A 57671-nucleotide genomic window follows, 5' to 3' on the forward strand; every position below is an offset into this window, starting at 1 on the left:
CAAAAAGCAACATTTTCAGAATTGTCGAACGCAGACATAGTCATTATTGCCATTCCTGTAGATGTTTCTCAAGAGGTACTTTTGAAAACATTAGATAGCATCTCTGATACTTGTTTGGTTTTTGATGTAGGTTCGACTAAAGAACTGATTTGCGATGCTGTTAAAAATCATCCAAAAAGAAGAAATTTTTTAGCAACACATCCTATTGCGGGAACTGAGTTTTCAGGACCAAATGCAGCATTGACAAATTTATTTAGAAATAAAACTAATATTATTTGTGAGGTAGAAAAAACAGCTTTCAAATTACAGGAAAAAGCATTAGATATATTTTCAAAATTAGGAATGCGTATTCGATACATGGATCCAAAATCACACGACAAGCATATTGCCTACGTATCACATTTATCACATATCAGCTCTTTCATGTTAGGTAAAACGGTCATTGAAAAAGAGAAAAACGAACGTGATATTTTCGATATGGCTGGTAGTGGATTTGCTTCCACTGTGCGTTTAGCAAAAAGTTCACCTGCCATGTGGACTCCTATTTTTAAACAAAATAAAGAAAATGTTGTAGAGTCTTTAAACGAATACATTAGTAACTTACAACAATTCAAAACATTGTTAGAAAAAAATGATTTTCCAGAAATCTATACAGAAATGGAAAACACCAATCATATAAAACAAATATTAAACGGAATTTTAGAGGTAGCACCTCAACAATAAAAATATCAAAATGGAAAACACAAAAGAATTAAGAACTTGGTTAGATGCCTTCGGATTAGGGCATCCACTAGTAATTGCAGGAACCTTGTAGTGCTGAAACTGAAGAACAAGTATTAAAAATAGCTCACGAATTAAAAGATACAGATGCTACGGTATTAAGAGCTGGAATTTGGAAACCTCGTACAAGACCTGGGAATTTTGAAGGTGTAGGCGCTCTAGGATTAAAATGGTTGCAAAAAGCAAAACAAGAAACAGGAATGTTAATTGCTACCGAAGTTGCCAACAAAGATCATGTACAATTAGCTTTAGAGCATGATGTAGATATTTTATGGATTGGTGCTCGTACCACTGTAAGTCCTTTTATCATTCAAGAAATTGCAGATGCTTTAGAAGAAACCGATAAAATAGTTTTGGTAAAAAACCCTGTAAACCCAGATTTACCATTATGGTTAGGTGCTATAGAACGTTTGTACTCAAAAAACATCAAAAAATTAGGAGTAATTCATAGAGGTTTTTCTACTTATGAGAAAACCCGATATAGAAACAACCCTGAATGGCAAATTCCTATCGAACTACAAAACCGTTTTCCTGATTTACCATTGATTTGTGATCCGTCACACATCGCTGGTCGTCGTGATATTATTTTCGATGTTTGTCAAACTGCCTTAGATTTAAACTTTGATGGTTTAATGGTTGAAACACATTACGACCCTGATAATGCTTGGAGTGATGCTGCGCAACAAATTACACCTAAATCTCTAATTCAAATGATGGTAGACTTAAAAGTTAGAAAAGCTACTGATACCGAGGCTGATTACCGAAATGCACTAAATACTTTACGTACTCAAATTGATGTAGTGGATCATCAATTGATTGAAATGTTAGGGAAACGTATGAAAATAGCTGATGCTATTGGTGAGTTAAAGAAAGATAAAAACGTTGCTATTTTACAAACTAGACGATGGAACGAAATCTTAGGTAAAATGATATTAGAAGGACAAGATAAAGGACTAAGCGAAGAGTTTGTTCTTAAAATGTTTAAAGCGATACACCAAGAAAGTATCAATCATCAAGAAAAAATCATTAACTCATAAAAAAAAGCGCCTAATGGCGCTTTTTTTTATTTTTCAACAGACTCTAAAGTCTTAACCTCTCTTTTAAAAATATAACGTGTTATAAAAATTCCGTTACTATCTCCTTTTCCTCCATAACTCTCTACTCCACTATTAGAAAAAGCCAATTCCCAACCATTTTTTGCCATATCATTAAGCTTAGAGGTAATCACTGCATCATTTGCTACAATATTCTGAAAACGAATTCCTCCAATATTAAAGAAGTTTAACAGTTTTGTTTCTTCGAAATTTTTAACTCTAATTTCCGATCTTTTCGACTTGTTTCTTTCATCATTTTCTTCTGACCTTCCAGAGGTATAATCTTCAAAATTTCTCTCTTCATCTGAAGAAATTAACCTAGATCTTCCCAAACCATTTGGTACTATAGACTCAACACTTGTTATAACCTTATATTCATATGTTTGTGCAATGGCCGAAACATAAGATAATCCAATAAAACAAATAGATAATAATAGTTTTTTCATAATAAATTTTTAAAATTAAGGCACGAATATATTATTTTTTTTATGAATAATCCGCATCTTTGTTTTATGACAGGAACGGTTTATAAATCTACAGGAAGTTGGTATTGGGTAAAGTCTAAAGGCGAGCTATACAAGTGTCGTATTAAAGGAAAATTCCGTATTAAAGGAATCAAAAGTACGAACCCTATATCTGTAGGTGATATTGTTGATTTTTCTTTAGAAACCAATAATGATGAAGAAACAGGTTTAATTACCAACATTCACGAGCGTAAAAATTTTATTGTTCGTAAATCGGTTAACTTATCAAAACAAACTCATGTAATTGCTTCTAATATCGACCAGGTATTTCTGTTAATTACCATTGACAACCCTCCTACATTTACCACATTTATCGATCGTTTTTTAGTTACTGCTGAAGCCTATTCAATCAAAACTATTTTAGTTTTTAATAAAATTGATTCGTATGAAATTGAGCAGCGTGCCGAAATTATGTATCTAAAAGATATTTATGAAGCTATCGGTTACGAATGTGTAGAAGTTTCAGCGACCAAAAACATCAATATAGATAAAATCAAAGAGATGATGACAAGCAAAGTAAGCATGTTTGCTGGTCATTCGGGAGTTGGAAAAACGACTTTAGTCAATGCCATTGAACCTTCTTTAGATTTAAAAACCAAAGAAATTTCTGAACAACACAAACAAGGGCAACATACCACTACGTTTGCTGAAATGTTTGATTTAAGTTTTGATGCTCGTATTATTGACACTCCTGGAATTAAAGGTTTCGGAGTCGTTGATATGGACAAAGATGAATTAGGTGATTATTTCCCTGAATTTTTTGCTTTAAAACAAGACTGTAAATTCAACAATTGTATTCACGTAAATGAACCGCAGTGTGCTGTTAAAGAAGCCTTAGAAAATGAAGAAATTGCTTGGTCTCGCTATAAAAGCTATTTACAAATTTTGGAAGGTGAAGACGAAAATTATCGAACTGATATTTGGGAATAGTGATTAGCTATTGGCTATTAGCTTTTGGCTACTAGAGGCTAGTTTTCAACTTTCAAACTAAAAACCCAACAATCTGACAATCTAAAAATCCAATAATCTAAAAAAAATGAAAGCAGTAATTCAACGTGTTTCAAAAGCTAGTGTTACTATTGAAGGAGAAAAAGTTGCGAATATCCAAAACGGATTATTAGTCTTATTGGGTATTATTGATGACGATACACAAGAAGATATTACTTGGTTGACTAAGAAAATTGCCAATCTTCGTATTTTTAATGATGAAGATGGCATTATGAACAAGTCTTTACTTGATATTAATGGAGAAGCAATCGTTGTAAGTCAATTCACTTTGCATGCTTCAACAAAAAAAGGAAATCGACCTAGCTATATTAAAGCAGCAAAACCTGATATTGCTATCCCTTTATATGAAAAATTTGTTCAACAGCTTGAAGTTAATTTGGGAAAAAAAGTCCAAACAGGCGAATTTGGAGCAGATATGAAAGTAAAACTGTTAAATGATGGACCTGTAACTATTATTATTGATACCAAAGACAAAGTGTAATTGCAATTTATTGATATTCATACTCACACTTCATCTACTAAAAAAGATGTTTTTTTAATAGAAAATAAATATCCTAATTCGACCGATTTTAGCAAACCTTTTTCTATTGGGATTCACCCGTGGTATATTTCAAAAGACACTTTACAAAACGATTTAAAAATTGTTGAAGAGCAACTAAGCTCAGAAAATTGTTATGCGTTAGGAGAATGTGGTTTGGATAGAATAGCCGAAATTGACTTCTCTCTTCAACTTGAAGTTTTTAAGCAACAAATTCAACTTTCAGAAAAATATAACAAACCTATAATTATTCATTGTGTAAAGGCTTTCCAGGAAATTATTCAATTGAAAAAAGAAATCAAACCAAAACAACCTTGGATTGTTCACGGATTCAATAAAAATCACCAAATTGCGCTCGATTTAATACAACATAAAATATGTATATCCTTCGGAGAGAGCTTATTAAAAAATGAGAGACTACAAGAAACTTTTTCAAAACTTCCATTAAACTTTCTTTTTTTTGAAACTGATACTTCCGAAGCACCTATTGAAAGCATATACAACATTGCTAGTGAACTAAGAAAAACCGAAAAACAAGAAATTATAAATACTGTAAAACAAAATTTTAGTAGAATTTTTAAAAGATGAGTTGGTTAGAACGTACCGAATTATTGGTTCAAAAAGAAGGGTTAGAGAAGATTAAAAATGCCAATGTTTTAGTAGTTGGATTAGGAGGAGTTGGATCGTTTGCAGCAGAATTTATTGCGCGTGCTGGTGTAAACAAAATGACCATTGTAGATGGTGATGTTTTTGACAAAACAAACATAAATCGTCAATTACCGGCATTACATAGCACCATAGGAAAATCAAAAGCACATATTTTAGCTGATAGATTAAAAGACATCAATCCAGATATTGAATTGACTGTTTTAGAAGAATTTTTATCGCCAGAAAGAGCCTTTGAAATAGTAACTCCAGATTTTGATTATGTGTTAGATTGTATTGACAGTATTACTCCTAAAGTTAATCTGATTGTTGCAGCACGCAGAAAAAAAGTGAAAATTATCAGCTCAATGGGAGCAGGTGGTAAATTGGATGCTTCTAAAGTAAAAGTAAAAGACATTAGTAAAACCAAGCACTGTAAAATGGCAAGAGCCATACGTAAACGCTTAAAAGAACTAAAAGTTGACAAAGGGGTTAGAGCCGTATATTCAGAAGAAATTCAAATTTCTGAAAGTTTAAAACTCACCGACGGAACCAACTATAAAAAATCGTATTACGGAACCATCAGCTATATGCCTGCTGCCTTTGGCTTAGAAGCTGCCTCTTATGTGATTAATCATATTTTAACAAAAAAATAATCTCCATGGAAACTATTTTTTTATTATCTTTGCCCTCAATTAATAATCACTATAAAAAACTCAAAAATGAAAAAAACAATTTTAGCAATTGCTTTTATGGCAATGGGAGCTGTCGCTTGTAAGACAGAAAAAAACAAAGCTGCTGTAAGTGAAGAAAAAGAAGTAGCAAAAACAGAAAACATTATTAATACGTATAAAGCTAACGTTGCAGAATCTGCAGTTACTTGGAAAGGAAGTAAGCCAACGGGATCTCACAACGGTGTGGTAAGTTTAGAAAAAGGAACTTTAGAAATTGAAAATGGAGCTGTTAAGTCTGGTGAGTTTGTAATTGACATGAACACTATTGTTTGTGAAGATTTAGAAGCTGGTAACGGTAAAGAAAAATTAGAAGGACACTTAAAATCTGCTGATTTCTTTGATGTTGAAAAATTCCCAACTGCAAAGTTTGAAGTATCTAGTTCTGAAGTAAAAGACGGAAAAGTTCACGTAACTGGTAACTTAACTTTAAGAGATGTTACTAAGAGTATTACTATTCCTGCTACTATTACTGAAACTGAAGATGCTGTTACTTTTAAAAGTGATGTTTTTAGTATTGACAGAACTGACTTTGGTGTAACTTACAAATCTCAGAAAATTGACGCTGCTTTAAAAGACAAGTTTATCCATGATTTAATGGAAATTTCTTTCGAAGTTAAGGCTAAAAAATAATTTTAGTTTTCTATAGAAACTAAAAAGGGTTGACAATTGTCAACCCTTTTTTTATGCTTTAATAAATTCTTCTACTTCAAACAACGCTTTGAAATGTTTCAGAATTTTTTCTTTCACTTCTTCCTCAGGTATTTTCTTTCCTAATTCGGCTTCCATAGAAGTTACTGCCTTACCACGAATTCCACAAGGAATTATATTGTCAAAGTAACCTAAATTAGCGTTCACATTTAATGCAAACCCATGCATAGTTACCCATCTACTCGCGCGAATTCCCATTGCACAAATTTTTCTTGCAAACGGTGTTCCAACATCTAACCAAACCCCTGTTTCTCCTTCACTTCTTTCAGCTTTAATGCCATATTCAGCAATTGTTAAAATGATAGATTCTTCTAACAAACGTAAATACTTATGAATATCGGTAAAGAAATTTTCTAAGTCTAAAATTGGATATCCAACTATTTGACCAGGGCCATGATAGGTAATATCTCCTCCTCTATTAATTTTATAAAAAGTAGCTTCTTTTTCTTTTAGCTTCTCTTCATTCAATAATAAATTACTGATATCTCCAGATTTTCCTAGCGTATACACATGTGGGTGCTCGACAAATAAAAAGTGATTTGGAGTTTCAATCCCTTCTTCTCCATTTCTCTTTTCTCTCTTTAATGAAACTATCTCATCTAACAAACTCGTTTGATAATCCCATGTTTCTTTGTAATCTTTTTTTCCTAGATCACTAACTCTTACTTTTTTATTCATAAATTAGGCGTCTAAATAGCCCTACAAAGGTAGGGAAAATTAAACTTTTACTGTTATAAGTAAGACTTATCAATAACTAAATCATGTCGAAAAGAAACTCCCTTCTCATATTTTGCATTTTACTTTTTTCAACTTCTGGTTTGTTCTCTCAACAGATGTGGACGAAAACATCTAACGAAACAATTAGGCTTCAAAAAAAAGAAGTACTAGCTACTAAAGTTTCTCCGAATCAACACCTATTAATGAGGTTAGATTTAGAGAAGTTTACAAGTGTTTTATTAAACTCAAAAACTAAGAACACTTCTAATGAAAAAGTAATAATGCTTCCTAATGCGAATGGAGATATTCAACGCTTTTTAGTAAAAGAAACCTCATATTTAGCTCCTGAGTTAGCAGCAAAATTCCCACAAGTAACATCTTTCTCTGCGCAAGGGATTGACGATACTTCATCTACAGCTAAAATAAGTATTGGAAAAGATGGTGTGCATGTTATGTTATTCACCTCAAATGAAAGTACTGTTTATATTGACCCTTACACAAAAGATCATAAAGAGTATGTCGTTTATAAAAAAGGAGAACTTGCTTCTTTAGAAGATGATTTCTCGTGTAAACTTGAAAATACTTTTCAAAAAAATAGTTCTTCTTCATTACAAAGCAGAAATGCTAATGATGGAACATTGAGAACTTTTAGAACTGCTATTGCTTGTACTGGGGAATATGCACAATATCATATTGAAAGAAATAATTTAGAATCTGCTTCAGATAATGAAAAAAAAGCAGCTGTGCTATCTGCTATAAATACCACAATGACTCGTGTTAATGGTATTTTTGAAAGAGATTTAGCCACAAGAATGGTGCTAGTTGCTAACAATGATGAGTTAATTTTCTTAGATGCTGAAACTGATGGATTATCAAACGATGATGCAAACTTCTTAATAGATGAAAGCCAAGTGAAATGTGATGCTGTTATTGGAGATGCAAATTATGATATCGGACATACCTTTAGCACAGGAGGTGGAGGGTTAGCCCAATTAAACTCTGTGTGTGAAACTGGATATAAAGCTCAAGGAATAACAGGTAGAAGTCAACCAATAGGTGACGGATATGCTATTGATTATGTAGCTCATGAAATAGGGCATCAATTTGGTGCTACGCATACATTCAACAATTCTTGTAGCGGTAACAGAAGTCCTATAACTGCTGTTGAACCAGGAAGTGGATCAACCATTATGGCTTATGCGGGTATTTGCTCACCAAACATACAAGGAGCTAGTGATGATTATTTTCACGCTGTTAGTATCGCTCAAATGTGGGAACACATACAAGGAGCTGGAAGTTGTGCTAGTACTTCTAACACAGGAAATACTGCTCCTACAGCTACCGCAGGAAACAGTGTAAGCATTCCTAGATCTACACCTTTTGTTTTAAAAGGACAAGCTACCGATGTTGACGGAACAGCTTCTTTAACCTATACTTGGGAACAAATTGACAACGAAATAGCAACCATGTCTCCATTAGCTACCAATACTGGTGAACCAATGTTTAGATCTTTATCGCCGTCAAACTCTCCTGATAGGTATTTTCCTGCTCTTTCAACTGTGATAAACCGAAGCACTTCTACTATATGGGAAGTTCTTCCATCAGTAGCAAGAGAATTAGATTTCGCTTTTACAGTTAGAGATAACCATGCAGGAGGAGGTAGTACTGCAAGAGATGATATAAAAATTACCGTTGTAAATACTGAACCTTTTACCGTAACAAGTCCTAGTTCAGTAGTTTCTTGGGGAACAGGAGCTACACATACGATTACTTGGAACAAAGGAACTTCTGACCAAGCTCCAATCAATTGTGCTAGTGTAAATATTAGGCTTTCAACAGATGGTGGTCAAACTTTTCCAATCGTTTTAAAAAGTAACACTCCAAATGACGGGTCAGAAAACATTGTTATTCCTGATACCCCTACTACATCTGCCAGAATCTTAGTAGAAGCAGCTGACAACGTTTTTTACAATGTAAACAATACCAACTTCACCATTTTTCAAGCCGACCCTACGTTTTCAATTTCTAACACCACTGGTGATTTATCTGTATGTAAAGTAGCAACAAATGAGCTTGTTTTTAATTTTGATTACGTGGCTTTATATGGTTTTACTGAAACAGTTACCCTTTCAACCACTGGAACACCAACAAACGCTTCAGCTACATTAAGCACAACAACTTTAAGTACAAGTGGTAATTTTACACTAACCTTAAATAACCTCGGTGAAGTTACCAATGGAGACCATACAATTACAGTTACAGCAACCTCACCAACAACTACAAAATCAGTAAATATTCTATTAAATGTGAATGACAGTTTATGTAATTCTTCTGGAAACACAGAGTCACAAATAAGTATTACAAATGTTACATTTAACGGTATTAACAATGATTCTAACAAAACCAATGGCTATTCTGATTTTACAGCTATAGATACTCAAGTAGTACGAGGTGAAACTTACGAATTAACAGCAACCGTTAACGCTGCAGGCAATAGCGATGTAAATACTTTTGCTTGGATAGATTGGAATCAAAACTGTACATTCGATACTAATGAAACCTACGAAATAACATCAAACACTGTGAGTATTGCAGTTCCTGAAGATGCTCCGTTAGGTTCAGTAATTATGAGAGTTTCGGTAAAACCTGATTCAGATCCGAATTCTTGTGGATTAAATTTTAATGGCGAAGTAGAAGATTATACTATTACTGTTGAAGAACGATTTGCAACTGACAACACTCTGTTTAAAGACCTTCGTACATTCCCAGTTCCTTCTGACGGAGCACTTACTGTAAACTTTAAGGTTAAAGACAAAAATTCAACCATTATCCGTTTATTCGATTTTAGAGGAAGATTGCTTGAAACTCAAGAATTTTCGACTATTTCAAGTGAGTTCAACAAAGTAATTGAATTTAACAAAACTACTAGCGGATTCTACTTAATGCAAATCGAAAATGCAGGAAAACAAATAACAAAAAAGATTGCCATTAGGTAATCTCTTTTCCATACAAAACAAAAAAAGCGAGCTAATTAGCTCGCTTTTTTTGTTTTTCTACTATATTGATTTGTTAATCTTCTTTCTTAATTCCTTTTTTTATGTACTTTTACCTCCCCTGAACTGGCATTGCCAGCAATATTAAAATCATTATTACACAAATAGTTATGCACGTAGCAATTGCCGGAAACATAGGCGCAGGAAAAACCACATTAACCAAATTATTAGCAAAACACTACAATTGGGAACCTCATTTCGAATCAGTTGATGAAAATCCTTACTTAGATGATTTCTATGGTGAAATGGAGCGTTGGTCTTTTAACTTGCAAGTATATTTTTTAAATAGCCGTTTTCGTCAAGTCTTAGAGCTACGTAAGTCAGGGAAGAAAATAATTCAAGATAGAACTATTTACGAAGATGCTCATATTTTTGCTCCAAACCTACATGCAATGGGGCTTATGACCAATAGAGATTTCAGCAACTATTCTTCCTTATTTGAATTGATGGAAAACTTGGTAACACCTCCTGATTTATTAATTTATTTACGTGCAGATATTTCTACTTTAGTAGGTCAAATACACAAACGAGGTAGAGAATATGAGAATTCTATCAGTATCGATTATTTAAGTCGATTAAACGAACGCTACGAAGCTTGGATTAGCCAATACAACAAAGGAAAGCTATTAATTATTGATGTTGATAATTTAGATTTTGTTGACAACCCTGAAGATTTAGGATATGTTATCGACAGAATTGATGCGCAAATAAACGGATTATTTTAATCCTCTTTTAAATTCACTTAGTAAAATTGCTGTAGCAGTAGCTACATTTAAACTTTCGGTTTGTTGCAAATCACCAAATCTTGGAATGGTTAACGCGTGCTTTACTGTTTGAGCAATTTCAGGTGAAATTCCGTTAGCTTCGTTCCCCATAACTAATACTGCTTTTTCTGGTAATGACGATGTGTATACATTCTCGCCATCCATATCTGCGGCAAAAACTGGAAGTTTGCTATTTGATAAAAAATCTTGTAAATCTACATACGAAATATTCACTCTCCTTAAAGACCCCATGGTAGATTGTACTACTTTTTGATTATAACAGTCAACTGTGTTTTTTGAACAAACTAATTCAGTAACTCCAAACCAATCACATAAACGAATAATAGTTCCTAAATTCCCAGGATCGTTAACTCCATCAAGAGCAACCATAAATTTATCTTGATTGATTTCTTTTTCCTTCGGAATTTTAAAAAGCCCCAAAACTTTATTCGGACTTTTTAACGTGCTTACCTTTTTTAATTCGCTTTCAGAAATTATGGTTATCTCACAATTTTTTGAAGCTTCAAAAGACGCATCTACAGAAAATATGTGTTCAACTTCTAATGAAGATGCTAACAACTCATTTACCACTTTCACTCCTTCTGCGACAAATAATTGGTGCTTCTGTCTATACTTTTTTTGCTGTAAACTAGTTATTAACTTTATGTTGTTTTTAGATAAGCTCATTAAATTATTTTTAACACTCTAAAACCACTAAAAAATAGTATTTTTGATTCTTAATACGAGGCGTAAAGTTAATGAAAAAACTTTCTTTCTTCTTTTTATTAGTAGTCTTATTCAGTTCGTGTAGCACGATTAAATATGTTAAAGAAAATGAATTATTACTGGCAAAAAACACCGTGTATATTGACAGTGTAAAAAGTTCAAGCGAAAACATTTCTGAATTACTAATGCAACGTCCTAATGCTAAGGCTTTAGGAATGCCTTTATCGTTACATTTTTACAACCTTGGAAATCCTGAAGCTCCAAAAACACCTAGTGAATGGGGTAGAAAACATCAAAAAACTTATAATTTTATTAGTGATGTTTTTTCTGAAAAGCAAAGTATTTCGGTTGCCAAAACTTTTATAGGATTCAATAATTGGTTTTTAACTAGTGGACAAGCTCCTGTTATTATAGACGATAAAAAAACTGCGAGAACAGTAGACAACTTAAAAACCTACTATCAAACTGAAGGATATTTTAGAGCAAAAGTTACCTCTAAAAAAGACAGCATTGATAAGAAGAAAGGAGAAATCAGTTACCACATAACGAAAGGAAACCCCTCGCTTATAGATACTATTAAAACTATCATCACTTCTCCTGTTTTAGATTCTCTATATCAATCGACTAAAAATAAAAGCCACTTAAAATCTGGAGATCAATATAAAGACAACAACTTTATAAAAGAAGCGAATCGATTGGTAAAACTTTTTAGGAACAAAGGTGTTTATCATTTTAATGAAAATTATATTTCCTTTGAAATTGACACGTTAAAAAACTATGAAAAGTCAAATGTAGATGTAGAAATTTCAGAAAGATCAATTCCTTTTCAAATACAAAAAATTAAAAAAGTTAATGTTTATACCGATTTTACTTATAACAGACGAAATTCTAAACATAGAGACACTGCAAACTATGAAGGGATTGATTTTTATGCGCTCCGCAAATTAAAGTACAATCCTAAGTATTTATCGCAATCTATCTTTATAAAACCAAACACAGTTTATAGCGACTCTCTTAGAAACTTAACCCGATTGCATTTAAGAGGTCTTAAAAACTTCAAAGCTACCTCTATTAGATATGATGAGTTGAGTGAAAACGAGCTAGAAGCTAATATTTTTTTAACTCCAATTGAAAAATACACCTTAGGTTTTGAATCAGAGCTTTCACGTTCTAATATTCGTAACTTTGATGTTTCTTTAAAATTCTCTTTAACTAACAGGAACACTTTTAAAGGTGCTGAAATCTTTAAATTTTCAACCTTTGGTTCCTATTTTAATTCAAACAATGGTCCTGGTTGGGAAATAGGTTCTGACATTTCATTAGAAGTCCCTCGTTTTATGGCTCCTTTTGGTTTACACAAACTAGTTCCTAAAAGAATGTTTCCGAGAACTAAATTCTATTCAGGTATCGGATTTCAAAAAAATATTGGTTTAGACAAACAAAATATTTCTGTTGGAATTGATTATAAATGGGATTTTAACGAGAAAAAATCAATCCAACTAGAATTACTGAACACACAATACATCAGAAACCTAAACGTTAACAATTATTTTTCTATCTACAATTCACAATATCGAAGATTAGATCAGGTTGCAGAGATTTACGATCCTTCTTATACCTTACCAGATAATAATGCAAGTAATTTTAATGGCATTGTAGCTTTTATGAGAGACGTACTTTTAGATACTTCTTTTGCAAGTTCTAATCCAGATGAATATAAAAGTGTGCTTAATATTGCAAATAGATTTAACATTATTACATCCGACTTTTTAATTCCTGAAATTGCTTACGGATATATTTACAATAATCAACAAAGCATTAAAGATCAAAGTTTTTCTTTTTTTAGATTTAGAGTCGCTAACTCAGGAAACTTCATGGGGCTTTTATCTAACAAAACTAATGGTTTAGGACAAAAAACTGTTTTTCAAATTCCTATTGCTCAATATTTTAAAACTGACATCGAATACAAAAAATATTGGGATTTAGGCGATAACAATGTATTAGCTCACAGAACTTTTCTAGGAGCAATTTTTACGTACAATAATTCTGACGTCCCTTTTTCTCGTAGTTATTTTGCAGGAGGTTCTAATGATATTCGTGCTTGGAGAACTTACGATTTAGGTCCTGGTACAAGAAGCCCAATATTAGAGTACAATATTGGTAGTTTAAAGTTTTTAACTAGTTTCGAGTACCGCTTTAATGTTTTTGGTTCTCTTAAATCAGCTTTATTTGTTGATGCTGGAAATATTTGGGACATTACCAATTCAGAACTTGCCGACCCCGCTGCTAAATTTAACGGTTTTAGCTCTATAAAAGACATGGCTGTAGGTGCTGGTTTCGGACTTCGATATGATTTTAAATTTTTAATTGCCCGCTTAGATTTAGGCTTCAAAGCACACGAACCTTACCTTACTGGTAATAGATGGTTTAGAAACTTTAATTTCAGTAACTCAGTGTTAAATATTGGTATCAATTACCCTTTTTAATAAACTACTTTCTATCAAAAATTTATCGCAACTTATAAAAAAAGTGTAGATTTGTTCCCTAATTTTGTAACACACAACTAATAAAAAACAAAGATGATTAAACCTGGAGTTGCCACCGGAAAAGAAGTTCAAGCAATTTTTGAATTAGCTAAGCAAAAAAACTTTGCTTTACCAGCTGTTAATGTTGTAGGATCTAATACTATTAATACTGTTTTAGAAACAGCTAAAGAACTTAACTCACCTGTAATTATCCAGTTCTCTAACGGAGGTGCTCAATTCAACGCAGGTAAAGGCTTATCAAACGAAAATGAAAAAGCTGCTATTGCAGGTGCTGTAGCAGGTGCAAAACACATACATTTATTAGCAGAAGCTTACGGAATTCCTGTAATTTTACATACCGATCATGCTGCTAAAAAATTATTACCTTGGATTGATGGTTTATTAGATGCTAGTGAGCAATTTTATAAAGAAACAGGAAAACCTTTATACAGTTCTCACATGATTGATTTAAGTGAAGAACCTCTAGAAGAAAACATTGAAATTTGTAAAGAATACCTTGCTCGTATGAGTAAAATGGGAATGACTTTAGAAATTGAATTAGGAATTACTGGTGGTGAAGAAGACGGTGTTGATAATTCTGATGTAGATGTATCTAAATTATACACGCAGCCTGAAGAAGTAGCTTACGCTTATGAAGAATTAATGAAAGTAAGCCCTCAGTTTACTATCGCTGCTGCTTTTGGTAACGTACACGGAGTTTACAAACCAGGAAATGTAAAATTAACTCCGAAAATTTTAAAGAACTCTCAAGAGTATATTTCACAAAAGTATAATGTACCTCACAATACAATCGACTTTGTATTCCACGGAGGGTCAGGTTCTACTTTAGAAGAAATTCGTGAAGCTATTGGCTATGGAGTTATTAAAATGAATATCGATACTGATTTACAATATGCGTTCACCGAAGGTGTTCGTGATTATATGAAAGAAAAATCTGCATATTTGCAGTCTCAAATCGGTAACCCTGAAGGAGATGATGTTCCTAACAAAAAACATTACGATCCTCGTAAATGGTTACGTGAAGGAGAACAAACTTTTAAAGCTAGATTAAAGCAAGCTTTTGAAGATTTAAATAATGTAAACACATTATAAAATTCTTTGAAAAAAGAAAAACCAAACAACTAAAGATTAAAAGACTAAATTATGGCTTGGTTTAAACGTACAGACAAAGGGATTCAAACCCCAACAGAAGAAAAGAAAGACACACCTAAAGGCTTGTGGTATAAAACCCCAAGCGGAAAGATAATTGACACCGATGAACTTAAAAAGAACCTATATGTAAGTCCAGAAGACGGATACCATGTACGTGTAGGAAGTAAAGAATATTTTGAAATATTTTTTGATGACAATAAGTTCACAGAAATAGCACCAAAATTATCAGCTAAAGATCCTTTAAAATTCGAGGACACTAAAAAGTATCCTGAAAAATTAAAAGCGGCTCAGAAGAAAACAGGTTTAAAAGATGCTGCACGTGCTGCCGTTGGTAAATCAAATGGAAAAGATTTAGTAATTGCTGCTATGGACTTCTCTTTTATCGGTGGTTCAATGGGTAGTGTTGTTGGTGAAAAAATAGCTCGTGCTATTGATCATTCACTTGAACATAAAATTCCTTTCTTAATGATTTCTAAATCAGGAGGAGCGCGTATGCAAGAAGCATTAATTTCTTTAATGCAATTAGCAAAAACTTCAGTAAAGCTAGCTCAGTTAGCAGAAGCTAAAATCCCATACATTTCATTATGTACCGATCCTACCACAGGAGGAACAACAGCTTCTTTTGCAATGTTAGGAGACATTAATATTGCTGAACCAAATGCTTTAATTGGATTTGCAGGACCTCGTGTAGTAAAAGATACTACGGGTAAAGATTTACCAGAAGGCTTCCAACGTTCAGAATTTTTATTAGAACACGGTTTCTTAGACGCTATCTACGAAAGAAAAGACTTAAAAAAACAGGTGAATTTATATTTAGATTTAATACAAAACAAACCTGTAAGAGCATAACAAAAAAGCTAGTGATTGCTAGCTTTTTTGCTTTCTATCATTTTCAACATATATGAATAGTTTTCATTTAAAAAATAATCGTACATTTGCAACTTCAATGTAATAGCATTGAGTACATAATAATCATTTAAACAATATTGGCATGTATTTAACAAAAGAAGTTAAAGAACAAATCTTCGCAAAACACGGTAAAGGAGCAAATGATACTGGTACTGCTGAAGGACAAATCGCGTTATTTACGCACAGAATTAATCACTTAACTGAGCACTTAAAAAGAAATCGTAAAGATTTTAACACTGAGCGTTCATTAGTTAAAATGGTAGGTAAGCGTAGAAGCTTGTTAGATTATCTAAAGAAAAAAGATATCAACAGATACCGTGCGATTATTAAAGAATTAGGAATTAGAAAATAATTCTACAAAAAAGAGGCTCTATAAACGTGCCTCTTTTTTATTTTACAATAAAAAGTATTTCTGACTAACAACCAGAAATTTATATATAAAAAGTTCAAAATTATTAACAACAATTTTGATTTTCCATTGGAACAACAACAACACAACAACAAACAAAAACGAATTAAAAATTTAGACGAATTAATTTATGATTCCAAAAGTATTTAACCAAGTTATAGAACTTGGAGATGGAAGAACCATCACATTAGAAACAGGAAAATTAGCAAAACAAGCAGATGGTTCTGTTGTTGTAAGAATGGGAGATACAATGTTATTAGCAACAGTTGTATCAGCAAGAACTGCAAATCCAGGTATTGACTTTTTACCATTAACGGTAGATTACCGTGAAAAATTTGCTGCCGCAGGTCGTTACCCTGGTGGATTTATGAAGCGTGAAGCGCGTCCTTCAAACGAAGAAATTTTAACCATGCGTTTGGTTGACCGTGTATTACGTCCATTATTCCCAAAAGATTATCACGCAGAAACTCAGGTAATGATTCAATTAATGTCTCATGACGAAAATGTAATGCCTGATGCTTTAGCTGGTTTAGCAGCATCTGCAGCTATTCAGTTATCAGACATTCCTTTCGAAGCACCAATTTCTGAAGTACGTGTTGCACGTATTAACGGTGAGTTTATCATTAACCCAAGCGCTACTCAATTAGCAGAAGCTGATATCGACTTAATGGTTGGAGCTTCTAAAGATTTCGTTGCCATGGTTGAAGGTGAAATGGACGAAGTTTCTGAAGAAGAAATGGCAGAAGCAATCCGCATAGCACACGAAGCTATTAAAGTACAGTGTGATGCTCAAGTAGCATTAGCAGAAGCTTTTGGTAAAAAAGAAACTCGTGAGTATGAAGGAGAGGCTGAAAATGAAGAGTTAGCAGCTAAAATTCACGAAGCAACTTACCAAAAATGTTACGACATTGCTAAAAAAGGAACTTCTAAACAAGAAAGAGGCTTAGCTTTTTCTGAAGTAAAAGATGAAGTTATCGCAATGTTTACCGAAGAAGAATTAGAAGAGTATGGAGATTTAGTAGGAAAATATTTCAGTAAAGCACACAAAGCTGCGGTTAGAGATTTAACTTTAAACGAAGGTTTACGTTTAGACGGGCGTACAACTACTGATATTAGACCAATTTGGTGTGAGGTTGATTATTTACCAAGAACTCACGGTTCATCAATCTTTACGCGTGGTGAAACTCAAGCGTTAGCTACTGTTACTTTAGGTACTTCCAGAGATGCTAACATGGTAGATTCTCCTACATTACAAGGTGAAGAAAAATTCTATTTACACTATAACTTCCCTCCATTTTCAACAGGAGAAGCACGTCCTTTAAGAGGAACTTCTCGTCGTGAAATAGGACACGGAAACTTAGCTCAAAGAGCATTAAAAGGAATGATTCCTGCAGATTGTCCTTACACAGTACGTGTAGTTTCTGAAGTATTAGAATCTAACGGTTCTTCTTCTATGGCAACTGTTTGTTCAGGTACTATGGCATTAATGGATGCTGGGGTTCAAATGAAAAAACCAGTTTCTGGTATCGCAATGGGATTAATTTCTGACGGTGATCGTTATGCTGTTTTATCTGATATTTTAGGTGATGAAGATCACTTAGGAGATATGGACTTTAAAGTAACTGGTACTGCTGATGGTATTACTGCTTGTCAAATGGATATTAAGATTAAAGGATTATCTTACGAAATCTTAGTTAAAGCCTTAAAACAAGCTCGTGATGGTCGTTTACATATTTTAGAGAAATTAACTGACACAATTGCTACTCCAAATGCAGATGTGAAGCCTCATGCTCCTAAGATGGTAAACAGAGTTATTCCTAACGACTTAATCGGTGCGTTTATCGGACCACAAGGAAAACACATTCAAGAGTTACAAAAAGAAACAGAAACTACTATTGTAATTAATGAAGATCCTGTTACTGAAGAAGGAATCGTTGAAATTTTAGGTACTAACCAAGAAGGAATTGATAAAGTACTTGCTCGTATCGATTCTATGATGTTTAAACCTGAAAAAGGTTCTATTTACGAAGTAAAAGTGATTAAAATATTAGATTTCGGTGCTGTTGTTGAATATACAGAGGCTCCAGGAAACGAAGTATTATTACACGTTAGCGAGTTAGCTTGGGAACGTACTAATAATGTAACTGATGTAGTAAACATTGGCGATATTATTGATGTAAAATACTTTGGAATTGATCCTAAAACTCGTAAGGAAAAAGTATCTCGTAAAGCGATATTACCAAAACCTGAAGGTTATGTAGCTAGACCACCTAGAGACAACAACAAAGATAACAGAGGAGGTCGCGACAATCGCAACCGCGATAATCGTCGTGATGACAGAAAACCAAGAGAAGAGAAAAAAGAATCATAATATTCTTTTCTATATAAAAACAAAAAAGGTAACCGAGTTGGTTACCTTTTTGTTTTATTACACTTTTAAATTTTCGTACAAAAAATAAAGGCTACCATAACAGCAGCCTTTTAACTAAGAGTTGTTCTAGATCATTCCCCAATAATCATATAAAAATCTTACTCTATAAAGAAATCCACTATTAAAACAGTTCAACACGAAAACACCCTACCTTTTTTTTAAAAAAAATATTTAAATAAAAAGCCAATTTTTTAGCACTTCTTATTTAAGTTTTATTTTTCTTTGCATTCTACTCATGAAAATACAACGAATCACATATATTTCTATAGGAACCAATCAAGGAGACAAGCTTGCAAACATTCAACAAGCAATTAATTTAATTGCTGATAAAGTGGGTGCAGTTTTAAAAGTAGCTTCAGTATACGAAACAGCTTCTTGGGGTTTTAACAGTAATAATTTTTACAATACTTGTATAAAAGTTTCAACGTATTTACCGCCTGAGCAATTAATTTTAAGACTTCTTTCTATTGAAAAAGAATTAGGAAGAACTCGAAAAGATACTAACGAATATTCAGATAGATTAATCGATTTAGATATTTTATTATTTGATGATGAAATCATCTTTTCAAAAACTTTAATTGTTCCACACCCTAGAATGTTAGAGCGCAAATTTGCCTTAGTTCCTTTGGTTGAAATTGCTCGTAATGTTATTCATCCAATAGAAAAAAAACATTTATATATCTGTTTAGAAAATTGTTCTGACACTTCGGAAATTACAAAGTTAGATGTGAAACTCGAACGACCAATTCCTATTACTGAAAAGTATAATTACATTGCTATTGAGGGAAATATTGGTGCAGGAAAAACATCTTTAGCAAATATGATGTCTGACGAATTTAACGCTAAAATCGTGTTAGAACGTTTTGCTGACAATCCATTTTTACCAAAGTTTTATAGCGACAATGAACGTTTTGCTTTTCCTTTAGAAATGAGTTTTTTAGCGGATCGTTATCAACAATTATCAGATGATTTAGCGCAATTTGATTTGTTTAAAAACTTTATTGTTTCTGATTATTATATTTTTAAATCGCTCATTTTTGCACAGGTTACTTTACATAGTGATGAGTATAAATTGTACAGGAAAATGTTTGATTTAATGTACAAGGAAATCACTAAACCTGATTTATACGTTTATTTATATCAAAACACAGAACGTTTATTAGAAAACATAAAAAAACGTGGGCGTGATTACGAACAAAATATAGAAGCAAGTTACCTACAAAAAATCCACGATGGTTATAGTAATTTTATCAAAACACAACCTGATTTAAATATTTTAATTATTGATGTTTCTGAGTTGGATTTTGTAAACAATCTTGATGATTATGAAACTATCATTAATAAAATAAAAAATTACAACGCATAAAAAAAGCAGCTTTAAAAGCTGCTTTTTTTATTTCTGAATTAACTCTAGCTTTTCAGCAAAGTAATCACAAAAATCGCGCATGGTAGCACTCATTTTTTCGTCATTGGTAGCTCTTTCAAACGAATTTGCCATAGACACTAAGGTTTGATGAAAAAACTGCTTCATTTCGTCTACAGGCATGTCTTTGGTCCATAAATCCATACGCAATGTATCTTTTTGTTTATGATCCCAAACAGACAGCATAATTGCTTTTGATGCCTCATCTTTTATTCCTCCGTCCTGTGCATTCCAAGTAATTTCTTCTGGAATTCTGTTTTCGTCTAATCCTACTTTAAATGTAATCTTTGATGTATGTTTAACCGCCATTATCTTTTTGGTTTGTATCCTGATTTTTTGAAGATTTCCTCTTCACTTGTTTGTAATAATTGATGCAAAGATACGTCATTCTTTTGCATATACGAACGTACTATTTGCCAACCAATCCACTCACCTATTCTTCCTGGTGATTGGTTGTCTTCTTCCATATAAAACTTAGAAAAAGGTGCCAAGTCTAAAAAACGTTTATCTACATCCTTACTGGTACTATACAACAAATCTTTCTCTATAAAATACATCCAAATTTGCTCTTCATTACTTTTAGCCCAATCTAATTTAGTTTGTGAATACCCTATTTTAATCGCATCTGGAATAGTTGGTAAATAAGCATCTAACAAATACATTTTCTTTCCTCGATAAATCATTTTATCAATAAAACTTCTCGCTGTACTTGGTAACATTTGCTTACCAACAATAGCTTTTGCTACGTCTACCACAATATGTTCTTTGGTATTGTTCTGTTTTACATATTCAGGATAATCGTTGTAAAACTCATGTTTTCCTCCTAAGTAAGCATCTAAAGAAATTAACAGTAAACTATCAGTATAAACAATTCGATTGTTGTAATCAATATTTGTTAACATGGTAATTACTTTCGGACTCACAAACTTCGGATTGTAATATTTTACATGTTTGAATAGCGATGTTAACTCCTCTTTTTCTTTATTGATTTCAGAAAAAACTTTTTGGGTTTCAGCAAATAACTCTTGTTCATCTTTGTCATTTATTTTATTCACCCAAACACTATCTGGTTGAGGAGGAAAGAACATCGGATACTTTTCTTTTGTTATAGAAAGCTCATTAGGTGTTGTTTTATAAAAATCAACATCAAAACGTTCTATTTCTACATTAGCCTCAATATTTGATATATCTATATTTAACTTATTACTTCCTTCCTTTTTACACGAAAAGCTAACCACAATAAAGGTAAGCAGCGCTAAAATTTTTCTCATGAACTTTAGTATATTTACATTCTAAATTACAACGTCGAAATTACTAAAATAGTTTTTATCCCTTAGTGATTAAGTCTTAAAATATCTCACAAATGAACACTCCTAAAGTTGCAGAACATATCGTAAATTGGTTAAAAGAATACGCTACTAATGCCAAAGTAAATGGCTTTGTTGTTGGAATTTCAGGAGGAATTGACAGTGCTGTTACCTCAACTTTATGTGCTAAGACTGGTTTACCAACCTTGTGTGTAGAACTACCGATTCATCAGGCTGAAAGTCAAGTAAACAGAGGAAATGAACATATTAAACAATTACGTGAGCGTTACAGTAATGTGAGTGAAGTGGAAGTGAACTTAACCTCTACTTTTGAAGATTTTAAGACTGTAGTTCCTCAAGTTGAAGCTTCTCCAAAAGTTGATTTAGCTTTAGCGAATACTCGCGCTCGTTTACGAATGACTACGCTATATTATTTTGCTGGATTGCATGGTTTGTTAGTAGCAGGAACAGGAAACAAAGTAGAAGATTTCGGTGTAGGATTTTTCACTAAATATGGTGACGGTGGTGTTGATTTAAGTCCGATTGCAGATTTAGTAAAGTCGGAAGTATATGAATTAGCCAAATACTTAGAAGTACCTACTTCTATCCAAAAAGCGCAACCTACGGATGGTTTATTTGGTGACAGTAGAACCGATGAAGACCAAATTGGAGCTTCATATGACGAACTAGAATGGGCTATGCAAATGCAAAATGCAGGAAAAACCGCTGATGATTTTTCTGATAGAGAATTAGAAGTATATAAAATATATACGCGTCTTAACCGAATTAATCGGCATAAGATGGTTCCAATTCCTATTTGTGAAATCCCTAAAGACTTAAAGTAAGTTAACAGACATCATTTGACGCTTAATCTTTTGATAAGCACTCTTTTTTTGCCCGTTAGATATATTTAAAGGTAGTATAATAAGTAATCTAAATAACTCTAGTATTTGCAGCAACTTTCTCATTTTTATTCTATTTCTTGTTCTTTTCGTAGGTAAAATTACAAAAAAAATGTTAAAAACTTTAAAACTCTAGATATTTAGCTATTTCTTAATATTAAGATGTATAGTTAAATAAAGTTTATCAGCCTACAACTTTACCTAACTTATACGCTAACTTATTTCGTAAATCATTATAATCTTTTACCAACTCAAGGTAGTTACCATCAAACTCCTTACCCTCTTTTATTACTTCAATAGCTTCCTTTTTAATATCTTCAATCTTAGATTTAATCAAAACATCTCTAAGCCTTAAAACGACATCAAAAACAGCTTTAGGTAATGTATTTAAAGTATTTGTCACAAAAACCTCTTTACGCTCCCAATCACTTAAATTATACTTTTCTTCATCCATCAAAATATTGGTTACCAAACTTGATATTTGAGGGTTTTCGTGCATTATCAAATAATCGACACTTATTTTTTCATCTTGATTTAATTGATGAATCAATTCAAAATAAGTTAATCTGAAAATTTCATTGGTAAACTCTATTTCGTCTTCTTGTAAATTCAAATACAACTCGTTAGAAACAGTGTTTTGATACTCTTCTTTCTCTAAAAATGGTCGTCCTCTTTCATCTACTGCATCTACCCAATTGACAAAATCAACGATTTCATTACCATATAACAACAAAATTCTTATGATTTCTTTTTCTAGAATATTTAGCTGATCAATACTTTGCTGTAGCTTACCTTTTCCTCCTTTAACAAGTCCCATTACTCGCTGCTCTTGTTCATACATATGCTCTAGAGGCGGTTGATTTGAATCTGACCTTAAACTACTTTTTTGGGCGGCTACAGCTCCTTTTTTTAATAATTGAGCCAATTCACTAAATAAAACCTGCTCAGAAATATCCATAATACGAGCACACTCTTGTACATAAACCTCTCGTTGAATTCCATCAGGAATTTTAGAGATGCTTGTTACAATATCGCGAATTAAACCTGCTTTTTTCACAGGATCATTCGCTGCTTCTTTCATTAATAAAGAAACTTTGAACTCTATAAAGTCTTGAGCTTTTTCAGCTAAATACTGTTTTAAATCGGCATTAGAATGTGCTTTTGCAAAGCTATCTGGATCTTCGCCTTCCGGAAAAGTAACCACTTTCACATTCATTCCTTGTTCAAGAATTAAATCAATTCCGCGAAGTGATGCTCTAATCCCTGCTGCATCTCCATCAAAAAGTACCGTAATATTTTTAGTTAATCGGTTTACCAATCGAATTTGATCAGGAGTTAATGCTGTACCCGATGAAGCTACCACATTTTCTATTCCTGATTGATGAAATGAAATTACATCAGTATATCCTTCTACTAAAAAACAATTATCTTCTTTAGCAATTTCTTTTTTAGCCTGATATAATCCGTATAAAATTTTACTCTTATGATAAATTTCACTCTCAGGCGAATTCAGGTATTTTGCCGCTTTTTTATCATTGGTTAGAATACGTCCTCCAAAACCTAAAATTCGTCCCGACATACTATGAATAGGAAACATCACACGTCCTTTAAAACGGTCGAATTTTCTATCCTCTGCTCCACCTTCTTTAACAATAGTTAATCCTGTAGATTTTAAATATTTTAAATCGTAGCCTTTATCTAGAGCTGCTTTTGTAAAGTTATCCCATTCATCTTTACAATATCCTAAATCAAACTTTTCAATAGTGTCTTCTCTAAATCCTCTTTCTTTAAAATATGACAAACCGATGGCTCTACCGTTTTGTGTGTTCATTAACACATCATGAAAATAATCTTTGGCAAATTTTGATACCAAAAACATACTTTCACGTTCATTCATCTGCTGTTTTTGTTCGTCAGACTGTTCGGTTTCTTCTATTTCAATATTGTACTTTTCAGCCAACCAACGTATAGCTTCAGGATACGTATAATGTTCGTGCTCCATTAAAAAAGAAATCGCATTTCCTCCTTTACCTGTACTAAAATCTTTCCAGATTTGTTTTACAGGCGACACCATAAAAGATGGGGTACGCTCATCAGTAAACGGACTTAAGCCTTTAAAGCTACTTCCTGACTTTTTTAACTGCACAAACTCTCCTATCACCTCTTCTACTCGGGCGGTTTCAAAAACTTTATCAATGGTTTGTTGGGTAATCATACACTGTAAAATAGAGCAAACAAATATATAGATAAGACAACTCTTCTTAAATTAAATTTGCTAAAAACATATAAATATATAATTTTGACAAAAAATTCCCCCTTATTAATGAAAACAATTATCCCCTTTAGTTTAGCATTACTTTTATCTTACAATACATTTTCTCAAGAAACTATTCGAATTCCAGATATCGGTTTAGAAGAATGTTTGGTTGATTTAAAAATTGACTCTAACGGTTTAAACGGAAGTATTACCATTAGTGATGCCGAATATGTTACTAACTTAAACATTGACAATCCTGTTACAAATAAGGATTTACCTAATGTATATTCTAAAATTAAAAATTTAACCGGTTTAGAGAGCTTTCCTAACTTAAAACGTTTGGATTGTTACGATAACGAGATTACTAAAATAGACTTATCTCAAAGTTCTTCTATAAGTTTTTTAAACTGTACTCAAAATAAAATTGAGCGTTTAGATGTTAGTAAGAACCCTAACTTAACTTACATAAGTTGTGACAGTAACAACATGAACTCTTTAATTCTTGGCGAAAATTCTAATCTTGAAAGCTTATACGCTAGTTATAACAAATTAACTACGTTAGACGTATCTAACTGTCCTAACCTTATAAACATGGATGTTAGTGGCAACAATATTAAAAACATTGTTGTTAGTGAGGCTCAGTTAGCTAATATTCCTGCGGGTTGGTATAAAGACGAAAAAACTACCTATACAACTAGCAGTGGTGGAGTAGCAGATACTAAGGTTATAGAACAGAAAAAAAACATTAAAAAAGTTGAGAAAAAGCCTAAAACTATTGAAAAACCTGTAAAAAAATACGCAGAAAGCTTTATACAATTGGTTGTTTCTGAATATGAAAAAAATGTGTTAGACAAAGCGCACCTTAAAAAGGTCAAAGAAGATTTGATGTACAAATACGATATTAAAGGTGAAGAAATTAACGAATGGATACAACAACATAGTAAACTTCACAAAACGGAATAATAACTTTATTAAAAAGATATAAATGAAAAAGCCATCAAGAATTTGATGGCTTTTTCATTTATATCTTTTTAGCTTATGAAGCTGCTTTTAATTTTTTCAATGCTGATTTGGTTAATTTCGCTTCTGCATATTCTTTGGTTACACTAAATTCTTTTTCATCAGAACTTGGCATCTCGAACATTGCATCAGTTAAAATTGCTTCGCATAAAGAACGTAAACCACGAGCACCTAACTTATACTCTACTGCCTTATCAACAATAAACTGTAATGCTTCTTCCGTCATTGTAAACTCAACCTCATCCATAGCAAACAATTTAGTGTATTGCTTTACTATTGAATTTTTAGGTTCTGTTAAAATAGCTCGTAATGTTTCTGCATCTAACGGATTCATATAACTCAACACCGGCAAACGACCAATAATTTCTGGTATTAAACCAAAAGATTTTAAATCTAATGGTGTAATGTATTGCAACAAGTTATCTTGATCTATTTTATCCTCTTCAACCGAAGCGCTATATCCTACAGCTTGCATGTTTAAACGCTTACTGATAATTCTATCAATTCCAGAAAAAGCTCCTCCAGCGATGAATAAAATATCTTTGGTATTTACTTCGATAAATTTTTGTTCTGGGTGCTTTCTTCCTCCTTTAGGCGCTACGTTTACCACAGCTCCTTCCAATAGTTTTAACAACGCTTGTTGCACTCCTTCACCAGAAACATCACGTGTAATAGACGGATTATCACCTTTACGAGCAATCTTGTCTATTTCATCAATAAATACAATACCTCTTTCTGCTTTTTCAACATCATAATCAGCTGCTTGTAACAAACGACTAAGGATGCTCTCAACATCTTCTCCTACATAACCTGCTTGGGTTAAAACAGTAGCATCAACAATAGAAAACGGTACATTTAACATTTTTGCAATAGTACGCGCTACTAAGGTTTTTCCTGTTCCTGTTTCACCAACTAAAACAATGTTAGATTTTTCAATTTCTACTTCGTCTTCATCTCCTCTAGTTTGCAATAATCTTTTGTAGTGATTATATACTGCTACAGACATTGCTTTTTTGGTTTCATCTTGACCAATAATATACTCGTCTAAAAAAGCTTTGATTTCTTTCGGCTTTTTTAAAGTTAGGTCTTTTGATAAATCACTTGTTTTAAGTTCCGCTATTTCCTCCTCTACAATTCCATGAGCCTGCTCTATACATTTATCACATATATGAGCATCTAAACCTGCAATTAATAAATCGGTTTCAGGTTTTTTACGACCACAAAAGGAACATTGTAAATTTTCTTCTTTCGACATTATCTTATGCTTTAGGCATTAGGCTTTAAGGCTTTATGCAAATACTATTTTTAGCGTGTCGCATATTGCTTAGTGCTTAATGCAAAAATTATTTTCTAGTTAAAATTTCGTCAACCATTCCGTAAGCTTTTGCTTCATCGGCTTTCATCCAATAATCTCTATCAGAATCTTTGTTTACTTTTTCTATAGTTTGACCTGAGTGTTTTGCGATAATTTCATACAACTCATCTTTTAATTTTAAAATTTCACGAGCTGTAATTTCGATATCAGATGCTTGTCCTTGAGCACCTCCTAACGGTTGGTGAATCATAATACGAGAGTGTGGTAATGCTGAACGCTTTCCTTTTTCTCCTGCACACATTAATACTGCTCCCATAGAAGCTGCCATACCAGTACAAATAGTTGCTACATCTGGCTTAATAAATTGCATGGTATCGTAAATACCTAAACCAGCATACACTCCACCTCCTGGTGAGTTGATATAAATTGAAATATCTTTATTAGCATCTACACTTTCTAAGAATAATAATTGTGCTTGAATTATGTTAGCTACTTGATCGTTAATACCTGTACCTAAGAAGATAATTCTATCCATCATTAAACGAGAGAAAACATCCATTTGCGTGATGTTCATCTGACGCTCTTCCATAATGTATGGAGTTAAGCTACTTGTTATTTTTCCGTAGTAGTTGCTATTTATTCCGTGGTGCTTAGTTGCGTATTTTTCGAACTCTTTTCCGTAATCCATTTAAAATGTTTTTAGGTTATAATGATGTAAATATAAGAACTATTTCGTTAGTATTTTGTTACAGTTAACGGCTAAAAAAACCTGAATGTAGATTCAGGTTTTTCTTATTACATCAGTTATAAACTGTTATTTGTATACTTCTTTAATGAAATCTTCAAAAGAAACTTCTTTAGTATCAAAACTCATGTTTTCTTTATAGAAAGCTAATAATTTCTGAGAAATTAATTGCTCTTGTAAACGACGAGCTTCGTCTTGATTCTGTAAGATTCTCCCTGCGATATCTTCTAACTCTTTTTCTTCTGGATTCATGTTACCAAACTGAGCCATTTGAGCTCTAATAAATCCTTTAGCGTAGTCTACTAACTCTGCATAGTCTAATTTGATATCGTTATCTTTCATAATCTTTCCTTCAATTAATTGGTAACGTAATCCTTTTTCAGACTTATTGTACTCTTCTACAGCTTCTTCAGCAGTTAATTCTTTTTCTCCTGCAGTTTGTAACCACTTTTGTAAGAATTCAACTGGTAAATCAAATTTAGTATTCTCTACTAAGTTCTCAGTAATTGCGTTTAACAATTGTTGATCTGCTTGTTGTTGAAATTGCTTTTCTGCGTCTTCTTTAATTTTATCTTTTAAATCAGTTACAGTTTTTACGCTTCCGTCAGCAAATAACTTGTCAAATAATTCTTGATCTAATTCTGCTGGTTCTATCTCAGTAATTTCTTCAATAGTAAATGTTACAGGAATGTCTAAGTCGTGAACCTCATCGTGAGATACGCCTAAAGCTCCTTGTAACTTGTGCTCGTCTTCGAATAAGTTTTTAGTTTTTAACTCTAAAACATCTCCTACTTTAGCACCAACAAACTTCTTTAAGTTTGTTTTTCCTTTAATATCTTTTACAGAAATTGTAGACTTTTTGTTGATTTCTTTCTCTTCGTTTACGAAAGTACCAGTAACGTTAGTTTCTTCTGTAGCTTCGTCTTTAGCAGACATTTTTCCGTAACGAGATTGAATGTTTTCAACTTCTTTCTCGATTAACTCGTCTGTAGCAACGATGTTATATTGAGTTACTTTGTTTTTTGGTTGTAAGTTTACGTCGAACTCAGGAGCTAATCCTAATTCGAATTCAAAAGAGAATTTATCAGCATCCCAATTGAAATCTTCTTGAACTCTTGGTAATGGGTTACCTAAGATATCTAACTTTTCTTCAACTAAGAATTTATTTAACGACTCTTGTAAAAGCTTGTTTACCTCATCAATCATTACTGATTTTCCGTATTGCTTCTTAACCATTCCCATTGGTACGTGACCTTTTCTAAAACCTGGAATGTTCGCTGTTTTACGGTAATCGTTTAATACTTTTGTTACTTTATCTTGATAATCTTCTGCAACAATATCAACTTTTACAACTGCATTTAATGCATCTACGTTTTCTTTTGTTATATTCATCTTAAAAATCTGTTTCTTAAAAAATCGGGTGCAAAATTACTACTTTATTTATTGATAACCAATACTTTTAAACATAAAAATATCTACTTTTTTATCACCCTTATTTTCTAGTTTTTACTGTGTTAGGTTACTTATTCGTCTCCTTCTTTTAATAGCGAAAATAGTAACGATCTAAAAATTGACAACAACACACTGAACAAGAGCGCTGTAAAAAATCCGCTAACAGCAAATCCTGACACTAGTTTATCTGCCAATAATATAATTACTGCGTTAATTACAAACAAGAACAACCCTAGCGTGACTATAGTTGCTGGCAATGTAAAAAACACTAGTAATGGACGCACAAATAAGTTTAACAAGGCTATAACTACTGCCACAATTACTGCAGTTGTATAACTAGCCACGGTTACTCCTGGTAAAATATTTGCCAATACAATTACCACTAATGCTGTTAATAATACTTTTAAAAACGTTTTCATTTTTCTTTTTTATTTAAGTTAGTTATGAATTATAAATTTACTCTTTTTCACTGAAACTATTAACTCATAACGCTCCATTATACTTTACCACAACCATACCAAAAACAGAAACCTGCTGTTTTGGCAGGTTTAAAAACTTTGTTTTAGTTTTTGGGATTTTAATTTAACTTCGCTTTATTCTTAACCAAGACAATAAAATGCTCAGAAAACACCTAACTTCATATAATATTCTTACTGAAGAAGAAATAGACAATTTTATAAGTTTAGTCAGTTATAAAAAACTTAACAAAGGTGATTTTTTTATTCAAGAAGGAAGCACTTGCAAAGAAGTAGCTTTTATTGCCTCGGGTATTTTCAGGTCTTTTTATCATTCCTCAGACGAAAAAGAAGCTACGTATTGTTTACTATCAGAAAACTCTTTTGTTACTGCGTATTCATCGTTTATTTCTCAAACAAAAACTAACGAAAATATTCAAGCATTAACCGATGCTGAGCTATATAGCATTACCAAAGAACAATTTGTAGCGCTAGAAAACTCAAGCTCCAATTGGTTACGTCTTTTTAAAATATTTGCAGAACAAGAATATATAAATCTTGAAAACAGAATATTTGTTTTGCAAAATGAAAGCGCTGAAAACCGTTACAAAAAACTGTTAAAAACGCATCCAAACTACTTAAAAACTATCCCGTTACAGTACCTAGCTTCATATTTAGGCATAACACAACGACATTTAAGCAGAATTAGAAAATCAGTTTTTTATTAGACAATTGTCCTTTTTAAGCTTGTAAAACCAACCGTACTTTGCTTCATAATCTTAACTATAGTATGAAGCATATTTTATTAATAAACGGACACCCAGATAAAGAAAGTTTTAACCATGCACTAGCAGCTTCCTACAAAAGAGGGGCTTTAGAAACCGAAGCTGTTATTGAAGAAATAACTATCACTGACTTAAACTTCAATCCGAATCTTAAATTCGGTTACCGAAAAAGAACTGAACTTGAACCTGATTTACAAGAAGCTTTAACTAAAATTAAAAAAGCAAATCATATCGTATGGTTCTTTCCTGTTTGGTGGGCTGGTTACCCTGCCATGATGAAAGGTTTTATTGACAGGACTTTTTTACCCGGAATTACATTCCAACCTATTGAAGGAAAACCTTTTCCTGAAAAGCTTTTAAAAGGTAAAACTGCTCGACTTATCATAACTTCTGACACTCCAAGTTGGTATGATTATCTGTTTATGAAAAGACCTGCCATTAGACAATTTAAAAAAGGAACACTAGAGTTCTGTGGCATTAAACCTGTTAAAACTACTTTCTTATCAACAATTAAAAATTCAAGCCCTGAACAACGAAATAAGTGGTTAGAGAAAGTATATACCTTAGGTAAAAACCAACAGTAACTTAACTTTTTTTTTGGGTTAAAAAAATACTAGTTTATGTTAAAATTTAAATAGCTATATGCTAAAATCCTACAATTACTATTTATATATTTACATACATATCTTTATAAGATTAGAAATATGAAAAAAGTTAAAGAAGATAAAACTCTTTTGAATAAAGACATTAAAAAACTACTTCCTACAATAAATTTTCATGACACATTCTCTACCACCAATCATACAAACACAATAGAAGAAATTGTAAATTTAATTTTTAATAAACCTCCAGTTTGGGTAGACTTTTTATTTAAATTACGTAATAAAATTGCTGCTTTTTTTAATTTAAAAAACAACTACCCTGATGATTATAACGAGCGGTTTGATGTTGGCGGATATGTAAGTTTCTTTAAAATTTTTTCTATATCTAGCAATGAAGTTGTATTAGGTGCTAATGACACTCATTTAAATTTTAGAGCAATCGTACACAACAATCACGATCCTTTTTATAACATCAAAGTTATTACGTTAGTTGAATACAATAATAAAAAAGGTGAAGCATACATGAAGCTTATAAAACCTTTTCATAGGTTAGTTGTTAAGAGAATGGTTAAAAATGCTTACAACTTAAATAATTAACTTTTTGTACTTTTGAGCTATTAAAAAATAACCCTATTAAACCTGTAACCTCAATAAAAGTAACCGATTTTAATCAAAACGAAGTTAACTTACTTGAAAAGTATGCTAACAAAATTCTATTATTGTTGTTTTACAACAATGCTTGTTTAGGATGTACGGGTAGAGCTATACCACTTGCTTATCAGTTTAAGCAAGACTACAAAGATATTGAAGTTATAGGCATCCATAGTAATTTTACAAGCAACGATGTTTCTAGAGAAGATATTCTAAGCATTTTCACCATCAACGAACTTCCATTCCCAATTTACATTGATAAAAATCACAAAATGTACGATTTCTTTAACTCGGAAGGAACGCCACAATGGATATTACTAACCGCAAAAGGTGAAGTATATCGATCTATTTTTGGGTCGCAAGACAATGCCCAAAACAGATTGTACTACGCTTTAGAAAACCTAACTGAACAGTAATTATTTAGCCAGAAAATGAATAGCTTCTCTATAAAAATCTGCTGGATTTTCAGCATGTAGCCAGTGCCCAGCGTTGGCTATTGTTTTAATTTCTGAATTTGGAAAATGTGCCTGAATTAACGGCTTATCTTCTTTTGAAATATACCCTGAATTTGCTCCTCGTAAAAACAACGTTTCTCCTTCAAAAACAGTAAAAGAAGGTAACGCTACTCCTACTTCACTATTATTTTCTGTCAATGATTTTAAGTTGAAACGAAAAGCCAATTCATCTTTTGTTTTTCGGTATACATTTTTTGCTAAAAATTGACGGATTCCTTTTTCTGGAATTAACTCAGCTAATTTTTCATCAACTAACGTTCGAGAATTTTGTACGTTAAAATCTATCGAGTTTAATGCAGCTAAAATATCGTGGTGATGTGGCGGATACATTCTTGGAGAAATATCGGCAACAATTAATTTATTTACCAACTCAGGATATTCTGTAGCAAATAACATTACTGTTTTTCCTCCCATAGAATGCCCTAACAAATCTACTTTTTCTAAAGTGTGATGCTGAATGTAATTGTACAAATCACCTACCATTAACTCATAATCAAAAGCTTCGGTTTGAAAACTACGCCCGTGATTTCGTTGATCTATCAAATGTACTTCATAACCGTCTTCGGCAAACTTATTAGCATGCGATTTCCAGTTATCTCCCATACCAAAGTATCCGTGTAAAATCAGCAACGGTTTTCCTTTTCCTATTATTTTAGAATATAATACCTCCATAGTTATTGCAAACGATGTAAATACATGTTTACAACGTTTTGTAAACCTAAATACAAACTTTCAGAAATTAAAGCATGTCCGATTGATACTTCTGCTAAATGAGGAATATTTTGCTTAAAGAACTGGATATTATCTAAACTTAAATCATGGCCTGCGTTTACACCTAAACCTAATTCATGTGCTAAAATTGCTGCTTCTGTATATGGTTTCACTCCGTTGGTGTTCCCTTTTTCATATTGAACAGCAAACTCTTCTGTATATAACTCAATTCTGTCGGTTCCTGTTTTCGCTGCAGCTTCAATCAATTTTAAATCTGTATCAATAAAAATAGACGTACGGATTCCAGCATTTTTAAACTCAGCAATTACTTCTTGTAAATAAGATTGATGTGCTATCGTGTCCCATCCTGCATTTGATGTAAGTTGATCTACACTGTCAGGAACTAAAGTTACTTGCGTAGGTTTAATTTCTAACACCATTTGCGTAAACTTATCAATAGGATTTCCTTCGATATTATATTCCGTAGTAACCAACGGTTTTAAATCGTAGGCATCTTGATAACGAATATGACGCTCATCAGGTCTTGGATGTATGGTAATTCCTTCAGCTCCGAACTCCTGAATATCGGTTGCTACTTTCAATAAATCTGGTACATTTCCTCCTCTAGAATTACGAAGTGTAGCTATTTTATTAATATTAACACTTAATTTTGTCATGTTGTAAAATTAGACCACAAAGGTAACGCATTCCAACATTTTAAACTATATTCGTAGTAATGAAAATCAATGATTTTATACTAAAAGAAATTAAAGCACTCACATTAAACAGCTCTGTAAAAAGTGCTCAACAAGTGTGTAAAGACTTACCTATAACGCATATTCCAGTAGTTGAAGATGGTAAGTTAATTGGTTGCTTACCTGAAAGTGATATTCAAACTATTGAAAATAAAAACCGTACGCTAAATGAGTACACTTACATGTTTGATCACTTTTACACAAATGAAAAAGCGACTTTACTTGATTTAATCGCATTGTTTGCGGATAACGACTCTAATTTAATCCCTGTTTTAGACAAAAACTTGAATTATGTTGGTTATTATGAACTAAGTGATATTTTAGATGCTTTTGCCAACAGCCCTTTCATACATAACGAAAGTCAAACTCTAATAATAGACAAACCTAAGAGCGACTACTCTATGAGTCAAATAACTCAAATTGTAGAAACTAACAACGGAAAACTTTTAGGAGCTTATATTTCTTCTGAAAATATAGACAACATAGAAGTCACCCTTAGAATTGTTTCTGAAGAAATAAATGAAATTTTTCAAACATTTCGCCGATACGACTATAACGTTATCACACAACACGAAGACGACTTTTATCTAGAAGAGCTTAAAGATAGAGCTGCCTATTTAAGGAAATACCTAGACATGTAATTTCTAAATAAATATTTTTACAAGTGAAAAAAGTAGCTATTTACGGACAAGCTTATACTACACTAGCAGAAAAAGAAGTTAAAATTCTTTTAGATGTTTTAGAAAAACACAATATCGTTGCCTTTTTTGAGCAACAGTTTTACGATTTATTTGTTGAAAACGACTCACTATACAAAAAATACCCTACTTACTCACATTTTAATGATTTATCAAACACGTTTGATGTGATGTTCACTATTGGAGGAGATGGTACTATTTTGAGAGCCGTTACCTACATACGTGATTTGAATATCCCTATCATGGGAATTAACACTGGGCGCCTGGGTTTCCTGGCAACCATTCAAAAAGATCAAATTGAAGAAGCTATTGATTTAGTACTTAAAAAAGAATACACACTTCAAGAACGTTCATTATTACAAATAGAAACCTCTCCAAATACTGAAGATTTTTCTGAGCTCAACTTTGCATTAAACGAAGTAACGATAGCAAGAAGAAACACTACTTCGATGATAGGAATTAAAACATTCTTAAACCAAGAATATTTAACCAATTATTGGGCAGATGGTTTAATTATAGCAACCCCAACTGGCTCAACAGGATATTCATTAAGTTGCGATGGCCCCGTAATTTTACCAAACTCAAAAAGTTTTGTTATTACTCCTATTGCCCCACATAACTTGAATGCTCGTCCGATGGTTATTCCTGATGACACAGAAATACACCTTGAAGTTAGCGCCCGTGAAAAAGATTTTTTAGTCTCGTTAGACTCCCGAATTGCAACGGTTTCACAAGAAACTAAGATCAAAATTAAAAAAGCCCCTTTCACTATAAAAAGCATTTTACCTAAAAATCAATCCCATTTAAAAACCTTACGAGGTAAACTTTTATGGGGGGAAGACACAAGAAATGAAGGCTTATAACTTATACAATTACAATAAATTCACAAAAAAAAAGTTAATCAAAAAGACGGATTATTAACTTTTTAAAGCAAATTCAATTCCCTATATTTGCACGCTATTTTACAATGAGAGGACTTATTTTATCAATATTATTTGTTTGTTTAGTTGCACCTTTACAATCACAAATTCATGAAATCGGTATTTTTGCCGGTGGTTCTAATTATGTGGGGGATATAGGAAGCACAAACTACATACACCCGAATAAATTCGCTGGTGGTCTTATTTATAAGTACAATTTAAACCCTCGAATTGCACTAAGGGGTACCTACACTTACATTCCAATTTCTGGAGATGATGCCGATGCTAGCAATCCTTATCGTCAAAACAGAGGCTTCAGCTTTTCTAATAACGTACATGAATTTGCTGCTGGCGTAGAATTTAACTTTTTTGACTACAACATTAGTGATTACAGAACCACTTTTACCCCTTATATTTTAGCTGAGATCGCTGCTTTTAACTATAAAAGTCCAGGTTCTCAAACCTCAAACAACACTATTTCATTAAAAAATAAATTCTCATATACTTTACCAGTAGGTATTGGTTTAAAAGGAAGATTAGCAGATAACTTTGCTATTGCTTTTGAAGCTGGTGTGCGTTTTACATTTGAAGATGATTTAGATTACACAACAGATAAAATAAACTCATTAGATTTTGGAGGTAATGGAAATGACTGGTATACTTTTTCAGGAGTTTCTATTGTTTACACCTTCGGAAGACCACCTTGTTTCGGTGGAATAGCGGAATAACTATGAAAGAAAAATTACAGCGCATTGATTTACAAAACATACCAAACCACATTGCTATTATTATGGATGGTAATGGTAGATGGGCAAAAAGTAAAGGAATGCAACGTGTTTTTGGTCATCGAAACGCATTAACAGCCATTAGAGAAACTGCTGATACAGCTTCAGAACTAGGAGTGAAATACTTAACTCTTTACGCATTTTCTACTGAAAATTGGAATCGTCCAAAATTAGAAGTCGATGCTTTAATGAGCTTGTTAGTTACTACCTTAAAAAAAGAACTTCCTGAATTTCAACGTAAAAACGTGAAAATAAATGCTATTGGTAATTTAACTAGCTTACCTAAAAATGCTCAAAAAGTATTAGCTAATGTTATCGATGCTACAAAAAACAACACTAAAATTACGTTAACCTTTGCTTTAAGCTACGGATCGAGGGAAGAAATTGTTAACGCAATCAAAAACATAACCAAAAAAGTTGTTAATAACGAAATAGAAATTGAAAAAATTAACGATAAAATTATAAATAATCATTTATATACGTTTAATTTGCCCGATGTTGATTTAATGATACGTACAAGTGGGGAACAAAGAATCAGTAATTATTTACTTTGGCAAATAGCATATGCCGAATTACATTTTACTGATGTGCTATGGCCTGATTATAGAAAAGAGCACCTTTACGACGCTATACTTGATTATCAAAACAGAGAAAGAAGATTTGGAAAAACCAGTGAACAGATTGAAACCAATGAATAAATATTCGTATTTACTAGTATTTTTTATCACCTTTTTAACGGTGAGTACACAAGCACAAGACCTAACACCTAAAGATAGCACCGCTACAAATATTATATCCTACGAAAAAGGAAAAGAGTATATTTTAGGAGGCATAACTGTAACTGGTTTACAAAAATTTAGCGAACAAACCGTAAGAATTTATACTGGTTTAACTGAAGGACAACCTGTTAAACTACCTGGAGATAAACTTACTAGTGCCATTAAAAAGCTATACGAAAGCAAGCAATTTAGTGAAGTAGATGTATACTTATCTAAACGTGATGGAGAAACTGTTTACCTTCAATTCGATGTAACTGAACTACCTCAATTAACCGATGTTACCATTACTGGTGTAAAAAAAGCACAAGTTAAAGAGATAAAAAAAGAAACAGAATTAAAAAAAGGTACAATGGTTACCGACAACCTTATTGTAACCACTCGTAATTACATTCAAAAAAAATATACCGATAAAGGTTTCTTAAAAACAAAAGTATCTTTAGACACGAAAAAAGACACTACCGATGTTAACACCGTTAGTATGGCTATTTTTATTGATAGAGGTAATCGTGTAAAAATTAAAGAAATCAATTTTAATGGTAACCAAGCTTTATCTAATGCTACTTTAAGAGGCGCTATGAAAAACACGAAACGTAAAGTTTTTGGTCGTTTTTGGAAAGCTTCTAAATATATATTAGACGATTATAAAACAGACTTAGAAAGTATTCTTGAAAAATATAGCGAAAACGGATATCGTGATGCTCGTATTTTATCTGATAAAGTTGTGTGGAATGATGACAACACAATTAATCTTGAAATCGACTTAGAAGAAGGACGTCAATACCGCTTTAATGAAATCCTTTTCATAGGAAATAAAGAATATACCGATGAGCAATTAAATAGTTTCCTACGAATTGAAAAAGGAGATATTTACAACGGGAAAGTATTAAAAGAACGTATTTCTGGTGATGGAACTCCTAATTCTCAAGATATTCAAACCTTATACCACAACAACGGATATTTATTTTCTCAAATAAATGCTATTGAAACTAAAGTTGAGAACGACTCAATTACAGTTGAAGTTCGTATTAGAGAAGATGACCAAGCTACCATTAAAAGAGTAAGCGTTGCTGGTAACGAAAAAACAAACGATCATGTAATCTTTAGAGAATTACGTGTAAAACCAGGTGATTTGTTTAGTCGTGAAAACATTATTCGTTCTATCCGTGAAATAGGACAATTAGGATTTTTTGACACCAATGTAACTCCTGATGTAAAACCTGACTATCAAAACAAAACAGCTGATATCGAATTCTCTGTAGTTGAAAAAGGAGGAAGTCAAATTGAACTTCAAGGTGGTTATGGTGGAGGATCTTTCATTGGTACTTTAGGACTTTCTTTTAACAATTTCTCTATGAGAAATATTTTCAACAAAGAAGCTTACAAACCATTACCTATGGGAGACGGTCAAAGTTTATCACTACGTTTACAAGCTAGTAGAACTTATAACACGTATAGTTTTTCTTTTACAGAGCCTTGGTTAGGAGGTAAAACACCTCAATCGTTATCATTCTCTGTATACTTATCCAACCAATATCGTTTCGATTACACTACGTATGATGTAAATAAAGATGAAAGTTTAAGTATTATTGGAGCTTCTATTGGTTTAGGAAAACGTTTAAAGTGGCCTGATGACTATTTTACCCTTTCTCAAAACATTAGTTACCAAAGAATAGAGCTTAATAACTACGGTTATCGTGTAGGTTCTTCTAATGATATTCTTAGTGAAGGAGACTTAAACAACTTAGCTTATAGCGTTGCATTAAGCCGTAACTCTGCAGGTCCTAGTTTAATTTTCCCTACCTATGGTTCAGAGTTCACTTTACGTGCTAAAGCTACTTTCCCTTACTCTTTAGTTAACGGAAAAGATTATTCAGAACCTGAAAACCCTACACTTGAACAAAGACAAGCGTACCTAGCTGATAAATACAAGTGGTTAGAGTACTATAAAATTTCCGCTAAAGGAAAATGGTACACTGCATTAGCAAATAAATTAGTTTTAATGTCTAATTTTGAAATGGGGTACCTTGGAAAATACAATAGTGAAGTTGGTTTAACTCCTGTTGAAAGATATTTTGTCGGTGGAGATGGTATTGCGCAAGGTCAATTAGACGGTCGTGAAACTATCGGATTAAGAGGATACGAAAACAATCGTATTTCTTCTTTAGATGGTGGATCTATTTATAACAAATTTCAATTAGAGTTACGTTATTCTATTACAGATAAACCTTCAGCATCTATTTATACTTTAGGATTTTTAGAAGCAGGTAACTCTTATGACAATTTTAGCACTTTTAATCCGTTTAAGTTAAAACGTTCAGCAGGAGTTGGTGTACGTATATTTATGCCTGCATTTGGTTTATTAGGTATCGATTTCGCACATGGGTTCGATCCGTTACCAGGTTTAAGCGAAAAATCAGGTTGGCAAACGCATTTTATAATTGGAAGACAGTTCTAAAACCATACATTTGTAATGTGTCTAGGTTTTGGCACGGTTTTTTCTAAACACATTATACAAGATGAAAAAAAGTATTTTATCAATCGTTCTTTTACTTATTACAAGTATAACTGTTGCCCAGAAAAATCAACGCATTGCATATATTGATATGGAATATATTCTTCAAAATATTCCAGAATATTTAGATGCACAAAATGCACTGGATGCTAAAGTTGAAAAATGGAAAACAACATTAGATAAAGAAGCCCGTGCCATTGAGGTTTTAAAAACTGATCTCTCTAACGAAAAAGCAATTCTAACCAAAGAATTGATAGAAGAGCGTGAAGAAGATATAACCATTAAACAAGAATCTTTGCGAAGGTTAGAATCTTTATACTTTGGTCCGAATGGAGATATGTACAATTTAAGAAAGCAATTAATTAAACCCGTACAAGACCAAGTATACAATGCAGTACAAACAATAGCTTCTCGAAAACAATACGATTTCGTTTTCGATAAATCAAGTGAATTGGTTATGCTTTATTCAAACAAAAAACACGATATTAGCGACCTTGTTGTGCAAATGATTAGTATTGATCAGAAAAGACAAGCTAAGGAAGATAAAATAGAAGCTAGAAAAGCATTACTTAAAAATGATAATTTGAGTGATGAACAAAAAGAAAAAATAAAGCTTCGAGAAGATTTACAAAAAAAGAGAGAAGAAGACAGGCTTGCTAAAATTAAACAAATTGAAGAAAAAAGGCAAGAACGCTTAAAAGAAAGAGCAGACAAAAGAAAATTATTACAAGAAAAAAGAGCTGCATTATTAAAAGCTCAAGAAGAAGCTAAAAAGAAAAAAGAACAAGAAAATCAAGAAGAGAACAAATAAATCAAGAATAAAGAACATTAATTAAATTAAAACAAAGATGAAACATTTAAAAACGTTATTATTAGTTGCAATTTTTACTGTTGGATTAGGTGGTGTGGCAAATGCGCAAAAAACTGCACATATTAACACAGATAAATTATTAGCTGAAATGCCTGCAACAAAAGCTATGAAAGCAGAGTTAGAAAAGCTAAACAAAACATACCGTGACGACATTGAAACTATGTACAAAAAACTAGAGGCTAAGATTAAAAAATACGAAGCTGAAGGTAAGAGTCAAACTCAAGAAGAAAACCAAAAAAGAGCTATTGAAGTTCAACAAGACAGACAAAAGATAGCGCAAGCTGAGCAAGCTGCAGGTCAAGAAATGCAAAAAAAGTACCAAGAAAAAACGATTCCTATCTTACAAAAAGCTGAAGATGCTATTAAAGCTGTAGCTGCTGAAAAAGGAATTATCTATGTTTTTGATGCTGCTCCAGGTAAAGGTTTAATCGTTTACGAAAAAGGAGAAGATATTTACGACGCTGTAAAATCTAAATTAGGTTTCTAAGAAACAACAAATATTTTATAAAAAAATCCTGCTGAAAACAGCAGGATTTTTATTTTTGTTATACTATGAATAGCACACAAAAACCTATTGGTATTTTTGACTCTGGTATAGGAGGTACTTCTATTTGGAAAGAGATTCATCAACTCTTACCAAATGAAAATACTATATACCTTTCTGACAGTAAGAATGCCCCTTACGGTCAAAAGTCAACGCAAGAAATTGTTGACCTGTCTGTTAAAAACACAGAGTTTTTAATAAAAAAAGGAGCCAAAATTATTGTGGTTGCTTGTAACACCGCTACTACCAATGCTATTCAATATTTAAGAGCAAATTATGATATTCCCTTTATAGGAATTGAGCCAGCAATTAAACCAGCTTCTTTAAAAACAAAAACAGGCACTATTGGAATATTAGCTACTAAAGGAACACTAAACAGTGCTTTATTTGAAAAAACGACCTCAAAATTAAGTGATCAAATTACCATAATAGAACAAGTTGGTGAAGGTTTAGTTGAGTTGATTGAAAATGGAAAAATGGAATCTGAAGAAATGACTTCTTTGCTAGAAAAGTACATCAATCCAATGCTAGAAAAAAAATGTGACTACATCGTTTTAGGATGTACTCATTACCCTTATTTGCTTCCTCAAATACGAAAAATAACTGGTGAAAATATCCAAATTATAGATTCTGGTGAAGCTGTGGCAAAACAGGTTAAAAATGTGCTCTCTCAACAAAACCTTGTTAATAATAGCACTAACCAGTCATCAAATATCTTCTACATTAATAAAGATAAATCTGTTTTAAAAAATATCCTTAAAGATTACAAAAACAGTAATATTGACTATTTAGATTTTTAATACGTAAAACTTCCGTTGATATTCGGACACGCTGCCGCTCTTCTTTTTGTACAGAAAAGATTTAGTCCTAAAGACAATTGGTGAAATCCTCCATTCGAAAAGACTATATCTCCTGTTTGTTGCGTGTATGTATAAGCAAACATCCAGTTTTTATAATTCACACCTGCAATAGGAGTTATGTATTGAGAATTTCCAAAAATGCTACTATCAAAGCTTCTTCTATACGATAACGCTGCCCACAATTGCATGTTTTCAAGAGTTTTATATACCTTGAAGTTTATATCTCCTATTTTCTCTTGAGTTTGTTCTTTATATTGAAACATAAAAGACGGCTCAAATTGTAGCTTTTCTCTATCTCCAAAGAAATAGCCTCCTCCTAAAATATAATTTCTAAGATTTGGTGATTCAAAATTGGAATCCAAGTTATTTTTTGCTGATAAAAAGATATTTTTTATGGTAAAATAAGATGACAATCCATTCTTATGATATGCCATACCAAAATCTGCATTAAAATAGAAATCACTTTCAATTACCTGATTAACCGCAGGATCATTTATAAAAGTTCGTTGATCTCTTTCATTTTGAACTACAGAAAACGATAATCCAAATGACAACTGGTTAAACAAATTTTCATTCCCCATATCTATATGATAAGCATAGGTACCTTGAATTCCTTTTTGTGAATGATATCCATTTTTATCGTTAAAAAGAATAACACCTAAACCTGTATTGGAATATTCTCCTAATTTGGTATGAAAACTAGCTGTTTGTAACGAAGGAGCATTATCTACTCCTAACCATTGTTGACGAGCTGTCAAACGTATTTTACCACAATCGCCTATTCCAGCTGCAGCAGGATGCAATAAATACACATTATCTGATAAATAATCGGCATAAATAGGTAATGTTTCCTGTGCAGTAACTACAGAAGACATTAATGAAACTAACAATGTTAAATAAGCAATTCTTTTACTAAGAAACATAACTTGATGATAAAAACATCAAATATAGTTAAGAGGCATTAAAATTTATGTTAATTTTTAAAATATCATTATTTTGAGTTTACAAAAACTCATTTTCATCAGTTATTCTTTCTAAATATTGATGGACTCATACTTTTTACCTCTTTAAATTTTCGATTAAAATTAGACAGATTGTTAAATCCACACTGATACGCTATTTCACTAATCGCCATACTTTTATCAGAACTTAATAGTTTGCAAGCATTTTCAATACGCAATTCATTTAAAAAAGTAAAGTAGGTTTTGTTTGTTCGTTGCTTAAAATATCGACAAAAGGCATTGGGAGTCATGTTGGCTTTTTCAGAGATTTCATATAAATCGATATTTTTATTAAAATGATTTATGGTAAAATCCATAATGTCTCGCATACGCTTTCCTTCATTATCAGTATATTTTTTAGGGTAAATAAAACTTGCCAGTTCTTTGGTTTCAGCATCAATAATTATTTTTAAAATTTGAAGTAAACCTATAAAACGTTCTAGATTGGTTGCCTTTTGTAAACTCAGGAATAAATTAATCACTTCTTCCTTATATGTTGAAAGTTTAAATCCTATTACAGATTTTTCAAAAAAAGGAATTAACTCTATAAAATCATCTAGCAGAAAAAAATCCTTCCCAAAAGAATCTTTTGTAAAAAACAATGAAATCATAAAAGACTCATTTATTTTTGAAGCATCGCTTTTAAAAACATGCGGTAAATTACTCCCAAGTACTAAAACATCTCCAGACTCATATTTATTAATTGTATCACCTACAATTAAAGTCCCTTCTCCTTTGACAATAACACACAATTGTATTTCTTCATGCTGATGTAATTTATCATAAAAATATTGCTCACAATCTTCCTGATAAATCAATCCTATATTATGAGTTTTGGGTATTTGAAATGGTAAAACTTTCATTAATAATTTTCTTATTTATTTTCAAAAATATGCAAATACTATTAACCAAACACTAAAAATAAACAAAAAAAGATAATATAATATTACTATAAGATAATTTGACGTTAAAAGAAACTTCCTATTCCTTATAACTTTGCATAAAAAACAATATTACCATGAGTATAAATTGGAAAGGTGTGATGCCTGCAGTAACTACAAAGTTTACAAATGAAGACACTTTAGACTTACACATGTTTGAAGTTAACATTAAAGCACAACTAGAAGCTGGTGTACACGGAATTGTCTTAGGAGGTACCTTAGGAGAAGCCAGTACTTTATCTGACGACGAAAAAAGAACATTGACTAAAACCACGGCTCAATTAGTTAACAATCAAGTTCCTGTTTTAATAAATATAGCTGAACAAACTACCAAAGGAGCTATTGAAGCAGCCCAAAAAGCGGAAGAAGATGGAGCCAACGGTTTAATGATGCTCCCTCCTATGCGCTATAAATCTGGTGACAGAGAAACTGTTGAGTACTTTAAAGCTGTGGCTAACAATACATCACTTCCTATTATGGTGTATAACAACCCTGTAGATTATAAGATTGAAGTTACTTTAGACATGTTTGAAGAACTACTAAAATGTGACAACATTGAAGCTGTAAAAGAATCTACCAGAGATACCACAAATATTACTAGAATTAAAAATCGTTTTGGCGATCGTTTAAAAATTATGACAGGTGTTGACACCATTGCTTTAGAAAGTTTACTGATGGGTGCTGATGGTTGGATAGCTGGTTTAGTTTGTGCTTTTCCAAGAGAAACAGTAGCTATTTATGAATTACAAAAAGCAGGCCGTATACAAGAAGCATTAGAAATTTATCGTTGGTTTTTACCATTGTTAGAATTAGATATAAATCCTAAATTAGTACAAAATATTAAGTTAGCAGAAGTAGCTACAGGTATTGGAACTGAAAATGTGCGAGCACCTCGATTACCTTTAATAGGTGAAGAACGTAAACATGTTTTAAACGTGATAGAAACTGGATTAAAAAACAGACCTACATTACCTAATTATAAAGCATTAGCTACTCACTAAGTAAACCATTTTCTCATTATATATGATTACAGGAAAAAACTATATAGGAAATCAATTATCGGCCTCAGGAACAACAACCTACAAAACATTCAACCCTGAATTAAATCGGGAAAATGATACTGTTTTTACTGAAGCTACTTCCGAAGAAATTGATAACGCCGTAAATCTAGCTTCTGAAGCATTTAAAACATACAGAACTGTTTCTGGAAAAAGAAAAGCTGAATTTTTAAATGCCATTGCTGATGAAATTTTAGCTCTAGATGAAGAGTTAATTCAAACCTATTGCTCTGAATCTGGTTTACCAGAAGGACGCGCTAAAGGAGAACGAGGCAGAACTGTATTTCAACTCCGCTCTTTTACTGATTTAGTTTCAGAAGGTTCATGGGTAGACGCTACTATTGACACTGCTATTCCAGATAGAGAACCACTACCTAAATCAGATATTCGCAAACTAAATATTCCTTTACGGACCTGTAGTTGTTTTCGGAGCAAGTAATTTCCCTCTTGCCTATTCTACTGCTGGTGGTGATACTGCTGCGGCTTTAGCTGCTGGTTGTCCTGTGATAGTAAAATCGCACCCTATGCATGCAGGTACGGGTGAACTTATTGCTTCAGCTATAATTAAAGCTGCAGAAAAAACAGGAATGCCAAACGGTGTTTTTTCTAATTTAAATTCAAGTGATATAGAAGTAGGGCAACAATTAGTTTCTCATCCAAAAGTAAAAGCTGTTGGTTTTACCGGAAGTATTCGAGGAGGTAGAGCTTTATTAGACTTAGCTGCTAAACGTGAAGAACCTATTCCTGTTTTTGCTGAAATGGGAAGTATCAATCCAGTTATACTATTACCAAAAGCATTAGAAAATAATGCTGATATTTTGGCTACCACTTATGCAAATTCTATTACTTTAGGTACTGGACAATTTTGTACCAATCCTGGATTAATTCTAGGAATAAAAAGCAATGGTTTAACTAATTTTGTCAATTCTTTAGCTGATAAAATTGTAGAAATTAATCCATCTTGTATGCTACATCCTAATATTATAGGTGCTTATGAGAACAACAAAACCAAGGCGATTTCACAACAAGGAATTACCATTGTTGCAAACTACGTTAAAGAAGTACAAGCTAACTATGCTACTCAAATTGTAACTACAGTTGAAGGAAAAACATTTTTAGAAAACCCAACTTTGCATCAAGAGGTGTTTGGACCTTATTCTATAGTAGTGCAATGTGAAAATAAAGAGCAATTAGAAGAAATTATTTCTAGCTTAGAAGGACAACTTACAGGAACGGTAATTTCTGATGATAATGAAGCAGCCAATTATCCAACAATAATTGACGCTTTACAAAATAGAGTTGGAAGAATTATTTTCAACGGAGTTCCAACTGGTGTAGAAGTTTGTCCGTCAATGGTTCACGGATGAACCTTATCCAGCATCAACAGACAGTCGATTTACCGCTGTTGGGGTTAATTCAATTAAACGTTGGGTACGACCATTTAGTTATCAAGATTGGCCCAACAATTTATTACCCGATGAATTAAAGAATGAGAACCCTTTACAAATTTTACGCTCCGTAAACGGTATACTCACAAAAGAACAAGTGATATAATAAACTTTCAATAATTTCTTTAGAAAACATACAAACTGCGATTCAATTTAGTATGAGAAAAACTTTTTTTTGCGTTGATGCACACACTTGCGGAAATCCTGTAAGAGTTGTTGCAGGTGGTGGCCCTAACTTAATTGGAGCCAATATGAGCGAAAAACGTCAACATTTTTTAAAAGAATACGACTGGATTCGAAAAGGGTTAATGTTTGAACCTCGCGGACATGATATGATGAGCGGTTCCATCTTATTTTCTCCTCATAATCCAGAAAACGATTTTGCTATTTTATTTATTGAAACTTCTGGATGTTTACCCATGTGTGGTCATGGAACAATTGGAACTATTACCATAGCTATCGAAGAAGGACTGGTAACACCAAAAATTCCAGGGAAAATAAAAATGGAAGCTCCTGCAGGTTTGGTCGAAATAGAGTACCAACAAATTGGTAAAAAAGTAGATTGGGTTCGTTTAACAAATGTTAAAAGTTACTTAGCAGCAGAAGGTTTAACTGTCGATTGCCCTGAACTAGGAGAAATCACTTTTGATGTTTCTTATGGAGGAAACTACTATGCTATTGTAGATCCTCAAAAAAACTTCTCGGGAGTACACAATATTACTGCTTCTAAAATTATACAATACTCTCAAGTTGTACGAGATCGAATCAATGAAAAATACCCGAACATGTTTATTCATCCTGAAAATGACACCATCAGGGATGTAACGCATATGCTGTGGACAGGTAATCCTATTGATCCAACATCATCAGGTAGAAATGCTGTTTTTTATGGTGATAAAGCGATTGACAGAAGCCCATGTGGTACAGGAACCTCAGCTCGTTTAGCGCAACTATATGCTAAAGGAAAGTTACAACTTGGCGAAGAATTTATTCACGAAAGTTTCATTGGAAGTAAGTTTATAGGCCGTGTTGAAAAAGAAACTACCTTAGATGGTAAACAAGCTATTATTCCGAGTATTCAAGGATGGGCAAAAGTGTATGGATATAATAACATTGTTATTGATGATGAAGATGATCCATACGCACATGGTTTTCAAGTAATTTGATTCAATGAGTGAATGATTCAATGATAAAATGATTCGATGAGTTATAAAATGAGACATTAAACCCAAAAATTAAATCATTAACTCATTTTATCATTAATTTAGTAAGTCATTAATTAAAAGTGCTATGAATAAATCGGATTTTATAGAAAGTATTAAAAATAGAACTAAACAATTAGCTGTGAATACTATTTTGCTTTATAACCAAATTCAAAAAACAGACGCTACAAGAGTAATAGGCAAACAATTAATTCGCTCAGTAACTTCTACCGCTGCAAATTATAGAGCTGCGTGTATTGCTCGTTCTCAAAAAGAATTCTTTGCAAAAATGTCAATAGTGTCTGAAGAAGCTGACGAAACCTTGTTTTGGTTAGAACTATTACAAGATACAAAACTTGCTTCAGAAGAACAATTAAAGCCTTTAATGATAGAAGCCTTAGAAATAGCTAAAATTGTTTCAAAAGCACGAAAAAATTCAAAAACCAATTAACCACCAACTCATTAATTCATTAACTAATTAAATCATTTGCTCATTGAAACATTGTATAGTTATCGGCGGAGGAATCATCGGTTTATGTTCTGCATATTATTTACACAAAGAAGGGTACAAAGTTACTGTGATTGATAAATCTGATTTTTCATCAGGTGCATCATATGTGAATGCTGGGATTATTACTCCTAGTCATATTATTTCTTTAGCAGCTCCAGGAATGATTAATAAAGGTATTAAATGGATGCTGAGTTCAACCAGTCCTTTTTCAATAAAACCTCGTTTAGAATACGATTTTTTACAATGGACATGGCTATTCAAAAAATCAGCAACACCCAAAAAAGTAGCTAGCTCTATCCCTGTTATTAAAAACATCAATCTGTTTAGTAGAGATTTGTATGAAGAATTAAAAGCTTCCAACGATTTCGATTTTCATTACCAACACAAAGGTTTAATGATGTATTATAAAACCGATAAAATGGGTGAAGAAGAATGGAATATTGGGAAACTTGCTATAAAAGAAGGATTAAAAGTTGAACATCTTACAAAGGAAGAAATTCAAAAACTAGAACCTAATGTAGACTTGAACATTAAAGGCGCTGTATATTATCATTCTGATGCACATATGACTCCGAATGAATTTATGCTAAAAATGAAATCTTATTTAGAGGACAATGGTGTGACTTTCTTAGCAAACGAGGAGGTCATAGATTTTCAAATTTCAGAAGGAAAAATAAAATCAATCAACACAAAAAACAATACTATTACAGCTGATGAGTTTGTGCTTACAACAGGATCTTGGACACAAAAACTAGCTAAAAAACTGGGAATAACCATTCCTGTACAAGCAGGAAAAGGCTATCGAATTAATGTAAAAAAAGAAACAGGCATTCACATTCCTGCCATTTTAACTGAAGCTAAAGTTGCTGTAACGCCTATGAATGGTTTTACGCGTTTTGGTGGTACTATGGAAATTGCTGGTATTAATAGTCAAATTAATACTAAAAGAGTTAATACTATTGCGAATGCTGCTGAGAGTTATTATAACGGGCTACAAATTAATCAACAAGAAAGAAAGGATATAGAAAGTGGTTTACGTCCTTGTTCTCCTGATGGTTTACCATATATTGGCAGACTTTCAAAAATTAAAAATGCAACAATAGCTGCTGGACATGCTATGATGGGATGGAGCTTAGGACCTGCCACAGGGAAATTAGTTTCTGAAATTATTTCACATAAAAAAACAAGTACAGATCTCACTCCTTTTCATGTTGAACGTTTTTCATAAAAAAAACTCAAGAGCTACAAACTCTTGAGTTTTTAAAACAACAAAATAGCAGACATTTACATGTCATTTTTATATACTTTATCAATAAATTTTGAGATTAACAATCTCGCAACTCCCATATAACTAGGTTTAAATTTAATTTTATCACCTACTTTATATTTTACGTTTCCAGATTTATCTTTATTAGTTCCAACATCAATTACTAACATATCAGAGGTAATCCCAACAAAAGAAATGTCTTTATCTTCTGCTTCAATATCACCTTTATCTACATCTAACAGACCAACATCTAAAATTGCTTTGTAAGAGGTTTCTTGCACGTTACTCTCATCATAATCAGTCGTATGTCCAATATTCGCATCGTTAATAATACCGTCTGGCACTAGTTTTTTTTCTTTTAACTCAATAATATTAGCATAAAACTCGAATGTTTCGGTGTGCAAGTTATTAAACTGCTTGTTTTCTAACGGGCTTAACCCAAAAAATGCAGCTTCCCCTACTCTAAAGTGATTAATTTCTTTAGGAACAACCTTATTTTCTATTAACGGTAAAGTGATAGACGTTCCTCCTGAAACATATTTTAATTCTTTATTGAATTTTGCTGAAATCAGTTCTTTATACAATGATAACTGGAGTAATTTATCATACGTAGGCTCAACACCATACATACATCCAAGGTTTGATCCAATACCGATCACATCAATATTCGAGAGATTGAATACCTTTTCATAAAAGTCTATAATATCGTCTCTTCTAACACCTTCTCTTAACTCACCTAATTCAATCATAATAATGATTTGATGAACTTTATTTTGCTTTTTAGCAGCCTGATTTAAGGCTTCTATAGTAGATAATGAACTGTTCAAAGAAATATCTGCATATTCTACTACTTCATCTACATAAACTTCTGCAGGAGGTTTTATATAAATGGTTCTTAAATCTGGATTTACAGCTCGTAAGTTTCGTAAACTTGTCAACCTTGAATCTCCTACTGAGTTTATGTTCTTAATTACATCTTTAGTTAAGATCGTTTTCAAAAACGTTTTGTCTCCTGAAAACACCTTTGTAACTAAACTCCACTCTATATTATTTGACTTAAAAAAGTTGCTTAAATCTTTTATATTCTGTTTTATTCTTTCAGAATGTATTATTAATTCTGCCATATTATTTTGTTATTATTCTTGGTAAATTATCTGGTAATTTAGTTAGTAACTCGTAATTGATTATCTGTATGTAATCGTTAAATGACGATACTGTAATTTCTCTATCTCCTTGATCTCCTATTAGTACAACTTCGTCTCCTTTCTCAACATTATCTGCATAAGTTACATCAACTGCCATCATGTTCATATTAACAGTTCCAATAATATTGTGCCTTTTTCCTCTAATTAAAACTTTTCCCCTGTTACTTAACGACCTGCTATATCCTGATGAATATCCTACTGGTACAATTGCTATTTTTATTTCATGGTTGGTAAAAAATGAAGTCCCGTAACCTACAAATTGACCTGATTTTACGGTCTTAACATCCATTACTTGGGTTTTCCATGAGATAACCCTCTGTAGAGGTGATTCAAAAATTCTATGTTTATTTAAATAATGGACTAGAATTTCTTTTGTAGGAAAAAATCCAAACTGTAAAATCCCTATTCTCACCAAGTCAAATCTAGTTTTTGGATATCGAATACTCGCAGCAGAACTTGCCAAATGAAAATCAGGAGTTAAAAGTTCATGCTGATTTATTTTGTTTATCGCCTTTCTAAACTTCTTTTGTTGATCGGTAATTCTTTTGTAGTTTGAAATACTTTCTGCTCCAGCCAAATGAGAACAAATTCCTTTTACAACAAGGTACTCTAAATTTTCTTGAACATATGTAAGAACCTTAGCAATATCTTTTAAAACAAACCCCGTACGGTTCATTCCTGTTTCTATTTCTATATGAATTTTCGCTGGAATTTTAAGTTTTCTTGCTGCTTCAACAGCGACTTGTAACCTATCTATTTCAAAAACATAAAACTCAATATTATTTTCAACAGCCCATTCTATTTGACTATTGTGAATCATTCCCATAATCATTATGGTTACGTCCTTTTGAGGTAGTGTTTTCTTTACCTCATAAGCTTCATTAGCATCAGAGACGCTAAAATGTCGAACTCCATATTTATAAGCTAAAGTGCAATACGTTCTAATTCCGTGACCGTAGGCATTTCCTTTTACTACAGAAGAAAATGTGACTTCGTTACCTAGGTGATTTTTAATAAAATCAATGTTATTTTTAATTGCCGATTCGGAAATTTCTATAAAAGATGTGTGTGTCATGAGTCTAATACCTCCTTTGCTATGCTATAAAATAATTGAACTCCTGTCATAGTTATATCGTCTGAGAAATCATAATCTGGATTGTGTAAAGCAGGTGTATCTTCTCCTGCTCCTAATCCAAACATGGCTCCTTTATATTTTTGAGTAAACAACCCGAAATCTTCCCCCCATTTAAACGGAGTTTTAATTTCATTTATTGATAACTTTTGCTTCTCTGCTGATTTTTTTATAATTGAAACTGCTTTTTCATTATTTATATTTGAGTAAAACTCTTCAAACCAAGAAGTTTTAATTTTTAATGAATGTTCTAATTCTAGTTGATTTAGAAGTTGCTCTAGCTTCTCTTTCTTTTCCTCAATCAGTTTCGTGTTCCAACTTCTTAACGTAAAATGAACTTCTCCATACCCCGCTGAAATTCCATAGGCTTTTTCACCCATGGTTACATAAACAGGAGTTATCAAAATAAAATCGGACGATTTTGGCACATTTTTACTTTCTTTTTCAGCAAAGGTTAAGATTGTAGCAATCGCATTGGCAGGATTGTGTCCTTTTTCAGGCTCTGCAGCATGCGCTGTTTTTCCATTAAGTTGAATTGCTACACTTTTTACATTGCTTGTAAACGTTTCACTTTTTACCACTATCTCATGTTTTGTAAAACCTGGTAAATTATGTAAGGCAAAAGCAAAATCTATGTTTATATTTTTGAAAAAAGGATCATTTAAGACCTTTTCTGCTCCTTTTCCATTTTCCTCTGAAGGTTGAAAAAGCAATACTGCTTTTCCTTTAGGCAACGGTTTTTCCGTAAGAAGCTTTGCTACTCCTAGTAAAATTGTTGTATGTCCATCATGTCCACATTTATGGGAAACTCCTTTATTTTTTGATTGATGTTGAAACGTATTTACTTCTTGAATAGGTAACGCATCAATATCAGCACGTAACATGATGGTTTTCCCCTTTTCTTTTCCTTCAAAAACAGCTACTAATCCTGTTTGAGTAACTTCAACAATTGTGCATGAAGCATTTTTGGTTAAAAATGCCTTTATCTTTTTTTGAGTTTCATATTCTTCTCCAGAGATTTCTGGATGTTGATGTAACTCTTTTCTAACTTTTTCTAAACTCTTTTGTAAGGCTTCCACTACTTTTCTTTTCTAGTAAATTGAATTATAGAAAACACTAAAGCTGACAATGTAATTCCGAAGAAATTAGCATCTAAACCGAATGGCAATTTCACCTCTAAGATAATCAATATTAAAGTAGTAAGTCCACCCGAAATCATCGCATAAAAAGCAGCTGTTGATGATGGCTTTTTTAGTACTAATGTTCCTAAAACAGGTACTAACAAACCAGATACCATAAAGGCATAGGAATACAGCATCAACTCTAATACATTTTGCATCATGGTAGCTAATAAAATTGCTAAACCTCCTATTAAAAATGTAATAATTTGCGAATTTTTTATGCTGATACTTTTCTTAAAATACCCAAAAATATCCGTTGTTAAATTTCCTGAAGCCGCCATTAAACAACTATCTGCAGTTGACATAATTGCTGAAAAATAAGCTGACATCATCAATCCCATTAACCCTATTGGTAAAATACTTCTTAATAATAAAGGTAATCCTAATTCTGCATCCATTTCTGTACCTGGTGCGTAACCTATTGACGAGAACATTCCTTGCTCAAAAGCAACTCTAGAAAATAACCCTAAAGCTACTCCCATAAAAGCCATAATTGGATATTCAAACAACCCAGCTATTTTCCATGCTTTTTTGGCTGTTTTTTCGTCTTTACAAGCGTAAATTCGTTGATACAAAGTCATTCCTACAAACCAAATAGGCACAATAGTAATAACCCAGTTAAACATATCAATAAACGTTATGTTTGATAATGATAAAAAGCTTGCCGGTAAAGTTTCTTTGATAGCTGTCCAACCCCCAATTTCGATAAAACCAATTGGAATTCCTATACCAATCAATCCTACCATTAAAATTATCCATTGAATGGTATCCGTATAAATTACTGCTTTAATTCCACCAATAACAGTGTACACCACCGCTATAACTCCCATGATTAAAACTGCGTCGGTTATAGAGATTGACGGAAAGGTAGCTGATGCTAATTTTGCTCCTGCTAATATTTGTGAGCTTGTAAAACCTATATACCCTATAAGAGAAATGATTCCTGCAATTAAGGCCACTTTTACATTATAATGGTGCGCTAAGGATTGTGGAAATGTTAAAAAATGATGTTTTTTCGCTATCGGATATACTTTTGGGATTAAAAAAACGGCACTTATCCAAGCACCTAACAATCCTGTAAAAAGCATCCAACTACCGGAGAGTCCCATTAAAAAACCAAGACCTCCTAAACCGATAGAAAAACCTCCACCAACATCAGTTGCCACAACGGACAACCCAATATGGCCTGCAGACATGTTTCTTCCTCCTACATAGTAATCGTCTTTTGATTTGTTTTTATTCATGAAGTATACTCCTACTCCAAGCATAAAAATTAAATAGGTAATGAATATGATTAGATCAATAAAATGTATATCCATAAAATTATTTTTCTTGATCTAGCAAAAACCGTTGTTTATATTGAGCTTTCTTTAACTGAGCTCTTTTACTTACTGATGGTTTTGTATATTCTTTTCTTTCTCTTATTTCTTGCAATACCTTTGTGTTTCTGTATTTTCTTTTATATCTTTTAATGGCTCTATCAATATTCTCGCCTTCTTTTACTGGTATTATTAACATATATATTGTGTATTTTTAATTAGTACTTTGATTCATTAACCCAAGTATGTTTGTAATACTTTAGTTCTTGATCTTTGTTTTAATCTTCTGATTCCTTTCTCTTTAATTTGACGTACGCGTTCTCTTGTTAAATCGAATGTTTCTCCTATTTCTGTCAAACTCATAGGTCTGTAATTCTCTAATCCATAAAATAATTTTATGATGTCAGATTCTCTTGGAGATAGTGTTTCTAAGCTTCTGCTAATCTCTAATTGCAATGATTCTTGCATTAGCTCTTTATCTGGCTTAGGAGCTTCTGAAGCTCGTATTACATCATATAAATTAGAAGTTTCTCCTTCTTTTAAAGGAGCATCCATAGAAATATGTCGTCCTGAGTTTTTCATAGATTGTTTCACATCTGAAACAGTCATATCTAACACCTTAGCAATTTCTTCGGGCGTTGGCATACGCTCATTACTTTGTTCTAATTTAGATACAGCTTTATTTATTTTACTGATGCTTCCAATCTTATTAAGCGGTAATCTTACCACACGTGATTGTTCTGCCAATGCTTGTAAAATTGATTGACGTATCCACCACACTGCATAGGATATGAACTTAAACCCACGAGTTTCATCAAAACGTCTTGCTGCCTTTACCAAACCTATATTTCCTTCGTTAATCAAGTCAGAAAGACGTAAACCTTGATTTTGATACTGTTTAGCAACCGAAACAACGAATCGTAAATTTGCATTTACCAATGTTTCCAAGGCTCTTTGGTCTCCTGTCTTGATTCTTTGAGCTAATTCAACTTCTTCATCAGCAGTAATCAAGTCAATTTTCCCTATCTCTTGTAAGTATTTTTCAATAGATTTTGATTCTCTATTGGTAACTTGTTTTGTTATTTTTAACTGTCTCATATTATCGTTTTAGTCTCATTTCTAAATACGGAGTTGTAAACCCAAGCTTCTCATATAAAAACTTGGCTGGATTATCTTTTTCTACATGTAAAGCAATATCTCCCTTACAATTATCGATAGCATGCTGCATTATCTTTTTACCGATTCCTTTTCCTCTATAATCTTTATGAGTAGCGATATAAACCAAGATATTTTCAGGTATGTATTCGTCCATTCCTGTTTTATTTATCACTACCGCTCCTACAATTTCATTTTTATCTTCTATGGTAAACACATAACCTCCTAATCCTGTTCTTTCTTTAGCCGCATAATCAATCGCTTTGCGAATGGCTGTTTTTTCATCTCCATAGTTTTCAAGATGTGTATATAAAAAATTAGTTACTCTTTCCATTTCAAGAGGAGTAATACGATTGAAGGCATCGTAAGTGTGTACTGTCATAATTTGATTTTTATAAATAGGATTAAACGATAAATAACTTCAGTACTATTTATTGAAGTTTTTAAACATTGTGTTACCTATTTGGGGTTTATTATTTATTAGCGCAGTATATACTTTTGCGAAAAGTGTACGAATATGTCAAAAAAACTACTCGTAAGAACCGAATATTTTACAGTACTATCAATTTAAATAGAACTTAAAATAATGTAAATACGTTTGAAATCTTTTCCTTTTAGAAAAGCAATAAATTAGAATCCTGGTGGAATAAACTTGTCCGACTGGTTTCGGAACACAAGGAAGTTGAATGTAAAAACTCGTTGATTTTTTTTCTCGTGTGTAGTATCTACCATATCGTACAAAGGTACGAATTATAAGGCTAATTTCAAAATGAGCCTAGAAAAGAGCTTTTTACATTCATTAAATTTTCTTTAAAAGAAAAAAGCACCTTAAAAATTTAAGATGCTTTTGAGTTATGTTATTTTTTAAAGTTGGTAATTCCTTCTTCCAGCCAGTTGAAGTATTCATCTGCATCTGGCATGTATCCTACAGGATCTGATATGTTTGATTCATCATGATTCATCAAGACATAAAACGGTTGTGAGTTGGCTTTGTACTTGATAGTTTGTAGCTCGCTCCACTTTTGTCCGATGTACTTTAACTTCTTTCCTGGATTCAATTTCGATTCCACCACTTCATCATCTTTTAAAGGACGCTTGTCATCTACATACAAAGAAATTAAGACTACTTTGTTTTTTAGAATGTCCAATACCTTTGGTTTTACCCAAACGTTTTGTTCCATTTTTCTACAATTTACACAAGCATGCCCTGTAAAATCTAACATTACTGGCTTTCCTACTTTTTTAGCATAAGCCAATCCTTTGTCATAATCGTGAAATGATATGATATCGTGTGGAGGCATTAAATGTGCTCCTTCTGGTAAAGCTTCGTGATTGTCTTGTTGAACACTCGCTGTTCCCTTTTTTGTAAATCCTACTCCATAAGGTGACTCGCTGTAGTGTTGTGGTGGTGGGAAAGCACTAATTAAGTTTAGTGGTGCTCCCCAAAGTCCTGGAATCATATAAATAGTAAAAGATAAAACGATCAATCCTAAACTTAATCTTCCTACAGAAATATGACTGATTGGACTATCGTGTGGTAATTGTATTTTTCCGAAGAGATAAAAAGCCAACGCTCCAAAAATAGCTATCCAAATAGCGATAAACACTTCTCTTTCTAATAAATGTAATTGCAGTACTAAATCAGCATTCGATAAGAATTTAAATGCTAAAGCTAATTCTAAGAATCCTAAAACGACTTTTACGGTGTTTAACCATCCTCCTGATTTTGGTAATGAGTTTAACCATCCTGGGAAGGCTGCAAATAAGGCAAATGGTAGTGCAATAGCTGATGAAAACCCTAACATTCCAACAATAGGAGCAATTCCTCCTTTTGAAGCAGCTTCTACTAGTAAAGTTCCAACAATAGGCCCTGTACATGAAAAGGATACAATGGCTAAGGCTAATGCCATAAAGAAGATTCCGATTAAACCTCCTCTGTCTGCTTGTGAGTCTACTTTGGTTGCCCATGAACTTGGTAAAGTAATTTCAAAAGCTCCTAAGAACGATACTGCAAAAATTACCAAGATTAAGAAAAACACTAGGTTGAACCATACATTGGTTGATAGTGCGTTTAATGCATCTGCTCCAAATACTGCAGTTACCACCGATCCTAATAATACGTAGATTCCGATAATTGATATTCCGTAGATAATTGCATTTCGAATCCCTTGTGATTTGCTTTTACTTTGTTTGGTGAAAAAGCTTACCGTCATCGGTATCATTGGGAATACACACGGTGTTAATAATGCTGCAAATCCTGATAAAAAGGCGATGAAGAAAATTCCTAAAAGACCTTTCTTTTCTTCTTTTTTCGTTTCCTTTGAAGCTACTTCGCCTGTTATTTTTGCTTCTTTTGTTGCATCAACAGAAGCTGTTACTGCGGTAGCTTTTGTTAAATCGAAAGCTAAGTCTACTTCTTTTGGAGGTAAACACATTTCATCTGTACAAGCAATAAACTCCACAAATGCATTTATTTGAGTTAAACCAGCATCAACCAGTTCTACTTCTTGTTTAAAAACTGCTTTTTTAGCAAAGGATTTAATATTCATTCCTTCCTCTCCAAAAAGCGTAGTAAACTTAATTTTCCCTTCAGGTTCTGAAGTGTTTCCTACAATTTTTATTTTTCCCCCTCATCATCATAGGTAAATG

General features: G+C 32.6%; 54 protein-coding genes and 3 pseudogenes (2 of these 57 cut by a window edge). 35 read left to right on the forward strand and 22 right to left on the reverse strand.

What is annotated here, in order from left to right; all coding sequences use genetic code 11:
- Both AC3VI6_RS03205 and AC3VI6_RS03210 read left to right on the forward strand, forming a co-directional pair.
- Window positions 1-723: the 3' portion of a prephenate dehydrogenase gene (locus AC3VI6_RS03205; protein ID WP_497705143.1), read on the forward strand. The gene continues 144 nt to the left of window position 1, outside the view; 723 of the gene's 867 nt are visible here — the last part of the coding sequence; the start codon falls outside the window, past its left edge; its stop codon occupies window positions 721-723.
- Between the two features lie 10 nt (window positions 724-733).
- Window positions 734-1817: pseudogene (locus AC3VI6_RS03210) on the forward strand (chorismate mutase).
- Between the two features lie 26 nt (window positions 1818-1843).
- Here the strand turns inward: AC3VI6_RS03210 and AC3VI6_RS03215 are convergent.
- Window positions 1844-2320 carry a hypothetical protein gene (locus AC3VI6_RS03215; protein ID WP_497705144.1) on the reverse strand — a complete coding sequence of 159 codons (477 nt, stop codon included), beginning with the start codon at window positions 2318-2320 and terminating at the stop codon, window positions 1844-1846.
- A 66-nt stretch (window positions 2321-2386) separates the two neighbouring features.
- Between AC3VI6_RS03215 and rsgA the strand changes: the two genes are divergently transcribed.
- From rsgA to AC3VI6_RS03240, 5 genes are all read left to right on the forward strand, one after another.
- Window positions 2387-3328 (forward strand): ribosome small subunit-dependent GTPase A, encoded by a 942-nt coding sequence (rsgA, locus tag AC3VI6_RS03220; RefSeq protein WP_497705145.1) that lies wholly within the window; start codon window positions 2387-2389, stop codon window positions 3326-3328.
- Window positions 3329-3434: 106 nt separating this feature from the next.
- Window positions 3435-3887: a D-aminoacyl-tRNA deacylase gene (gene dtd, locus AC3VI6_RS03225; RefSeq protein WP_497705146.1), complete on the forward strand. Its 453-nt coding sequence runs from the start codon at window positions 3435-3437 to the stop codon at window positions 3885-3887.
- The gene (locus AC3VI6_RS03230) at window positions 3888-4532 is read left to right on the forward strand and encodes a TatD family hydrolase (RefSeq protein WP_497705147.1); all 645 of its coding nucleotides are present in this window, start codon (window positions 3888-3890) and stop codon (window positions 4530-4532) included.
- Window positions 4529-5245: a tRNA threonylcarbamoyladenosine dehydratase gene (locus AC3VI6_RS03235; RefSeq protein WP_497705148.1), complete on the forward strand. Its 717-nt coding sequence runs from the start codon at window positions 4529-4531 to the stop codon at window positions 5243-5245. The genes AC3VI6_RS03230 and AC3VI6_RS03235 overlap by 4 nt, the downstream gene beginning before the upstream one ends.
- 66 nt (window positions 5246-5311) lie before the next feature.
- Complete coding sequence (locus AC3VI6_RS03240; protein ID WP_497705149.1) at window positions 5312-5953, forward strand: YceI family protein; 642 nt, start codon at window positions 5312-5314, stop codon at window positions 5951-5953.
- Window positions 5954-6004: 51 nt separating this feature from the next.
- Here AC3VI6_RS03240 and lipB read toward each other — a convergent pair whose 3' ends face one another.
- Window positions 6005-6709 (reverse strand): lipoyl(octanoyl) transferase LipB, encoded by a 705-nt coding sequence (gene lipB / locus AC3VI6_RS03245; protein WP_497705150.1) that lies wholly within the window; start codon window positions 6707-6709, stop codon window positions 6005-6007.
- Window positions 6710-6864: 155 nt separating this feature from the next.
- Between lipB and AC3VI6_RS03250 the strand changes: the two genes are divergently transcribed.
- Complete coding sequence (locus AC3VI6_RS03250; protein ID WP_497705151.1) at window positions 6865-9744, forward strand: reprolysin-like metallopeptidase; 2880 nt, start codon at window positions 6865-6867, stop codon at window positions 9742-9744.
- Between the two features lie 167 nt (window positions 9745-9911).
- Window positions 9912-10526: a deoxynucleoside kinase gene (locus AC3VI6_RS03255; protein WP_274635240.1), complete on the forward strand. Its 615-nt coding sequence runs from the start codon at window positions 9912-9914 to the stop codon at window positions 10524-10526.
- Here the strand turns inward: AC3VI6_RS03255 and AC3VI6_RS03260 are convergent.
- Window positions 10518-11252 carry a TrmH family RNA methyltransferase gene (locus tag AC3VI6_RS03260; RefSeq protein WP_497705152.1) on the reverse strand — a complete coding sequence of 245 codons (735 nt, stop codon included), beginning with the start codon at window positions 11250-11252 and terminating at the stop codon, window positions 10518-10520. The two genes, AC3VI6_RS03255 and AC3VI6_RS03260, sit on opposite strands and share 9 nt — an antisense overlap.
- Before the next feature lie 71 nt (window positions 11253-11323).
- On the opposite strand from AC3VI6_RS03260, the gene tamL reads away from it, so the two are divergent.
- The 6 genes from tamL to folK all read left to right on the forward strand — a co-directional run bounded on the left by tamL (window position 11324) and on the right by folK (window position 20104).
- The gene (gene tamL, locus AC3VI6_RS03265) at window positions 11324-13777 is read left to right on the forward strand and encodes a translocation and assembly module lipoprotein TamL (protein ID WP_497705153.1); all 2454 of its coding nucleotides are present in this window, start codon (window positions 11324-11326) and stop codon (window positions 13775-13777) included.
- Window positions 13778-13870: 93 nt separating this feature from the next.
- Window positions 13871-14929, forward strand: coding sequence for a class II fructose-bisphosphate aldolase (gene fbaA / locus AC3VI6_RS03270; protein ID WP_299010787.1), 1059 nt, complete (start codon window positions 13871-13873; stop codon window positions 14927-14929).
- Between the two features lie 51 nt (window positions 14930-14980).
- Window positions 14981-15838, forward strand: coding sequence for an acetyl-CoA carboxylase, carboxyltransferase subunit beta (accD, locus tag AC3VI6_RS03275; protein WP_435255534.1), 858 nt, complete (start codon window positions 14981-14983; stop codon window positions 15836-15838).
- A 142-nt stretch (window positions 15839-15980) separates the two neighbouring features.
- Window positions 15981-16250, forward strand: a complete 270-nt coding sequence (gene rpsO, locus AC3VI6_RS03280; RefSeq protein WP_274635235.1) for a 30S ribosomal protein S15 — start codon at window positions 15981-15983, stop codon at window positions 16248-16250.
- Between the two features lie 187 nt (window positions 16251-16437).
- Window positions 16438-18678, forward strand: coding sequence for a polyribonucleotide nucleotidyltransferase (locus tag AC3VI6_RS03285; RefSeq protein WP_435255535.1), 2241 nt, complete (start codon window positions 16438-16440; stop codon window positions 18676-18678).
- Between the two features lie 295 nt (window positions 18679-18973).
- Complete coding sequence (folK, locus tag AC3VI6_RS03290; protein ID WP_497705154.1) at window positions 18974-20104, forward strand: 2-amino-4-hydroxy-6-hydroxymethyldihydropteridine diphosphokinase; 1131 nt, start codon at window positions 18974-18976, stop codon at window positions 20102-20104.
- A gap of 27 nt (window positions 20105-20131) precedes the next feature.
- Here folK and gldC read toward each other — a convergent pair whose 3' ends face one another.
- Both gldC and gldB read right to left on the reverse strand, forming a co-directional pair.
- A complete protein-coding gene (gene gldC, locus AC3VI6_RS03295; RefSeq protein ID WP_497705155.1) occupies window positions 20132-20470 on the reverse strand; it encodes a gliding motility protein GldC in 339 nt (112 codons plus the stop codon).
- Complete coding sequence (gene gldB / locus AC3VI6_RS03300) at window positions 20470-21432, reverse strand: gliding motility lipoprotein GldB (protein WP_497705156.1); 963 nt, start codon at window positions 21430-21432, stop codon at window positions 20470-20472. Before gldB ends, gldC begins: the two co-directional genes overlap by 1 nt.
- 92 nt (window positions 21433-21524) lie before the next feature.
- Here gldB and nadE point away from each other — a divergent pair, with 92 nt between their 5' ends.
- Complete coding sequence (nadE, locus tag AC3VI6_RS03305; protein WP_497705157.1) at window positions 21525-22313, forward strand: NAD(+) synthase; 789 nt, start codon at window positions 21525-21527, stop codon at window positions 22311-22313.
- 241 nt (window positions 22314-22554) lie between these two features.
- On the opposite strand, the gene dnaG is transcribed toward nadE, so the two are convergent.
- On the reverse strand, window positions 22555-24585 hold the full coding sequence (gene dnaG, locus AC3VI6_RS03310; RefSeq protein WP_497705158.1) for a DNA primase: 2031 nt from the start codon (window positions 24583-24585) through the stop codon (window positions 22555-22557).
- A gap of 108 nt (window positions 24586-24693) precedes the next feature.
- Between dnaG and AC3VI6_RS03315 the strand changes: the two genes are divergently transcribed.
- Window positions 24694-25590: a leucine-rich repeat domain-containing protein gene (locus tag AC3VI6_RS03315; RefSeq protein ID WP_497705159.1), complete on the forward strand. Its 897-nt coding sequence runs from the start codon at window positions 24694-24696 to the stop codon at window positions 25588-25590.
- 73 nt (window positions 25591-25663) lie between these two features.
- Here AC3VI6_RS03315 and clpX read toward each other — a convergent pair whose 3' ends face one another.
- The 4 genes from clpX to AC3VI6_RS03335 all read right to left on the reverse strand — a co-directional run bounded on the left by clpX (window position 25664) and on the right by AC3VI6_RS03335 (window position 29578).
- Window positions 25664-26902 (reverse strand): ATP-dependent Clp protease ATP-binding subunit ClpX, encoded by a 1239-nt coding sequence (gene clpX / locus AC3VI6_RS03320; protein ID WP_497705160.1) that lies wholly within the window; start codon window positions 26900-26902, stop codon window positions 25664-25666.
- Window positions 26903-26990: 88 nt separating this feature from the next.
- On the reverse strand, window positions 26991-27650 hold the full coding sequence (gene clpP, locus AC3VI6_RS03325; protein ID WP_435255542.1) for an ATP-dependent Clp endopeptidase proteolytic subunit ClpP: 660 nt from the start codon (window positions 27648-27650) through the stop codon (window positions 26991-26993).
- A gap of 126 nt (window positions 27651-27776) precedes the next feature.
- Window positions 27777-29099: a trigger factor gene (gene tig, locus AC3VI6_RS03330; RefSeq protein ID WP_274633258.1), complete on the reverse strand. Its 1323-nt coding sequence runs from the start codon at window positions 29097-29099 to the stop codon at window positions 27777-27779.
- A 131-nt stretch (window positions 29100-29230) separates the two neighbouring features.
- Complete coding sequence (locus AC3VI6_RS03335; RefSeq protein WP_497667073.1) at window positions 29231-29578, reverse strand: phage holin family protein; 348 nt, start codon at window positions 29576-29578, stop codon at window positions 29231-29233.
- A gap of 197 nt (window positions 29579-29775) precedes the next feature.
- Between AC3VI6_RS03335 and AC3VI6_RS03340 the strand changes: the two genes are divergently transcribed.
- The 4 genes from AC3VI6_RS03340 (at window position 29776) to AC3VI6_RS03355 (ending at window position 32068) form a co-directional block, all read left to right on the forward strand.
- Window positions 29776-30342: a Crp/Fnr family transcriptional regulator gene (locus tag AC3VI6_RS03340; protein ID WP_497705161.1), complete on the forward strand. Its 567-nt coding sequence runs from the start codon at window positions 29776-29778 to the stop codon at window positions 30340-30342.
- Window positions 30343-30404: 62 nt separating this feature from the next.
- Window positions 30405-30983: an NAD(P)H-dependent oxidoreductase gene (locus AC3VI6_RS03345; RefSeq protein ID WP_497705162.1), complete on the forward strand. Its 579-nt coding sequence runs from the start codon at window positions 30405-30407 to the stop codon at window positions 30981-30983.
- Window positions 30984-31103: 120 nt separating this feature from the next.
- A complete protein-coding gene (locus tag AC3VI6_RS03350) occupies window positions 31104-31598 on the forward strand; it encodes a DUF2867 domain-containing protein (protein WP_497705163.1) in 495 nt (164 codons plus the stop codon).
- A gap of 53 nt (window positions 31599-31651) precedes the next feature.
- A complete protein-coding gene (locus AC3VI6_RS03355; protein ID WP_274633378.1) occupies window positions 31652-32068 on the forward strand; it encodes a TlpA family protein disulfide reductase in 417 nt (138 codons plus the stop codon).
- Here the strand turns inward: AC3VI6_RS03355 and AC3VI6_RS03360 are convergent, their stop codons facing one another.
- On the reverse strand, window positions 32069-32839 hold the full coding sequence (locus AC3VI6_RS03360) for an alpha/beta fold hydrolase (protein WP_497705164.1): 771 nt from the start codon (window positions 32837-32839) through the stop codon (window positions 32069-32071).
- Between the two features lie 2 nt (window positions 32840-32841).
- Window positions 32842-33555: a pyridoxine 5'-phosphate synthase gene (locus AC3VI6_RS03365; RefSeq protein ID WP_274633264.1), complete on the reverse strand. Its 714-nt coding sequence runs from the start codon at window positions 33553-33555 to the stop codon at window positions 32842-32844.
- 59 nt (window positions 33556-33614) lie between these two features.
- On the opposite strand from AC3VI6_RS03365, the gene AC3VI6_RS03370 reads away from it, so the two are divergent.
- The 9 genes from AC3VI6_RS03370 (at window position 33615) to murI (ending at window position 41542) form a co-directional block, all read left to right on the forward strand.
- The gene (locus AC3VI6_RS03370; RefSeq protein ID WP_497705165.1) at window positions 33615-34274 is read left to right on the forward strand and encodes a CBS domain-containing protein; all 660 of its coding nucleotides are present in this window, start codon (window positions 33615-33617) and stop codon (window positions 34272-34274) included.
- A 23-nt stretch (window positions 34275-34297) separates the two neighbouring features.
- Window positions 34298-35194: an NAD kinase gene (locus AC3VI6_RS03375; protein ID WP_497705166.1), complete on the forward strand. Its 897-nt coding sequence runs from the start codon at window positions 34298-34300 to the stop codon at window positions 35192-35194.
- 104 nt (window positions 35195-35298) lie between these two features.
- A complete protein-coding gene (porG, locus tag AC3VI6_RS03380; protein ID WP_299001400.1) occupies window positions 35299-35979 on the forward strand; it encodes a type IX secretion system protein PorG in 681 nt (226 codons plus the stop codon).
- A gap of 2 nt (window positions 35980-35981) precedes the next feature.
- Window positions 35982-36734, forward strand: a complete 753-nt coding sequence (gene uppS, locus AC3VI6_RS03385) for an undecaprenyl pyrophosphate synthase (RefSeq protein WP_274633267.1) — start codon at window positions 35982-35984, stop codon at window positions 36732-36734.
- Window positions 36727-39270, forward strand: coding sequence for an outer membrane protein assembly factor BamA (bamA, locus tag AC3VI6_RS03390; RefSeq protein WP_497705167.1), 2544 nt, complete (start codon window positions 36727-36729; stop codon window positions 39268-39270). Before uppS ends, bamA begins: the two co-directional genes overlap by 8 nt.
- A gap of 15 nt (window positions 39271-39285) precedes the next feature.
- Window positions 39286-39417: a hypothetical protein gene (locus tag AC3VI6_RS03395; RefSeq protein ID WP_497705168.1), complete on the forward strand. Its 132-nt coding sequence runs from the start codon at window positions 39286-39288 to the stop codon at window positions 39415-39417.
- Window positions 39377-40138 (forward strand): OmpH/Skp family outer membrane protein, encoded by a 762-nt coding sequence (locus AC3VI6_RS03400; RefSeq protein WP_497706566.1) that lies wholly within the window; start codon window positions 39377-39379, stop codon window positions 40136-40138. The genes AC3VI6_RS03395 and AC3VI6_RS03400 overlap by 41 nt, the downstream gene beginning before the upstream one ends.
- Before the next feature lie 37 nt (window positions 40139-40175).
- Window positions 40176-40685 carry an OmpH/Skp family outer membrane protein gene (locus AC3VI6_RS03405; RefSeq protein WP_274633270.1) on the forward strand — a complete coding sequence of 170 codons (510 nt, stop codon included), beginning with the start codon at window positions 40176-40178 and terminating at the stop codon, window positions 40683-40685.
- Window positions 40686-40750: 65 nt separating this feature from the next.
- On the forward strand, window positions 40751-41542 hold the full coding sequence (murI, locus tag AC3VI6_RS03410) for a glutamate racemase (RefSeq protein ID WP_497705169.1): 792 nt from the start codon (window positions 40751-40753) through the stop codon (window positions 41540-41542).
- On the opposite strand, the gene AC3VI6_RS03415 is transcribed toward murI, so the two are convergent.
- On the reverse strand, window positions 41539-42525 hold the full coding sequence (locus AC3VI6_RS03415) for a PorP/SprF family type IX secretion system membrane protein (protein WP_497705170.1): 987 nt from the start codon (window positions 42523-42525) through the stop codon (window positions 41539-41541). The genes murI and AC3VI6_RS03415 overlap by 4 nt on opposite strands.
- A gap of 98 nt (window positions 42526-42623) precedes the next feature.
- A complete protein-coding gene (locus AC3VI6_RS03420) occupies window positions 42624-43466 on the reverse strand; it encodes an AraC family transcriptional regulator (protein ID WP_497705171.1) in 843 nt (280 codons plus the stop codon).
- A gap of 155 nt (window positions 43467-43621) precedes the next feature.
- Between AC3VI6_RS03420 and AC3VI6_RS03425 the strand changes: the two genes are divergently transcribed.
- From AC3VI6_RS03425 to AC3VI6_RS03445, 5 genes and pseudogenes are all read left to right on the forward strand, one after another.
- Window positions 43622-44545: a dihydrodipicolinate synthase family protein gene (locus AC3VI6_RS03425; protein WP_497705172.1), complete on the forward strand. Its 924-nt coding sequence runs from the start codon at window positions 43622-43624 to the stop codon at window positions 44543-44545.
- Between the two features lie 22 nt (window positions 44546-44567).
- Window positions 44568-46156 (forward strand): annotated as a pseudogene (locus AC3VI6_RS03430) (aldehyde dehydrogenase (NADP(+))).
- Window positions 46157-46208: 52 nt separating this feature from the next.
- Window positions 46209-47216 (forward strand): 4-hydroxyproline epimerase, encoded by a 1008-nt coding sequence (locus tag AC3VI6_RS03435; protein WP_497705173.1) that lies wholly within the window; start codon window positions 46209-46211, stop codon window positions 47214-47216.
- A gap of 124 nt (window positions 47217-47340) precedes the next feature.
- A complete protein-coding gene (locus tag AC3VI6_RS03440; protein ID WP_497705174.1) occupies window positions 47341-47703 on the forward strand; it encodes a four helix bundle protein in 363 nt (120 codons plus the stop codon).
- Between the two features lie 43 nt (window positions 47704-47746).
- Window positions 47747-48991 (forward strand): NAD(P)/FAD-dependent oxidoreductase, encoded by a 1245-nt coding sequence (locus AC3VI6_RS03445; protein WP_497705175.1) that lies wholly within the window; start codon window positions 47747-47749, stop codon window positions 48989-48991.
- Between the two features lie 56 nt (window positions 48992-49047).
- Here the strand turns inward: AC3VI6_RS03445 and AC3VI6_RS03450 are convergent, their stop codons facing one another.
- The 8 genes and pseudogenes from AC3VI6_RS03450 to AC3VI6_RS03485 form a co-directional block, all read right to left on the reverse strand.
- Window positions 49048-50154 (reverse strand): alanine racemase, encoded by a 1107-nt coding sequence (locus AC3VI6_RS03450; RefSeq protein ID WP_497705176.1) that lies wholly within the window; start codon window positions 50152-50154, stop codon window positions 49048-49050.
- A gap of 1 nt (window position 50155) precedes the next feature.
- A complete protein-coding gene (gene alr / locus AC3VI6_RS03455) occupies window positions 50156-51310 on the reverse strand; it encodes an alanine racemase (RefSeq protein WP_497705177.1) in 1155 nt (384 codons plus the stop codon).
- Window positions 51307-52446 (reverse strand): amidohydrolase, encoded by a 1140-nt coding sequence (locus tag AC3VI6_RS03460; RefSeq protein ID WP_497705178.1) that lies wholly within the window; start codon window positions 52444-52446, stop codon window positions 51307-51309. The genes alr and AC3VI6_RS03460 overlap by 4 nt, the downstream gene beginning before the upstream one ends.
- Window positions 52446-53867 carry a sodium:solute symporter family protein gene (locus tag AC3VI6_RS03465; RefSeq protein WP_497705179.1) on the reverse strand — a complete coding sequence of 474 codons (1422 nt, stop codon included), beginning with the start codon at window positions 53865-53867 and terminating at the stop codon, window positions 52446-52448. The genes AC3VI6_RS03460 and AC3VI6_RS03465 overlap by 1 nt, the downstream gene beginning before the upstream one ends.
- 4 nt (window positions 53868-53871) lie before the next feature.
- A complete protein-coding gene (rpsU, locus tag AC3VI6_RS03470; protein WP_274633282.1) occupies window positions 53872-54066 on the reverse strand; it encodes a 30S ribosomal protein S21 in 195 nt (64 codons plus the stop codon).
- 35 nt (window positions 54067-54101) lie between these two features.
- The gene (locus tag AC3VI6_RS03475; protein WP_028892352.1) at window positions 54102-54965 is read right to left on the reverse strand and encodes a sigma-70 family RNA polymerase sigma factor; all 864 of its coding nucleotides are present in this window, start codon (window positions 54963-54965) and stop codon (window positions 54102-54104) included.
- A 1-nt stretch (window position 54966) separates the two neighbouring features.
- Complete coding sequence (locus tag AC3VI6_RS03480) at window positions 54967-55404, reverse strand: GNAT family N-acetyltransferase (RefSeq protein ID WP_274633284.1); 438 nt, start codon at window positions 55402-55404, stop codon at window positions 54967-54969.
- A 475-nt stretch (window positions 55405-55879) separates the two neighbouring features.
- Window positions 55880-57671: pseudogene (locus AC3VI6_RS03485) on the reverse strand (protein-disulfide reductase DsbD family protein); it runs 199 nt beyond the window's last position.

This window comes from Tenacibaculum sp. TB-56 (assembly GCF_059716275.2).

Coding starts and splice junctions, on each gene's coding strand:
- fbaA (WP_299010787.1), top strand. CDS start 13,871: ATGATTAAACCTGGAGTTGCCACCGGAAAAGAAGTTCAAGCAATTTTT.
- AC3VI6_RS03465 (WP_497705179.1), bottom strand. CDS start 53,867: ATGGATATACATTTTATTGATCTAATCATATTCATTACCTATTTAATT.
- nadE (WP_497705157.1), top strand. CDS start 21,525: ATGAACACTCCTAAAGTTGCAGAACATATCGTAAATTGGTTAAAAGAA.
- uppS (WP_274633267.1), top strand. CDS start 35,982: ATGAAAGAAAAATTACAGCGCATTGATTTACAAAACATACCAAACCAC.
- AC3VI6_RS03370 (WP_497705165.1), top strand. CDS start 33,615: ATGAAAATCAATGATTTTATACTAAAAGAAATTAAAGCACTCACATTA.
- dtd (WP_497705146.1), top strand. CDS start 3,435: ATGAAAGCAGTAATTCAACGTGTTTCAAAAGCTAGTGTTACTATTGAA.
- AC3VI6_RS03240 (WP_497705149.1), top strand. CDS start 5,312: ATGAAAAAAACAATTTTAGCAATTGCTTTTATGGCAATGGGAGCTGTC.
- AC3VI6_RS03480 (WP_274633284.1), bottom strand. CDS start 55,404: ATGACAGTACACACTTACGATGCCTTCAATCGTATTACTCCTCTTGAA.
- AC3VI6_RS03260 (WP_497705152.1), bottom strand. CDS start 11,252: ATGAGCTTATCTAAAAACAACATAAAGTTAATAACTAGTTTACAGCAA.
- lipB (WP_497705150.1), bottom strand. CDS start 6,709: ATGAATAAAAAAGTAAGAGTTAGTGATCTAGGAAAAAAAGATTACAAA.
- AC3VI6_RS03405 (WP_274633270.1), top strand. CDS start 40,176: ATGAAACATTTAAAAACGTTATTATTAGTTGCAATTTTTACTGTTGGA.
- AC3VI6_RS03250 (WP_497705151.1), top strand. CDS start 6,865: ATGTGGACGAAAACATCTAACGAAACAATTAGGCTTCAAAAAAAAGAA.
- bamA (WP_497705167.1), top strand. CDS start 36,727: ATGAATAAATATTCGTATTTACTAGTATTTTTTATCACCTTTTTAACG.
- alr (WP_497705177.1), bottom strand. CDS start 51,310: ATGACACACACATCTTTTATAGAAATTTCCGAATCGGCAATTAAAAAT.
- AC3VI6_RS03415 (WP_497705170.1), bottom strand. CDS start 42,525: ATGTTTCTTAGTAAAAGAATTGCTTATTTAACATTGTTAGTTTCATTA.
- folK (WP_497705154.1), top strand. CDS start 18,974: ATGAAAATACAACGAATCACATATATTTCTATAGGAACCAATCAAGGA.
- accD (WP_435255534.1), top strand. CDS start 14,981: ATGGCTTGGTTTAAACGTACAGACAAAGGGATTCAAACCCCAACAGAA.
- AC3VI6_RS03340 (WP_497705161.1), top strand. CDS start 29,776: ATGCTCAGAAAACACCTAACTTCATATAATATTCTTACTGAAGAAGAA.
- AC3VI6_RS03475 (WP_028892352.1), bottom strand. CDS start 54,965: ATGAGACAGTTAAAAATAACAAAACAAGTTACCAATAGAGAATCAAAA.
- AC3VI6_RS03440 (WP_497705174.1), top strand. CDS start 47,341: ATGAATAAATCGGATTTTATAGAAAGTATTAAAAATAGAACTAAACAA.
- AC3VI6_RS03335 (WP_497667073.1), bottom strand. CDS start 29,578: ATGAAAACGTTTTTAAAAGTATTATTAACAGCATTAGTGGTAATTGTA.
- AC3VI6_RS03365 (WP_274633264.1), bottom strand. CDS start 33,555: ATGACAAAATTAAGTGTTAATATTAATAAAATAGCTACACTTCGTAAT.
- AC3VI6_RS03350 (WP_497705163.1), top strand. CDS start 31,104: ATGAAAAAAGTTAAAGAAGATAAAACTCTTTTGAATAAAGACATTAAA.
- clpP (WP_435255542.1), bottom strand. CDS start 27,650: ATGGATTACGGAAAAGAGTTCGAAAAATACGCAACTAAGCACCACGGA.
- AC3VI6_RS03450 (WP_497705176.1), bottom strand. CDS start 50,154: ATGGCAGAATTAATAATACATTCTGAAAGAATAAAACAGAATATAAAA.
- AC3VI6_RS03435 (WP_497705173.1), top strand. CDS start 46,209: ATGAGAAAAACTTTTTTTTGCGTTGATGCACACACTTGCGGAAATCCT.
- AC3VI6_RS03345 (WP_497705162.1), top strand. CDS start 30,405: ATGAAGCATATTTTATTAATAAACGGACACCCAGATAAAGAAAGTTTT.
- AC3VI6_RS03315 (WP_497705159.1), top strand. CDS start 24,694: ATGAAAACAATTATCCCCTTTAGTTTAGCATTACTTTTATCTTACAAT.
- AC3VI6_RS03235 (WP_497705148.1), top strand. CDS start 4,529: ATGAGTTGGTTAGAACGTACCGAATTATTGGTTCAAAAAGAAGGGTTA.
- AC3VI6_RS03255 (WP_274635240.1), top strand. CDS start 9,912: ATGCACGTAGCAATTGCCGGAAACATAGGCGCAGGAAAAACCACATTA.
- clpX (WP_497705160.1), bottom strand. CDS start 26,902: ATGTCGAAAGAAGAAAATTTACAATGTTCCTTTTGTGGTCGTAAAAAA.
- tig (WP_274633258.1), bottom strand. CDS start 29,099: ATGAATATAACAAAAGAAAACGTAGATGCATTAAATGCAGTTGTAAAA.
- AC3VI6_RS03215 (WP_497705144.1), bottom strand. CDS start 2,320: ATGAAAAAACTATTATTATCTATTTGTTTTATTGGATTATCTTATGTT.
- AC3VI6_RS03360 (WP_497705164.1), bottom strand. CDS start 32,839: ATGGAGGTATTATATTCTAAAATAATAGGAAAAGGAAAACCGTTGCTG.
- rpsU (WP_274633282.1), bottom strand. CDS start 54,066: ATGTTAATAATACCAGTAAAAGAAGGCGAGAATATTGATAGAGCCATT.
- AC3VI6_RS03425 (WP_497705172.1), top strand. CDS start 43,622: ATGAGTATAAATTGGAAAGGTGTGATGCCTGCAGTAACTACAAAGTTT.
- AC3VI6_RS03420 (WP_497705171.1), bottom strand. CDS start 43,466: ATGAAAGTTTTACCATTTCAAATACCCAAAACTCATAATATAGGATTG.
- gldC (WP_497705155.1), bottom strand. CDS start 20,470: ATGGCGGTTAAACATACATCAAAGATTACATTTAAAGTAGGATTAGAC.
- tamL (WP_497705153.1), top strand. CDS start 11,324: ATGAAAAAACTTTCTTTCTTCTTTTTATTAGTAGTCTTATTCAGTTCG.
- AC3VI6_RS03395 (WP_497705168.1), top strand. CDS start 39,286: ATGTGTCTAGGTTTTGGCACGGTTTTTTCTAAACACATTATACAAGAT.
- rsgA (WP_497705145.1), top strand. CDS start 2,387: ATGACAGGAACGGTTTATAAATCTACAGGAAGTTGGTATTGGGTAAAG.
- rpsO (WP_274635235.1), top strand. CDS start 15,981: ATGTATTTAACAAAAGAAGTTAAAGAACAAATCTTCGCAAAACACGGT.
- porG (WP_299001400.1), top strand. CDS start 35,299: ATGAGAGGACTTATTTTATCAATATTATTTGTTTGTTTAGTTGCACCT.
- AC3VI6_RS03285 (WP_435255535.1), top strand. CDS start 16,438: ATGATTCCAAAAGTATTTAACCAAGTTATAGAACTTGGAGATGGAAGA.
- dnaG (WP_497705158.1), bottom strand. CDS start 24,585: ATGATTACCCAACAAACCATTGATAAAGTTTTTGAAACCGCCCGAGTA.
- gldB (WP_497705156.1), bottom strand. CDS start 21,432: ATGAGAAAAATTTTAGCGCTGCTTACCTTTATTGTGGTTAGCTTTTCG.
- murI (WP_497705169.1), top strand. CDS start 40,751: ATGAATAGCACACAAAAACCTATTGGTATTTTTGACTCTGGTATAGGA.